Here is a 42,164-nt window from a genome sequence, read left to right as displayed (position 1 = left end):
GGATCTTCCGCAGGTCCCGATGCAGTCCCAACCGCATGACGTCAATCGCCAAGGCCGTCCTCACACTGGAGCTGCAACGCTGAAGAAGCTCATTGCCTGCGCGGTACCGGTCCTGGCCGACCCGATCGACGCCCGGCAGCACGGGCTTCTCTGCTTGCCGACGGCACACTTGAACTTGAACGGCCCGGTGGTCACCGCGTTCTCGGAGGAAGACAGCGCCGCTGGGACCAGCCGGACCGACGCCCTCGTCTTCTCCCTGGGCATCCACGGCGTCCTCATCGAGGCCCAGCTCGGCCAGCTCCACGAACGGTTCGCTCCCACCGAGGAGCAGCTATGCGACCAGCTCACCCACCCACCGCTCGCACCGGCCACTCGCATGCGAGGACTGGCTCGAGCCCTGCGCGCCTTCTGGGAGCACGACGACGACGTCGCGATCACCCTGGCCCTGCCCCGCATCGAGGGCTTGCTGCGTCGCCGGATTCAGGCCGCCGACATCGCCTTCATCCAGCACCACCAGGGCGACCGACGGGGCCAGGTCAGTCAACTCGGAGCCCTCATCACGGACATGGGCAAGGCTGGGTACCCCGAACCCTGGCCGACGGTCTTCCGGGCGCTCGTTGGCGGCCCCACCGACGGCATGAATCTGCGCAACAACGTGCTCCATGACCTGGTGGACACTCCACCCCGCCACCACATTGCGCTGGTGATGCAGGCCGCGCTCTCCTTGCTCTTCGTGCCGCTGGAGGACCGAGCCGACTCTGGCGCCCCGGCCGCAGACGAATGAACGCTCGCGAACCCCGGGGAGGCCTGTTCTGACGGGCAGCCCCCAGTGCGGCGTGTCAGAGAGAAACGACTTGTGCCCAAAGCGAACGATCAGCTCACCCGCCTGATCAGCCGGCGGATCCGTCCGATGGCGCCCTCCCGGCCGACGAGCTCCGTCGGAGAGAGAACGTACCGGATGCCCTCCAGCGCCCCAATCCCCCAGCGTCGCGAGGCATCCTCGTCCACCCAATTGGGGGCGTCGTCCGAGGGGCTGTTGTCGGTGCGCAGGACGCGCCACCGCGTGGCGACCGGGTCGTCGGCATCGTCCAAGTCGTGGCCCAGCCAGACCAGCTGCGCCTCCCACCGCCCGACGACATCAGGGTCCGTCTCCCCCTGCCGTCGCTCCACGAGGTCCTCGATCTGACCGCGGCCGATATCGCGCGGGTGGGTACCCGTCTCGCGGGCCAGGATGTAGAGCAACGTAGCCAGTCCGGCAGCGCCGTCGGCAAGTTCCCCGCCATCCGGATCACGTTCGTACGCGAAGGATCCGTCGGGCCATACCGGGCCGAGAATCTCTCGGGCGCGGTCCCATGCCGCTTGCCATTCCACGGGACCGCCTGCGCCTTGCCACCGTCGCGACCGCTCCTCCAGCATCGTCATAGGCCGCATTCTGCCGTCAGAAGGTGCCCATCGACAGGGCATTCCGGGTCCTCGCCCCTGAGGACGGCTCGTCGGAAGTCACCGTCGTGCGGCCGTTTGAGCGTACGCCGGCCATGGGCGAAGTCGCGCAGCTGACCTCCGGACAGCTGCGGGATCCCCAGCGCCAGGCGGCCCCAGGAACCTGTCTAGTTCCCGGGGCCGGTGGTGGTGAGGTCAGTTGTCGTCGGTGCGCCGGTGCTGGCCGGTGCCGGTCTCGCTCTCGTCGCTCTTATGGCGGCGTGCGGCGTAGACGGCGCCGCCTCCGGCGGCGAGGAGAAGGCCGCCGGTTGCGAGGAGCCATCCGTTGGTGCTGTCGGCGCCGGTGTGGGCGAGGAAGCCTTCGGGCTTGTGGTCGGGTGCGGTGGGGGTCGAGGTGGCGGTGCCGATGTCCGGGCTGCTGGAGGACGATGCGGTAGCGGTGGGCTCCCCGGTGCCGGTTGAGGACGAGGCGGTCGGCGTGGGCTGGGCAGTGGGGTCACCGGTGGGCTTGACCGTCGGCTTCCCGGTCGGATCCTCGGTGGGCTTGGCCGTGGCCGTGTTGGCCAGGGCCGCGGTGGTCTCGGCGCCGGGCTTGGCCGTGATCTCCACCGGGGTGGTCTCCAGCCGGTAGCCGTCCGGGGCCTTGGTCTCGGTGGCGGTGTAGGCGCTGCCGGTCTTCTTGCCGACGGGGAGCGGGGCCTTGGCGGTGCCGTCAGGGCCGGTGGTGAGGGTGAAGGCGCCCTTGTCGTCCTTGGCGTCCTTCGGGGCGATGTTGACGATGGCTCCGGCCAGGCCCTTGCCGGTGGCCTTGTCGGTGACCTTGAGGGTGAGGCCGGCGGGCCTGTACGGGTCGGTGATCGCCAGGACCTTGGGCTCGCCGGGGGCGACGACGACGTCCTGGTCGGGGACGGTGCCCAGCAGGGGGCTGCCGGAGGCGGTCTCCTTAAGGCGTACGACGCCGGGGGTGAGGTCGGAGAAGGCCAGGGTGCCGTCGGCGCCGGTCTTGCCCTCTGCGAGCGTCTTGCCCGCGGAGTCGAGCAGCTGGAAGGCGGCTCCGGGGGCGGGCTGGCCTTCGGGGTCCGTCTTGACGATGCGGAGTCCGGCCTTGTCCGCCGGCGCGGGGTCGCCCTGTGCCTTGGGGGCTTCGGCGGACGGGGAGGGGGCTGCGGTGGCGGTGGTGGCCAGGCCGGTCATGGCGGCGGCGGTCAGGGCGAGCGCGGTGAAAAGGAGAGGGCGATGCTTCATGAGGGGTGCTCCGGTCGGGATCAGGCGGTGCGGGACGGTGTGGCGCGGGCTCTGAAAGCGGGGCCCGGCAGCGCGGGGGGTCAGCTGGGGGCGTCGCCCGTACGGCGGCGGCGGTTGATCAGGTAGAGGCCGCCGCCTACGGCGAGCAGGGCGGTGGCTCCGCTGGCCAGCCAGGTGGTGGCGTCGGCGCCGGTGTGAGCGAGGGATCCGGGCGGCGTTGTCGGCGGGGTGGTGGCCGGGTGTGTCGCGGGCGGGGTGCTCGGGCTCGGCGGTGTGGTCTCGGTGGGCTTGTCGGCGAGGGTGACGGTGACGTCGGCGCCGGGCCGGGCGGTGAACGCGACCGGTGCGGCGTCGAGTTGGTAGCCGTCGGGGGCCTTGGTCTCGCTGGCCCAGTAGCGGGTGCCCGCCTTGAGCGTGACGTCGAGGGGGACGGTCGCGGTGCCGTCGGTCCCGGTGGTGAGGCTGGTGATCACCTTGCCGGGGGTGTGCTTGCTGCTCTTGTCCGTCTCGTCGGCGCGGATGGCGATGACCGCGCCCAGCAGGGTCTTGCCGGTGTTCTTGTCGGTCTTCTTCACCGACAGGCGGGCCTTCTTGAACGGGTCGACGAGGTCGAGGGGGTTGGCCTGGGCGGTGCGTCCGGCGGTGATGGTGATGGTCTGCTCGGGGATCAGGTCGTGGACGGGGCTGCCGGAGGAGGTCTCGCGCAGCCGGTAGGTGCTGGCGGGGAGCTTGTCGAAGACGAGGTTGCCCTGTTCGTCGGTCTTGCCTGCGGCGATCTGCTTGCCGTCGGAGTCCAAGAGCTGGAACGCGGCGCCGACCAGGCGGGTGCCTTCGGGGTCCTTCTTGCGGATTGTCACGCCGCCGGTGGCCTCGCGGACGGTGATGGCGGCGGAGTCCTTGATGCTGGTGGTGCCCCCGGCGAGCAGCATCCGCTGGGCGGCCGAGTTCTTGGGTGTGAGGACCTGCAGTGCGGTGGCGGGCAGTCCGTCGGCCGTCGCGGTGACGCTGGCGGTCCCGGGCTTCTCGGCAGTGAACTCCCAGGCGCCCGTGCCATGGTCGTTGGTGGTGACCTTGCCGGAGGCGGTGCCGGAGCCTGACTCGGCGAGCGTGACGGCGACCTTCGGGACGGGTGTACCGGCGGTGGTGGTGACCTTGACCGCGACGGTGACCTTCGTCCCGGCGGTCGTGGTCTTCACCGACGGCGTGATCTGGAGGGTGTAGGGGCCCGCGAGCTTCTTGGCCTCGGCGACGTAGCCCTGGGCGAGGGCGAGGGCGGTCGGGGAGACGACCGGGTACGCCAGGCGCTGCTTGCCTCGGTCGCCGTCGAGGGCGTAGGTGCCGCCGGCCAGGTACTCGTACACCACGGCGTCGACCGCGGCGGCCTGGGCGTTGTCGCGGGTCTGCCCGTACTTGCCGATCACGTAGGCGGCCTGTGCCAGGTTCTCCTTGGTGACGGGCTTCCCGGTCACCGACGACGTCCAGGACGGGACCGGCTGCGGGTCGCCGTAGCCTCCTGCGTCGGCCGGGCCCTTGCGTTCGGGGTCGGCGCAGTAGGTCTCGGTGTCGCCGTGGACGGCCGGGCCGGGCGGGCCGTAGGCGCCGATGTGGCTGGAGGCCGCATGCCCTTCGGAGTCCGGGATGGTGTAGCCGGGGCCCAGCACCGCTGGGGCGTCCGGGGAGGCCACGGCCTGCGCGGGCAGCAGGGTGCCCGCGGCCAGAGCTGCGACGGCGACAGCCAGGTGAGCGGGGCGGGCGAGGCGAAGGCTCATATGTGGGAAGAGGTCCTGTCGGTGAAGAAGGGAATGAGGGTGCGGACGCTGGTGCGTCAGCGGATGCCGCGGGCCGGCGGCGGCAGCCGGGTGGAAGGGGTCCGCCTAACGTGCCCGTGCCGGGGAGGTCCGTGCCTGCGGCACGGGAGCCGTGACGGGATGCGGCCTGATGCGTAGCGGCGGGGCGCCGGGGATCCACAGGCGTACGTACTGGTCGATCGCGGCTCGCAGCCGCGTGACGCCGATGCCGGCCCAGGGCGGGTGCTCGCTGTGGTTCCAGTCGGTGAAGGTGCCGTATCCGTCCTGGCCGGGTTTCTTGCCGCGCCGCCGGTCGCGGACGTCGAAGGCGCCGTGTTCGACGAAGCGCAGCACGGCGGTGTCGATCGGCCCCTGTTCCAGGTGCACGACCTGCAGGCGCAGCCCGTCGTAGCGCCCTGCGTGGATCGTGGGGGCGAAGTCGATGCGCAGCCGCAGCGGGAGGTCCGGCACGGGGGCGGCGTAGTAGGCGTCGCCGACGACGGCGGCCTCGGGGTACGGCAGCGTGAGGTGGTCGGCGAACAGCTGCTCGGTGAACAGGGCCACAGGGCTTCCTCGTTGGTTGGTCAGCGCCGTGCGGCGGGGCGTGCGGGCAGGGCGGCGGAGGGGGTGGTGGCGGTGCTCCAGCGCGGAATGCTGCCGACCGGGACGGGCGGGCGGACTCCGAGGCGGGGGCGGAGGTCGCGGGGCGTTGGCACCGGCGGGCGGGGCGGTACGACGGGCGTGAGCTGGGCGCGGGCGGCGAGCTCGGGGTGGAGGCTCTCGCGCCAGCGGGCCACGGGAGTCGGATCGGTGAAGGCTGCCGCCGTGGCGGCGATGAGGTGGGAGGGCGTACGGGGGCTGAAGGTTATGTCCGCGCGGGTGCCCCAGCCCGGAGGGCCGGCCCACAGCTGCGTCCCGTCCTCCAGGTCGCGGCGCGAGCGGTTGATGTAGACCCCGGCGTTGCCGTCGGGGGTGGCCAGCTCCACGGTGCCGAGCTCAGCGCCCGTGCGCTCCCAGCCGGCCGCGACCAGCGGTGCCACGCTCTCAGCCCAGTACGGCGACGGGGCCGTGAGGAAGCGGTCCTGACCGTCGGCCCAGTCCTGAGCGAGCGCGGCGGTCAGGGCCGCGACGAGCTCGGGCGGGGTGTTCTGGTTGACGATCGCGGTCCACTGGGGTCCGGAGACGGCGTCCGGCGCGGCGCTGATGGTCCACAGGTCGTAGTCGTCTCCGGCCCAGCCGATCCGGATGCGGTGGTCCGGGCTGGTCACGACGAGTTGGTGCGGGCCTTCGTCGAGGTGGTGGTGGGGCCAGTGCGCGACGGGCTCGAAGCCGGGATCGCCGTAGCCGGGTGATCCGGCGAGGTATCGGGGCGTGACGTGAACGTCGCCTTCCACGGGTGTAGCGGCGGTGGTTCGGGGGGCGGGTGTGGGCAAGGGCGTCTCCTGGCGGAAAGGGGCGGTCAGCGGGCGGCGAGGGCAACGGTGGAGGCGAGGACCGCGCGGGGAGCGATCGCGGAGGGCAGGACGATGTCGGGCCTGCGGATGGCGGCCAGGTCGGCGAGGACCTCGCGCTTGGCCTGGGCACGCAGTGCCGGGGTGAAGACGTCCCCCTCGAGCCTGCCGTCCGCGGTCGCGTACGGGCGGAGCCGGGCCAGGATGCGGGCGGCGGCGGCCGGGTGCTCGGCGACGAGGCGGTCGAGGGCTGCGTCCAGGGCCTGGCTTCGCAGGCTGTGGTCGGGAGCGGCGCGGCGCCGGTCGGTGACTGTTCCCGCGTACTGGTGGATCAGTCGGGTGTGTTCGGCCCGGCGCTGCCAGATGGCGACCAGGAACCGGCGCGCGTTGAGGATCTTGAAGGCGTCCTGTTCGGGCATGTGGGAGAAGTCGCTGGGCAGGGCGCCCAGGGCGGAGGGACTGGAGGCGCGGGCCACCGGCACGGTCAGGCTGACCAGTTCGTCCAGTGCCGTGTTCCAGCGCCGCTGCAGCAGCGGGTGGCGCAGCGCGGGGTCACGGTCGTTCTGGTCGCGGGCGTCGTCGGCGACGGCACTGCGGAAGGCCACAACTCCCCTGGCCAGCAGCTGCTCTACGCCCGGTGTGCTGGGGGCGGTGAGGTGGCCGTCGGCCCAGCCTTCCTCGATGGTGTCGAAGATGTCCTTGGCGAGCGGGCGTGCGGGCAGCCCCGCGTCGGCCTGGGCCTGGGCGAGGAGCTGCGTGAAGCGGGCGGGGTAGGCATGGGCGAGCCAGCCTCGGGCGGTGGTGACCGTGTCGGTGGACGGAGCCCCCGCGGCAGCGCCGCGCGTACGGTCTTCGGCTCGGCGCAGCGCGGCGGTTTCCCGGTGGACCTGGTGGCGGGCGGTGCGTACCTTCCGCAGCTGGCGGGAGGTACGGGCGGTGCGCGGGTCTCGGCGGTAGGTCATCCGCTCGACGGCGACCTGCAGGTCGCCCTCGGCGAAGGTGAGCGCATCGCGCAGGTCGTGGAGGCGGCCGGGAGCGTGGAGGAGGTCGTGCTGGGCGGGGCGCAGGTAGCCGGCGGCGTCGGCGATCGCTGCCGTCACCAGGTGATCGAAGCGGTCCTGCAGGTAGTCGGAGAACGCCGTGTCGTCGAGGTCGGCGACTTCGCGCAGGCGGAGGCGTCGGTGCTGCGGCTGGAGGGAGTCGGAGGTCGCGTGCATCGTGGTCCTTTTCGAGGGGTTGGAGGCTGGGGCGGTTCAGGCGGGGACCGGGCGGCGTGTGGCCGGATGGGTGCGGAGTTTCGCGAAGGACACGGCAAGTCCTGCGGCCTGCAGGACGGCGCAGGCGGTGATGGCGTGGCCGAGCAGGTCGGGCGGGGTGAGCGCGACCAGGGCTCCGGCGAGGGGGAACGGAGCGAGCAGCAGCAGGATGATCAGGCTGAGGGTGCTGCCGAACACCTCGGCGGGGACGAGGTGGGCGCGCAGGGTGCGCAGCACCACGGTCATGCCCGCCTCGCCGGCCATCAGCAGTGCCACCAGGACCAGGAAGGTGGTGTAGGTGTCGGCGGCTGCCAGGGCCAGGCAGGCCAGGGAGGCGAGGGCGGCTGCGGTTGCGCCGACCGGCCACAGGCCGGCTCGGTCGATTGCGAACCGGGCGAGGGCGACCATGGCCAGGGAGGCGACGGCGGCGGCTGACCAGACGAGGCCGACCTGGCTGCTGGTGCCGCCGAGTTGCTGGATGACCAGGACGGGCCCGGCGGCCTGCACGAGGCCGATCGCGGTGTTCGACAGCAGCAGTCCGACGCACAGCCAGCCCAGAGCAGGCAGTGAGCGCAGGGTCCGCCAGCCGATCCTGAGTCCCTGGGCGACGGGGACCGGGGCGTCCTGGGGCCAGGCGGGGCGCTGGCGCGGGGCCAGGGCCGCGCCGAGCAGGGAGCAGGCGGCAATGGTCAGGAGCATGCCGGTGGCACCGGTGTACTGCAGCAGGACACCGGCCAGGGCCGGGCCGGCCAGCGTGGCGCCCTGGTCGATGCCCAGCAGGACGGCCTGGACGCGGTGGGCGTGGCCTCCGGCGTCCCGGCTCGCGGCGCCGCCCGCGGTCTCGGCCGCGATGTAGGAGAACTCCGTGAGGACGCCGGTCAACGCGGCGAGCAGCATGACCGTGGCGATGGCGGCGGTACCGCCGACGGTGGGGAGCACGAGGGCGGCGGCCAGGACGACGAGCGCGCGCAGGACCGAGGCGATGCGCAGGACCCGGGTGCTGCCGAAGCGGTCCACGGCTGCGCCGGCGAGGGCGAACGCGCCGAGGCGGGGCACCCATTCGAGCATGAAGGCGATGCCGGTCAGGGTGGCCGAGTCGGTGACGGCCAGGACCAGCAGCGGGATGCCGTACGTGCTCATCGCGAAGGCGCCGGCATCGGCGGTGCGCGGGACGTAGACGCCTCGTACGGGTCCGAAGGCGGGGACGCGGACGTGTCGGCCGGTGGGTGGCCGCAGGGCGGCGTGCTTGGGAGGCATCGTGTTTCCGGGGAGGGTGGGACGGATACATTCGGGGGCCGGACCGTCGGGGTTGTGACCGTCGGGCCGGGCGGCAACGGCCTTTAGTGGCCGGGGCCGTGAGCGGGTGCAGGGAATGCGTCGTGCGGGACCGGGGGGCGTGGCCGGGAGTGGCGCGGGCGCCGGTGGCGGCCCAGGCGACGGCCGGGGCCGAGCTTGGGGCGGGCGACGATCAGCACGGTGAGCGCGGTGGCGGCGCCTGCCGCGGGCAGGGCGGCGAGGACCTGCGGGCTGTGCGAGAGGGCTCCGGCGAGCGCGGTGCCGGCAGCCTGTCCTGTGCCGACCGAGAGGATCAGCCAGGCATACGCCTCGGTGGTGCGGGAGGTGGGGGCCAGGGCGTCCACCGTGTGGAAGCCGTTGGTGATGATCAAGGTGAGGAACAGCCCCGGTATCCCGGCGAGCGCGACGGCCGCTCGGGGGCCGGGGTCGGCCAGCAGGGGCAGCCAGCCGAGAAGGAACAGGGTGCTGGTGGTGATCAGTTGGGTGGTCGTGGTGCCGGGCCACGTCCTGCGTGCGTAGACCAGGCCGCCCAGGAAGCTGCCGGTGGAGAACGCGGCCGGCAGTACCCCGGAGAGGGTGGCCATCTGGTGCGTGGCGGCCATGTCCGCGGCCCAGACGTTCATCGCACCGAGCGCGAACCCGGTCCCGGCGAGTGCGGTGAACAGCAGGACCAGGCCCGTGCTCATGAGGCGGCCGGTGCCCGAGGGCCCGTCTGCGGCTGGGCGCCAGTACCTCGACGGGCCGGCGCTCAGGACGATGGCCGATCCCGCGAGCCCGAGGGCCGCGGTGGCCCGCAGGGCGGTGTCGGGGTTGTGCGCGGTGGCCAGCCACGAGGCGAGGAGGGGGCCCACGATGTAGAGGAGCCCTTGGGAGCCGGTGTCTAGGGCCTGCACGACGCGGCGCCGCCCCGAATCGGGCAAGACCATCGGCCACAACGCGCGAAGGCCGGCCTCCAGCGGTGGGGTGATCAGCCCCGCGAACCCCACGACCGCGGTCACGGCCGCCGGCTGTCCGTCTGCCCCGATCCACGGGAGCGCCACCAGGCAGGAGGAGTTGAGCAGGACGGCCGGAACGGAGACGCGGGTCTGCCCGTACCGGTCCATCAGCCTGCCCTTGACCGGCTGCGAGAGCCCCGAGGCCAGCCCGTAGATCGCGGCGAGGAGTCCGGCGAAGGCCAGCGTCCCGCCGCCCGCAGTGATCCACAAGACCAGCGAGACGGGGACCATGCCGTTGGGCAGGCGCCCGATCAGGGTGCCCCCGAGCAGGCGGGCCACGTACCGGCTGCCCAGTACGGCCCCGTACGTGGCCGATGGAGCGGTTGCGGTCGAGCGAGCGGTCAACGGGCGGGGCTTTCCGTCAGGGCTCAGCGCCAGGGCGCCGGGAGCGAAGGGGATACCGGCGGCGGGCGGCCGGAAGGTGGCAGGGAGCGGGTGGGGTTCATCGGCTCGGTCCGCTGGTGGCTGCGGAGAACAGCTCGCCGGGCCGCCAGGCGGTGGCCGGGGCGGGGGCCGGCGGCTGGCGCACGGCGACGGCCTGGTTGGTCTGTCGGGCCTGGTGGGCTGCCCACTGTCCGGAGCGGGCGGCGGCCGGGATGCGGGGTGTGCCCCACACGGGGTGGGTCTCGGCGTCCGGGAGCGGGCGGGCGCTGGCCCAGGTCGACAGGGCCCGGTAGATCGGGGCGAGGGCCTGGCCCGGAGCGGTCAGCCGCAGGGAGGCGACGTCATCGCGGGAGACAGAGACGATGCCGTCGTCGATGAGCCGCCGGATCGGCGAGTAGATCGCGCTGGGACTGTGGTCGGCCATCGCCTCGGCGGAGAGCGCGGCCATGGTCGTGGTCCCGCGGGCCTTGAGGGTCCACAGCAGCACGGTGGCGTGCCGGTGGCCGATCACGGCGAGGGTGTCCTCGGCGTTCTGCGCGGCCGAGATCCTCTCCGGTTCGGTCTTCCCGGTCACGCGGTTGAGGACGAGGTTCTTCTCCAGGTGCGCGTCGCCCCAGCCCGCCAGGGCGGTCAAGGACGGCATCAGTTCCCGGCCGCGGGCGGTCAGACCGTAGGTGACGTGCAGGCGGGTCTGAGCGGTGCGTTCGACGAGTCCGGCATCGGACAGCGCCCGCAGCCGGGGGTGGAGCTGACCGTCAGCGAGCCACGGCAGGTGCTCCTTGAGCTTGGTGTAGCGCAGCGGGCCGGGCTGGGAGGCGAGCGTCATCAGCACCCACACGCTCCAGCGCGGCGCGATCATCTCCAGCGCCTCGGCAACGCGGGGCAGGTCGGTAGAGGGCAGGCGGGCAGCAGCCAATGCAGGAACTCCAGACGGGCGGGATGGTCGAGAGGAAGAAAGGGGGGTCAGCGCGAGCGGGCGGGCTCGGTGGGCGCGGCCGGAGGCGGGGCCGGTGCGACGGCCAGGGCCTGGGGCGCAGCGGATGCCTGGGAGGTGGCGTCGTCGGGGACGCGGACCAGGCTGTTCAGCACGTCGCCGAGGACCTGGGCGTGGGAGTCGCGGACGGTGACGGCATGGGCCAGGCGGCGGGTGGCGTCGGCGATGTGGCTGACGTCCACGAATTCGATCGCGCGGTCGGGGTGAGTCAGCCGGTGGAGCTGCTCGGCGTGGAAGGTGACGGCACGGTCGGCGTACTGCAGGGCGTCGAAGCTGTTGAGCAGGGCGTGCCGCATGCTGCCGGGCACGGCGTCCGCGGCGAGTTCGGCAACCGGGCGGCCGTAGAGGGCTCCGATGCGCTCGCCCGCAGCTCGGGAGGCAGCGTACGGATCGGGCACTCAGCCTCCCCGGACCGCCGCTCCAACTCCGGCCCCGGCAGGGACCGGCGGGAGACTGCTGCTCGCAACTGCCGGCCGGACCGTGACCGGGGCGGCGGGCGGGCGGACTGCTGGCGGTGGCATCGCGGCGAGCAGCTTGTCCAGTGCGGTCCGGTAGCTGCTGCGCGCTGCCAGCGCCGCCTCCAGCCACTCGGCGTCGAACCGCAGCGCATCGGAACTCAGCAGGTCCAGCTGCGCGTCGGGGGCCATCGCCGCGTGGACGCGGTCACGGACCCGTACGACCTGCGCCTCGGCCAGGGCGAGGAAGACGCGCAGCTCCAGGGCCCGGACCAGGGCCGGCGATGCTCCGGGGCGGACCGCGCGATCGTGGAGCTCGTTCAGCGGCCCGCCGAACACGCCTTCCAGGCGGGCGTCCTGGGTGCTGGGCCTGTGTCCGTCACTCATCGGACACCGCCCCGGATCCGCGCGGGCTGTGCCGGAACGGGGGTGGGCAGCGTGGTTGTCATCCGGGGCTCGAAGCGCTGCTGGATGCGGGCCTGCTCGGCGGGGGCCTGCAGGAGGAACCGGAGCGTCATGGCCCTGCCGTCGCGGGCGGCAACTGCGTGGTTGACCCGGTGGGCCAGCTCCATCACCGGATCGTCCAGCTGATCCCCGACTGCTGTCTCCAGCGCCGTGACCAGCGCGTCCTCGGCAGTCTCCAGCACCTGCTGGGCCTGGGAGAGCAGCCCGTACCAGTGGACCGCCTGGGTGGCACCGGGATGAGCCTGGGGGGCGGCGTGGACGGCCAGGGTCAGCTCGCTCAGGCCGAGGCCGAACTGGGCCTCGATCCGGGCGGCGAAAAGGCCGAGCACGTCGCCGTCGAAGACGTCGGGGATGTCGGACACGAAAGGGAGCTCCTGGGAGAAGGGAACGTACGGGCGGGTCAGTTCGGGCGAAGGCCGTCGTCAAGGCGGAGGTCACCGTCGTCGACCCAGCCCGTGATGCCCGAGGCGGTGGTGACGTGCAGCCAGACACCGTCGGTGACAGAAGCCGTGAACGGCTCCCCGCGTCGCAGCACACCCACGGCCGTGGAGTCGCCGTCGGCACGGGCATGGACGGCGACGGCGAGCACCGGCTCGGCCAGCCCGGCCGTACCGGGCGCGACGGGGCGGAGTACCGCGGTGGCGGAGGAACGGGATGGGGCGCCGCCCAGGACGGTGGCGGTGATGGACGCGGGTGTGTGGCACACAGCGGATGGCTCCAGACCAGGCAGAACAACAGGAAGTGACCGCCCTCAGCGGGTCGGTGGTGTTGCAAAGGGTCCGGAGAATCCCCGGTTTCCGAAACCGGGACTTCGCCGCTATATTGCGCGCCGCCGATCCGCTGAAACGGGGCCGAGCGGAGATCGTTCAGCGGCCGTGTGGCCGTCGAGATGCCTGCGGCACGGGTGTCGCCGAGGCGATGCGGACCGGGCTGCGGCGTGCGGTCGGAGCCGGCGGCGGCAACGCCGGGGCCTCCTCGTCCGACCACGCCTCCCACCAATCGACCGCGGCGTCGTACGTCTCGAACCCGCCTTCCCGCAGGGTGTGGGTGTTGGAGTCCCAGTCGAACCGCTCCAGCAGGATCCGGAACTCCGGCACCGCCTGGGGGTCAAGGGAGCGCAGCATCACCACCGTCTCCACGGGTTCGCGCATGTCGGCGGTGTAGCTGGCCAGCAGTGCGAAGTGGTCACCGTCGCCACGGACGCGTGCCTCCAGGGCCCGGGTCACCTCGTCTGCGGGGTCGTGCACACCCTCCTGCGGGCTCAGCGCATCGGAGGGACAGCCGCGGGCTATCAGGTACGACTGGGCCATCGCATACAGCGGGAGCTCCTTGGAGTCGACCTCGAAGGTACGGGCGCTCAGGTCACGGGAGATGTGAACGGCGCGAAGCTGCGGGCTTCCCGGAATGCCCCAGGTAGCTCCCTCGTCGAGGAGCACGAAGTAGCTGTCGGCGTCCGTGCGGTGCTCGCCGACCACCTTCAAGGAGGAAATACCGAGATCGTGGTGGTGCTGCTCGTGCCCGTCGTCAGCGGGCTCGAAGCCGTCGAGTTCGTAGTCGGGTTCGTGAGGAGACACGTGGGGCGGGCTGCTTTCTGCAGGCGGGAGAGACGTACCGCGTGCGCCTTGCAGTCAGTGGTGTCGGGCTGGGGCCGGCCAGGCTCCGGCCGGGCGGGCGGGCACAGGGGCGGCCATGGCCGGTGAGCGGCGGGTGCCGAGCAGGGCGGTCCTGCCGGTGTCGGTCAGGGAGACCGGCTGGCCGACGGTCAGGGCCCGGGAGGTGTCCCGGGTGACCAGCCCGTGGGCCTCCAGGCGCTGGAACGCGGGAAGTTCGACGAGACGGCCCTGGACGGTGCGGACCGAGACCCGATGGGTGAGGAGGTGTTCGCGCATCGTGCCGCCGCCGGCGAGCGAGAGGAGCGCGGCGAAGTCGCGGGGCGTCAGCTCTTCGTCAGCGGGGGCGGGGGCCGGGGCGGCGGCCTTGACCGCCTCCAAGGCGGCGGCGACACCCTCCTGCAGCCGGTCGCGAGCGGCCGTGGCCTGGGCCAGGTCGTGCACGGTCCGCCGCAGGCGGTCCAGGAGCGGGGCATCCACGGGGTAGCTGCCTGAGGACAGGCGCATCATCAGGTTGCAGTGGTAGGCGACCGCGCCCTCGGCGGTCACCAGGTCCCGGTGCACGGCAGCGAGCGCAGCTCGCTCGGGCGGGAGCAGCCCGCTCAGGTGGTCGTGGTGCAGGACGGCCAGGTCGCCCACAACTTGCTCGATGGCGGCGTCCAGGGCAGTTGCCGGGGATTCGCGGACGGTCACGACGGCCGGCAGTCGCAGTCCGCCGGGATGGCAGCCAGCAGGGCCGAGCGGCGGTAGGACTTGCGGCGACGGCCGTCGCCGTGGGTGATGTCGCGGCTGGCCACTTCGTACGGGCGCAGCAGGGCGGCCAGGCGGGTCTGGGTAAGGTCGCCGTAGGTCCAGCGGCCCTCGGCGATGCCCGGCAGGGTGCGCAGCTCCGCGACGAGGTCGGCAGAGGAAAGCGCGTCCGGGCTGCCGTAGCGGGCGAAGGCGTCCAGGCAGGCGGCCAGGATGCATGGGGCGGCGAATGCGGAGACCGTGTTCTCGGCGGGGCGGCCAAGGGCGGTCGGCTGCTGCTCGGAGTCGGTGCACGGCGGGCAGCAGCTGTCGGCGCTCAGGAGGTGCGAGACCTGCTGGCCCGCCTTGGCGTGCTCGACGAGCAGGTTAGTCAGGTCGTCGAGTTCCTGGTCCTGGGCGGCGGCGGTGGGCTGCGGTCGGCTGGCCCAGGCGCTCAGTTCCGCCTCCACCTCCAGCTGACGCTCGCGTGCATCCAGCAGGGCCTGGTGGCGCGGGTGCGGAGCCGGGCGGGGCTCGAGGAGGGTCGCCATCAGAGCCTGGAGCAGGGAGGAGGACTGGGCGGTGAGGTTGGTCATCGCGAAGGACCCTTCGGGGAAGTCGTGGTGATGCGGGCGGGCACGGGAAGTCCGGGGACCGGGAAAGCCGGGGCCGGAGGCGCCGTCGGGACGGCAGGGCGCGGGCGGACTTGCGGAGAGAGGGAGCGAGCCGCGTACGCGCGGGGCCCGGCTGCGGGGCGGGGGCGGCCGACGCGGGTCCGGACGGTGTCGTAGATGTCGTGCTTGGCGCGGGGGCGTACGGCGACGACGTGGATGTCCGTGGGGTGGCTGGACCCGCGCGGGGCCGGGCGGTGGGCGTAGACGATGCGCCACTCGACGCGGGAGCCGAGGTAGAGCTTGCGGTACCCGGACAGCTCCCCGGTCAGCTTGCCGCCCCTCACCTCGGCGCGGACCACGTCCTGGATGAGGGCGAGCCCCAGGTCCCGCATGTCGCCCGGGGCCGCCAGCAAGTCGTTCAGCGCCTCAGGGTGGAAGGACAGCCCGAACGCCGGGGGCTGGGATGGGTGTGTCACGTGGCGGCCCCGACCGGCGAGGATCCGGCGTCAGCCTGCTGGGCTTCGGCATCGCGGGCTGCGGACTTCGCGGACGGGCCCGGGCCACGCAGCAGGCGGTGCTCCGGACGCTCCGGGGCAGTCTGGCAGGCGCTCAGGGGCCCGCCGGGGGCTCGGACGTAGGCCAGGCAGTGGGTGAGGTAGTCCCGGTGCCACACGGCCATGCCACTCAGGCCGGCCTCGGGGTCCTTGTGCTGCTGGTAGGCCAGCCACAGCGCGTGCAGCCACGCAACGACGTCGAGGTGCTCCTGCCACTGGTCACACCACGGTGCGGCCGTGGTGACCTCGGCGCCGTAGACGTCCATGAGGTGGTCGTCCACCCAGTCGGTGAGCGCAGCCAGCTCGTCCTCGAACTCCTCGCCCTCCAGCTCCAGGATGGGCTTGGGGTCCGGCGGCGGGGCCGGGGCGGCGTACGGGGGCATGCCGGGGAATCCCGCGAAGGGCATGCTCGCGGCCATCGGGTCGGCGGGCGGGGCGGAGGCCAGCGTGTCGATCAGGCGTGCCTGCTCGGCCGACTGGTCCAGCAGCTTGCGCACCGACGCCTCGATCGATTCGAGGTCGCCTTCCGGCAGACGGACCGGCTCTATTTCCCCGCCATGACGGGGCTCAGCAGATTCGGACACGAAAGGGGTTCTCCTTGCAGCCGGGGCCGTGGAATCAGTGGCTCCGATGGTCCGGAGAATCCCCGGTTTCGGAAACCGGGGATCTGCCGCTATATTCCGCCCCGCCGCAATCCGGCCGGTGATGCGGGCCGGTCAGGAGGTCAGGTCGAAATCGCCCTGGGAATGCACCTGCTGGAGGGTCTCGGTGAGGCGGTCGGATGCGACAGCCGCGTACTGACTGGTCTTCTCGATACCGATGAAGCTCCGGCCCTCCAGCAGGGCGGCGACCCCGGTGCTGCCCGATCCGGCACAGAAGTCCAGGACGGTGCCGCCCGGCGGGGCGATCTTCACCAGCTGCCGCATCACCTCGACGGGCTTCTGCGTGATGTGCCGGCGTGCCTTGCCCGAGGGCTGCGAGGCGCTGAACATCCCCGGCAGGTAGACCGGGTTCGCGGCGGCGTCGATCTTGCCCTTCGCTCCCCAGACGATGTACTCGGTGTCCTGGCGGAACTTGCCCTTCTGCGGCCTGGCCTGCGGCTTGTGCCACGCCAGGAGGCCCAACCAAAGCCATCCGGCCGCCTGGAAAGCATCCGTCGTGGCCGGCAGCTGGCGCCAGTCAGTGAACAGCAGTCCAGTGCCGCCAGGCTTCGTCACACGGTGGGCCTCGGTCATGATCTGCGTCAGCCAGAGCGTGTACGAGCGCTGGTCCATGTTCTCGCCGGTGAAGTCCGGCAGGGCGTGCTGGGCGTCCGCGGAGACGTACTTCTGGCGGGCGGAGCGGCTCGTGCGCTCCTTCGCCGTCCGGCCGCCGCTGTTGTACGGCGGGTCGGTGATGACCGAGTCAGCGCAGCCGTCGGGCAGTGTCGCGAGCACGGTCAGCGCGTCGCCCTGGTGGAGGGAAAACGACAAAAGGGGACCCCAATTCGATGAGGGATGCGGGTGGAATGCTCCGGACCGCGCAGAGGCACACGGCAGTACAAGCCGGTGGCGCGCGGGGAGGCCCAAACTGTAGGTCACAATCCCCGGTTGGGAAGCATCGCGGGCCACGAAGCCCGGAATCTCACGGATTTCGGCGGCGATTTCGGTGACCGGGGATTCGGGCTTACTGTCGTGTCACTGCCCGGCGGACACCGCCGATGGCGTACCCCTTCCCCCTTTCCCTCTCCCGCAGGAGGCCCCTGTGTTCCGTCCGTGACCCCGCACGCGGCCATCGCCGCCGCCCCGTCGCACCCCGCCCGCCGCAGACATGAGACGGAGACCGCCCATGTACCGCCCCTGCTGACCTCGCCCGCATCCCCCGCAACTCCGCAGGACTGGAGGTCCCCCTGATGTTCCGCCCGTAACCCCCACCGGCCTGGTGCGCGAGGCAACGCCCACCCGGCACACCCAGATCCCCCCGGCTTCCCGCCCCCGCACCGCTCCAGGAGTTCGCTGATGTTCCGCCCGTAAGACGCCCCCGCATCCCCCTTCTTCACCGGCCCGCCGCCGCGGCCCGATCCCTGCACCTTCCTGGAGGCACGCCCATGTTCCGCCCGTAACTCCCCACGTCCCGCCGGGTGCGTGAGCCAACACGCAACCGAGCCGGGGCCCTCCGCCCGCCTCCACCGCTCCGGCCGCACGGCCCTTCCCCTCTCACACCGTGCGGCCGGGGCCCACCCCCGAGGACCTCACCGTGACCCGTTCCTCCCCATCCCCGAGCACCATCCCCGCGGCCCGCCGACCGGAGGCCGCCCGGGAGTGAAAGGCATCGCCGCCGCGATCGGCGCGCTCTGCCTCTCCCCCTTCCTGCTGGCCGGCACCGCCGTGCTCGCCGCAGCCGCGAGCGACTCCTCGGGCCAGGGCACCTCCTGCTTCAACAAGTCGGTCGACACCGACGCCGTACGGCGCCAAGTCGCCTCCGTTCTCGGCGGATCCGGCGCCCAGAAGGTCCACGTCGATGGCCTTGACCTGCCCGACGAGCAGATACCCCACGCCCGCACCATCGTCGCCACCGGCATCACGCTCGAAGTACCCGCGCGCGGCCAGATCGTGGCCCTGGCCACCGCCATTCAGGAAAGCCGACTGCGCAACCTCAACTACGGCGACCGCGACTCGCTGGGCTTGTTCCAGCAGCGGCCCAGCCAGGGGTGGGGCACTCCCGCCCAGGTCCGCGACCCCGTCTACGCCAGCACGAAGTTCTACCAGGGCCTGCTGAAGGTCCCCGGCTGGCAGCAGATGACGATCACGCAGGCCGCGCAGGCCGTCCAACTGAGCGGCTTTCCCGACGCGTACGCCCAGTGGGAGCCCCTCGCCCGCGCGCTGCAGCAGGCCATCGCCCCGACGCTGAAGGGTGCCCAGCCGCCCGCCGACGGCCAGACCCCAAGCCTCCCGGCAACAGACCCGTGCACCCCGGGCGAAGACGGCAGCGGCTCCGGACCGATCCCCGAAGGAGCCGTCCCCAAGGGCTACTCGATCCCCGCCGACGCCGATCCCCGCGCCAAGACGGCCATCACGTGGGCCATGAACCAGCTCGGCACCCTCTACCAGTGGGGCGGTTCCTGCCTCGCGCCCCACGGCCCGGACCCCATGGGCCGGTGCGACTGCAGCTCGCTGACCCAGCAGGCGTACAAGAAGGCCGGGATCACCCTGACCCGGACCACGTACACCCAGGTCAAGGAAGGCAACGCGGTCCCGCTGAACCAACTTCGCCCCGGCGACCTGCTGTTCAGCCGCGGCACCCCCGCCGTCCCCGAGCACGTCGGCATCTACGCCGGCCACGGCTACGTCATCGAGGCCCCGCGTACCGGAAAGCCGGTCCGCTTCGCCACCGTCGCGGATTTCGCCGCGCACAGCGCACGCCGCCTCCCGTGACACCGGTCCGCCCGGCCAGCCCATGAGGCACCGGGCGGACCGGACCACCTTCGCGCCGCAGAGCGCCCCCTTCCCCTCCCCCTTCTTCCTGTTCCCCGGCAGGGCCCGTCGTGTCCTGCGCATGCAAGGAGCGCACCCCCATCTCCCCCGCCAACCTCACCCCACCCCTGTCCGAACACCTCACCCTGCTTGCCTACGATCCGGGCGTCTCGCCCAAGGGCGGCGGCCTGCCCGGCCTCGAAGTCCTGCGCACCGTAGTCAACTCGATCAACCTCTTCGGCATCGTCGCGGTGGTCGGCGCGCTCGCCGTCAGCCTCGGTGTGTGGGCCTGGGGCCACCACTCCGGCGGCCACCAGGCCGAAGCCAACGGCAAGAAGGGCGCCGTGGTCTCCGCGGGCGCCGCCCTCGGCCTGGGCGCGGCCAACGGCATCGTCGCGTTCTTCAGTGCCCTCGGCTCGCAGGTCCACTGATGAGGAAACGTTCCCTCGACGCTCTCGGCCTCGGCTGGCAACCGCCACGGCGCGTCATGCTCGCCGCCGGCGTCCTGGCCGCGCTGCTCGTGCTGGCCGGCGCCGTCGCCTGGTGGACAGGCCGCGGCCAGAGCACCGACGCGTCCGCCCCGCACACCGGGTCCTCCGCATCACCGAAGAGCACCTCGGCTCCCGTGCCGAAGCCGCCTCCTGGCGGGTCCAAGGTCGCCGGTCCGCCGCCGATCGCCGACCCGCTGGCCTTCGGCCGGGCCAGCGCGGTGATGCTGTGGACCTTCGACGCCCGCACCACCAGCCGTGACGATCAGCTCGCCGGCATGCACACCTGGATGACCGGCGAAACCGCGTACGCGGACTGGGACTCCGTCCAGGCCCAGATTCCCGACCCGCTCCTGTGGTCCCGCCTCAAGGACAACGCCCAGCACGCCAGCGCCACCACGTCCGAGGCGCACTTCCCCTCGGCGTTCAAGCAGGCCCTGGCCGAGAACCCGCAGGCGATCGCCGAGGCGTACATCTACGCCGTCACCGTCCGCGGCAAGACGCAGCTCGCCTGGAACGGCGGCGGAGGCGGCGCCGAGGACCGCCAGATCACCCTCGCCGTCCAGTGCCGCCCTGGCAAGGACTGCCGCCTGGTCGCCGTGGCCCCACGCGTCGCCCCGTAGCCGTTCCCCTCTCCCCGAAAGGACGCCCGCGTGGGCTTCTGTGACCTGCCCGTCGCCGGCAGACTTTGCGCTGTCGGCGACGTGATCGACTTCGCCTCCGACCCCGTCGGCGCCATCGGGGACTGGATGGCGAAGAGCGCCGGCGACCTCGCCGCCGCCGCGGCCGACCTCGCCGCGAAGGCCATCAACCGGACCACCGACATCGACCTCGGCGCCGGCTGGTTCCGCGACAACTACGAGACGATCCTGCCCATCGGCCTGCTCCTGCTGGTCGCGACGTTCTGCGCCCAGCTCGTGCGGGCGGCCATCAAACGTGACGGCCAGGCCCTGACCCAGGCCGTCACCGGCACAGCCTCCGGCGTGCTGTTCGCGTTCTGCGCCATCGCCTTCACCACGGTGGCCCTCGAAGTCGTCGACGCGCTGTCCGACGGGCTGTTCAAGGCATCGGGGACAGACATGTCCACGGCCGTCCGGCGCCTGGTCAAGATCTCCCAGATCGGTGCCATCGCGGGCATGGGCTGGCTCGTCGCCGTCGTCGCCGCCTGCGCGAGCGCGATCGGGATGTTCCTCTTCTGGGGCGTGATGATGGTCCGCAAGGTCGGCATCCTGATCTTGGTGACCCTCGCGGTCTTCGCGGGAGCGGGCGGCGGCTGGGAAGCCGCCCGCCGCTGGCGGCGCGGCTGGATCGAAGCCACCGCAACGCTCGTGGTGTCGAAGCTGCTGATGACGATCATCTTTGTGCTCGGCATCGCGGCGATGAGCAAGACCGAAGCCAAGGACGGCGTGTCCGCGCTCGCCGACATGGCGGCAGGCATGGTGATCATGCTGCTGGTGCTGCTCTGCCCGTACATGGTGTTCAAGTTCGTCCACTGGGCGAGCGAAAGCACCGACGGCGAGTCGATTCACCGAGCCGGTGGCGCGGGCGCCCAGATGGCCCGCCAGCACGCCGAGAACGCCGGGCGCAAGGCCGCTTCCGCAGCAGCCACTGCGGGCACCGGCGGCGCGGCGGCCGGCGCCGGGGCCGCGGGCGGCACCCAGGCCGCAGGGGGCAGAGGCTTCCCCGGCGACATCGCCGCCAATCCCACCGGCGGCATGAGCATGGACAAGGGCGACTCGGGAGGCGACAGCTCCGGCGGCGGCTTCCGTGACCTCATGGAGCAGTCCGGCACCCCGCAGAACCAGAGCAACACGGGTCAGGGCGGCGGCCAGGACAGCGGTCCGCCGAGCTGGGGTGGCGGGGGCGGTCAGCAGGGCGAGTGGAGCAGCAGTGCTCCCTCCGATCCGATGCCTCCGGCCCACGCAGCCCCCTCCGCCGGTGACAGCACCCAGCCCTCCTCGCCGACCGGCCTGTAACCCACCAGCCCCGCCCGGGGCAGGGCCCGTCCTCTTCACCGCGCCCCCTGCCCCGGCCCGACCCGACCCGGACCCGAACCTTGTCTTCCGAAGTTCTCCCTCTCACCGTCAAGTTCCCCCACCGGTCCCGGCGCGGCATCCTGCTGGGCCTCAGCCTCCCCCAGCTTGTTCTCGTCTCCTTGGCCCTCGCGCTGCTCCTGGTCACCGTGGTGACCTCCGGCCTGATGGGCGCCGTCGTCCTGGCTCCTCTGTGGATCACCACCGCCGTCCTGGTCGGAGTACGACGGGAGGGCCGGTCCTTGATCGACTGGGCGCCGCTCGTCGCCCGATACGCCCAGCGCCGCCGGACCGGGCAGACGGTGTGGCGGTCCCGGCCCATCTCCCGGCCCAGGGTCGAAGGGCTCCTCCACCTGCCGGGAACGACAGCGTCGCTGCGGGTGGCCACGGCCGCCTCCGGCGCTGCCGCCGTCCACGATCCCCACCGGCAGACCCTGACCGCCGTCGCCAAGGTCAGCTCCCGCGCCTTCGCCCTGCTCGATCCCGCCACCCAGAACAGCAACGTCTCCGCCTGGGGCCGGGCGCTCGCGGGTATCGCCCGCACCGGGCACGTCGCCACCGTCCAGGTCCTGGAACGCACGGTTCCAGACTCCGGAGACAGCCTCGCCCGGCACTGGGCCGAGCACGGTCAGCCCCAGACCCCCGTCGCCGGACAGATCTACTCCGCTCTCGTCGAATCCGCCGGCCCTGCCACGGCCCCGCACGAGAGTTACCTCGCCATCGCCCTGGACCTCAAAGCCGCGAAGCGGCTGGTCAGCCAGGCCGGGGGCGGACTCGACGGTGCCTTCACCGTCATGGCGCAGACCACCGCGTCCGTCGCCCAGGCCGCCCGCACCGCCGGGCTCACCGTCACCGGCTGGCTGGGGCCTCGGGAGATCGCAGCCGTGCTGCGCACCGCCTACGACCCCGCCGCCACCGCCCGCCTCCAGCAATGGTCCTCCACCGGTCGGGCCGAAGCCGACCCGGCCGCCGCGGGCCCCGTCGCCCAGGTCGAGGAGACCGACCGGGTGATCACCGACTCCGCCCGGCACACCACCTACTGGATCGAGAACTGGCCCCGGACCGAAACCCACGCCGGATTCCTGCACAACATCATGTTCAGCACCGGTGTGCGGCGCACCTTCTCCCTCATTTACGCCCCGCAGGGGATCGACTCCGCGCTGCGCGATGTCCAGCGCCGCAAGGCGGCGATCATCGCGGACGCCTCCGAGCGCCGCCGCCGCGGCCAGGTGGAGTCGGAAGCGGACAACGTCGAGTACGCGGACGTCAAGACCCGCGAGAAGCAGCTGATCTCCGGGCACGCGGACGTCGCGCTGACTGGACTGCTCACCGTCTCCGCCGACACCGACGCCCACCTGGACGCCGCCTGCGCACAGATCGAAACGGCTGCCGCCGGCGCCCAGGTAGACCTGCGGCGCCTGATCTACCAGCAGACGGACGCCTTCACCGCCGGCGCTCTCCCGCTTGCCCGCAACACCCTCTAACCCGTCCGCCCGTCCGCCATCTTGGCGTCCATCCCCAGCGAGAAGCCCTTGTCACCTGACGACCGCCGCGACGCCCTCCCCACGAGCGACGCCCACCCGTATCTGCGGGCGGCCACCGCCGGCCTGCGCCACCACACGCGCACCCTCACCTCACAGACCTCCACCGGCGAGAGCGGCCGCCCCGCCGACCGGCCTCACCTCGACAGCCTGCACGCCCACCTCACCGCCCTGCACCGCCTGCTGGACCAGCTCGCTGAACGCACCCGGCCCGAACGCCCCGCCTCCGGGCGGCACCTGGCCACCGCCCACGCCCGCCTCTGGCAGGCAGCCGACGCCGTCCACGCAGCGTTCCACCTGCTGCCCGCCACGGTCCCCGGCGGCAGCGACTGCCACCCCGAGCGGCTCCCCGAAGGCCCGCCCGTACTGACCATCTGCCAGCGCCACCTGGCCGCCTCCCACGCCGTTCGACGCAAGACCACAGCCGCCGACCTCGCCACCCCGGCGTCCTGAACCCCCCGCCCCGGAAACGAGCGAGCACCGTTGTCCCACCGCCGCGCCAGCGCGACCCCCCTGTTCACCCCGCACAACATCGACCGCGCCCAGCGCCGGGCCCTTCGCAAGCAGACGGCCCGCGCCGAAGCCCGAGCCCGCACCGCCGCCGGCACCGACGCGGAACAGCACCCCACCGAGGCCGCCTACCCCGACGCCGTCTATCCGCTCGCCGGACGCCCCGGACCCGCGTCCGCCCGCGGCAGCCGCCTCAAGCTGCCCGCCCACCGCATGACCACCGCGGTGGCCAGCGCCGCCTATCCCTTCCTCGCCGAAGGCGGGCTCGGCGCCGACGGCATCTACATCGGCCGCGACCTGCACGCGGAAGGGTCGTTCACGTTCGACCCATTCTCCCTGTACGGGAAGGTCGAGGGTTTCACCAACCCGAACCTGTTGCTCGCGGGGGTGATCGGGCAGGGCAAGAGCGCCCTGGCCAAGAGCCTGGCCCTGCGCAGTGTCGCGTTCGGGTACAGGGTGTACGTCCCGTGCGACCCGAAGGGTGAATGGAGCGCGGTGGCCTCCGCCCTGGGCAGCACGTCCATTGCGCTGGGGCCGGGTCTGCCCGGCAGGCTGAACCCGTTGGACGCGGCGCCCCGGCCGCCGTCCGTGCCGGAGGCGGAGTGGGAAGGCGAGGTCCGCAAACGCCGTCTGCTGCTCCTCGGCTCGCTGGCCCGTACCGTCCTGGGCCGGGACCTGCTGCCCATGGAGCACACCGTCCTCGACGTCGCGCTCGACGCCGCCGCAGCCCGGGCGGCAGCCAGTGGCCGGCCCCCGTTGCTCGGCGACATCGCCCACGCCCTGGCCGACGGCCCCGGCCTCGACCTCGCCGGCGGCCTGCTGTCCGGACGGCTCGGGGAGGCCGCCCGCGACCTCGCCCACGCCATGCGCCGCTTGGTCTTCGGAGACCTGGCCGGGATGTTCGACGCACCCTCCACCAGCGCCTTCAACCCGTACAGCCCGATGCTGTCGATCGACCTCTCCCGCCTCGGCGGCAGCGACGACACCGCCCTGGTCCTGGCCATGACGTGCGCCTCGGCCTGGATGGAATCCGCGCTCACCGACCCGTACGGCGGCCGACGGTGGGTGATCTACGACGAGGCATGGAGATTGATGAGGCATCCGGCCCTCCTGATGCGCATGCAGGCCCAGTGGAAGCTCTCCCGCGGTCTGGGCATCGCCAACGCCATGGTCATCCACCGGCTGTCAGACCTGCTGACCGCGGGCGACGCCGGCAGCCAAAGCCGTGCACTGGCCGAGGGGTTGCTCGCCGACTGCAGCACCCGCGTGATCTACCGCCAGGAGACCGACCAGCTGCACGCCGCCGCCGGACTCCTCGGACTGACCAGCGTCGAAACGGCCGCGCTGTCCCACCTCAGCCGAGGCCGCGGCCTGTGGAAGGTCGCTGGCCGGAGCTTCGTGGTTCAGCACCAGCTGCACCCCGCTGAGCTGCAGCTTTTCGATACAGACGCCCGTATGCACTGACCGCAGAATCGTTCAACCCATCCGGGAGCCCATGCCCTCCGCACGCGCTGATCTGTCCCTGTTCGCCTCCGCGCTCGCCGCCCGCCTCCCCGGGCAGTGGACGAGCGACTACCAGCAGCATCCCACCTACCCCGACCAGTTCACCACCATCGAGCGCCTCTGGGACACCGGTCACGTCGAGTACATCGTCAGCCAGTACGTCCTGGGGCACGAGGCCGTACTCCACGGCCCGGACGGCCAGCACCTGTACGTCAACGACAGGCCGCTGCAGCCCGGCCAGTTCATCGTCGCCCCGCTCAGCCCAGACGCCGAGCCGCACCACTTCGTAGGCGTCGACGAGCCGAACGGGATCGCGGTCCCCAACGATCCCGTCCGGGCCGCCGCCCGCATCGCCCGACGGCTGCTGCCCCGCTACGAAGTCGCCCGGCACGCGGTACGCCGCAGCGTCACCGACCGGCCCGAACCCCCGCACCGCAAGGCCCCGCCGCAGGTCGACCGGACCGTCACCCTGACCTGGTACGAGGACGGGGCGCTCGGGACGCCGTACAAGGACGTCCCGGAGGAAGCCCGGGAAGCGCTGTACGTACACGGATTCCAGTACGTGCCCCACCAGGCCGCATTCCTCCTCCCCGCCTCCTACGGCGAGGCCGGCCGCGCCGTACGGATCCAGGCCGTCGCCCTGCGGCTCGCCGCGCACGGGATCGGCGTGAACCTGCGTCACGCCACGCCTACCGCCACGCTCCCGCCCCGCCCGCCGGCCGTGGCCCGGCCCGCGGCTGTCCTGCCCGCAGCGCCTGCCGCCCGCGCCCGCTGACCACCTGCAAGAAGGAACCCGCCATCAGCACCCGCAGCTTCATCGCCCGCCCGACCCCCAAGGACGGCTACGAGGGCATCTACTGCCATTACGACGGCTACCCCGACCACCAGCTCCCTCTTCTGCTCGGCGCCGCCCGCTACCGCTTCGGCGGTGACCTCGACGCCCTGCGCCGGCACCTCATCGATGGCCCCCACGACTGGAAGCAGCTCGGCATGGACCTCCTGGACAGGGCCCCCGACAACGTCCGGGAGCGGCTCGACCCCCACGGCGACCGCGGCCCGAGCGCACCCTTCGACAACGTCTTCAACGTCGACGGCACCCCCGCGAAGCCGATCCCGGTCACCGACGCCAACGCTGATGCCATGGGCCTGGAATGGGGCTACGTCCTGCATGACCACGGCATCGAAGTAATCGCCCTGACCTGGTACGACATCGGCCCCATCGTGCCCTGGGACACCGACCCCCTCTCCCGGATCTCCGGCACCCCCTCGCTGTGGGACTCGAACCGGCCCGCGCCCATCCAGGTCCCCGCCTCCCCACTGAAGGTCACCAAGCCGGTCGCCCCGGCACCCACACCCGCCCGACCGCGGATCACCCGCTGAACACCGCGCCCATGGACCGCACTCCGGAGAAGTCCCTGTCCGTCCCGCAGATCACCGTCGTCATCGCCACCCAGCTCCGCCCCGAGCGCCTGCCCTACCTGCAGGAGATGCACGCCAGCCTCACCCGGCAGACCGTGCCCTGGGAGGCGGTCCTCGTCCTCGACGGCGCCGACCCCGCCCTCGTGCCTGCCCCGATCACCGCCGACCCCCGGATCCGTATCCTCGTCCTGCCCCGCTCGGTCGGTGCCGCCTGCGCCCGCAACCTCGGCCTGAACGAGGTGCGCACCGAGTTCATGAACTGGGCCGACGACGATGACGTCTTCCCCGACTGGAGCCTGGGCGTACGCCTGGAGACCTTCACCGACGAGCTCGGATGGGTCGCCGGATACAGCGAGGACTGGCTGCCGGACGGATCCCGACGCCTGTGGGAATGCCCGGCCCCGCCCGGCTACCACGCCGCCGGCGACGTGGTGACGTACTGGCCCCGGCCGCAAGACACCATCCCCATCGGGCCGACAACCATCCTCGCCCGCACCCGCCTGGTGCGCGCGGCCGGCGGCATGGGCGGCCTCGTCCAGGGCGAGGACTACATGGCGGCCGTCGGCGTCACCGCACTGGCCCCCGGCGTGCTGCTCCCGCTGCCCGTCTACCAGTACCGCAAGCACGACGGGCAGATGACCCGCGGCGAGCAGTACGACGAGCTGGAGCTGGCCGCCCGCCGCCACGCCCACGCATTCGGACACGGCCTGCGCAACGCCCTCACCAGCCGGGCGTGAGCGTGGACGAACTTACGATGCCACGTTCCAGGGGCCTGGCTCAGATCATCCTCGCCGTCAGCCCGGCCGACGGCCTGGTCGCCGTCCCCTTGGGCGAGCAGTACCGATGGGCCAACACCGCTCTCCAGCTCACGCCCGGATTCGAGCGGCGCCCCGACGGCACGTACGCCCTGCGCGACATGGACACCGCCGCCCCCATCCTGCGCGCCCTCGCAGATACCGCACGTCGGCACCGCGTCCACCTCTTCGGCGGCCCCCGCCCCTACCTCGGCGACTACGCCACCGCGCTGGCTGGTGCCCTGCCCGGGACATGGATGGTGAAGGTCGAGGTCTACGCACACCCGCTGTGGCAGGAAGACCTCGTCCCCCTCCTGTGGGACGCGGGCGAACTCGTCGACTGCGTGGAGCACGTCCGCATCCCGTACGCCGCCCAGCTCACCAGCGGTGCAGCCGAACTCCTGCTGGTCGAACGGCCTGGCAGCGCCCACGAGTACCTGCTCGGCGCCTTCGCCAGCGGCACCTTCGACGACAACTACGCCGACCCGCAAGCCCCCACCTCGGCCGTGCTGCCGCCCGACGCGGCCCATGCCGCCAGCCTGGTCGCCGGCAGGTTCCTGCCCGCGTACGAGCTGGCCGTCCACGAACGGCTGCTGGCCGCTGTCGAGGTGGCGCACGGCAGGCTCGAGGAACTCCATGCGACATGGACGGCGATCCAGCAGTCCGGCCGCTACAGCGACGGCACGCTCTTGGACCCGGCCACGCTCGGACACACCGAGCAGCAGTACCTCGAAGAGAGCTCCGCGGAGTGGCGCCGCCTGCGCCCCCACGCCGCTGAACTCCTCACCCGCACGCGCCCCGCGGCAGGCCCCGAGGACGCCGCCTCCCTGGATCGGCTCCACCAACTGCTTCACCCTGGCGCGGATTCCTCCACGTGGCCGGCGCCGGCATCCTCACGTGCCGCCCTGCCTCCCGGCACGGCCGAGGCCCTCCGGCGATGGCGGACCGACGCACCGGCCCTGCTGCGGCAAGCCCGCGCCACCCGCCCCGTCGGCCCTGCGCCCACGGCCCGGCCGGCGATTCCCGCCGTCGGCAAATCCGCCTCGCCCGCCGCCCTCGGGCGGGCGCCCCGCAGCCGATGACCTTCCCCGACCACCAGGACACCCATGCAACCGCACTTCCACTTCGGGCTGCACCCGGAGCACGGGGTGGTCGCCCGCGCTACCGCGGCCATCACATCCCACCTCGCCGACTGGTACCTCCAGCACGAGCAGTTCGAGCCCGTCCCCGGCCGACCGGACCTGTACCGGCTCGCCCATCCCGACCAGGACCCGCGGCGCCGGGCCCGGCAGACCGTCCACGATCTCCGCCGCCATGGCTTCACCGTGCACGCGGACCTCTCCCTCGACCCGGCCGCCACCGCAGCGCCTCCCCGCCCGGCCCATGCCAACTGCCTGGCCGAACGGCGCGCCCGCATTGCCCAAGCGGCCTCCGACCGGTCACCGCAGCACCGCGCGGGCGCCGGCCCCCAGGTCACCGCCCCGGCCATGCCCGCCGCCGTCACCCGTTCCTCGTCCGTCGCACGGACACGGTGACTATGACCGACACCCCCATCCGCATCAGCGAGGACAGGTCCCAGCCAGTCGCTGCCGGCGCCCTCTTCCGATCTCCCTTTCCCCATTGCAAGGAGTTCTTCATGGCCATCCCCACGTCTTTCGAGATCGTCCACAGCTGCGGACACCGCAACACCGTTGATTTGTCGAGCCGTTCAGCGGACCGGCGCGCCGGATACGCGCGCTGGCTCGCCGCCCGGCAGTGCACCGACTGCTGGCGGGCCGACCACCAGGCGGATGCCGCCAGCACGGCGGAGTGGCTTGCCGCCAAGCGCGCAGACGAACAGGCCTCCGCTGCGGACTGGGCAACCCAGTTCGACATGCCGCCCCTGGAGGGCCCCGAGAAGATCCTGGGTTGGGGTGAGCGCACCCGTCACCAGCTGGTGACCCGCGCATACGCCGCCCTGGTTACCGAAGGGACCTGGGACGAAGCCGACTGGGCCCAGTTGGAGGAGCAGGTCCGGCTGCTGACGAGAGCCGGGTGGTGGGTCGACCAGCGCGAGGCCGAGGGGACCGATCTGCCCGATCTTCTGGCGGCCGCCGACGACCGCGACCGGCCCACGGAGAACCCGTTCCGGTAGGCGCGCGGCGCGCAATATAGCGGCGAAGTCCCGGTTTCGGAAACCGGGGATTCTCCGGACCCTTTGTCTTCCACTGCCGCCCAGCGCCTTCGTGGAGGACCCTCCGTGCCCGAGACCCGCCCCGTCTACCTGCCGCCCGACCCGCTCACCCCGGAGCGGGACATCACCCACCAGCACTTCCGCCCCGGCGAGCACGTCGTGATCCTCAAGGGCGCCGCCGGCGGAGAGCTGTGGGGCGACGCGATGAAGGTCGTGGCCCCCTCCTGGCACACCCCTACCGACGAGAACGGGTGGCGGTTGCTCGACCCCAACGGCGGCGACCGCTCCTACGTCACGGCCCACCCCCGCTACCTGGTGCACCTGTCCAAGCGGTGCCCGGAGTGCCTGATGCACCAGAAGGCCCTGCGGGAGTACCTGGCCAAGCGCCTCGGGGACACCGAGGAGGTCGTGGACTGCAGCTGGTACTCCCTGACCGCCCTCAACCAGCTCGTCCACGTCGCCGACGCCCGCCCGGGGCGCTGACCACGGCCATACCGCCGCCCCAAACGCGCCGGCCTTCTGCCATCCCCTCGAAATGCAACCCCCGAGCGAGACCATGATCATTGCCATCCACTCCCGTGACGTGACCGCCGATGAAGCCCTCGCCGAGGCGCTCGGACGGGAGACCAGCACGGCCGAGGGCCTGACCACCGAGCCCGGTGGCACGGTGGTGGCCCACTCGAACCGGCTGGACCACTACACCGACGAGGACGAGACCTGGAGCTCGGCGACGTGGGCCGACCATCTCGCCGACCCGTCGCTGGAGCACCCGCTCGCCTCCGGTCCCGACGGCGACCGGCGCGCAATCCTCCACGTCACCGCGCACATGCATCCGCTGGACCGGGAGCTGAACCACGCCGAGTGGTCCGAGATCGGCCACCGGATCGCCCGCGTCGCCGGCATCGCGCCACCCGGCGACGACCAGGCATGCCAGTGGATCGCCGTCCAGGCCCAGCCCGGCCGCCTGGACGTGATCGCCAACCTCATCCGCCTCGACGGCACCTGGAGTGCCCAGCCCCGACGCCTCCTGCAGACTCTGGTCGCCGAGGCACGGAATATCGAGGCCGACCTCCTCCTGCACTCCAGCCACCGGCAGAACTCCGCACGCCAGGACCCGGCGCCCGGCCTGGAGCACGCCGTTTCCCCGCGGGTGCCGACCGCGACCGGCCCGCTCGCGGGAATCCTGCGGCAGCTCGCCGCCGAGCAGTCCGGCCCGATCGCCGCAGTGCGTCAGCTCGTGGAAGAGGTCGGTCGACAGGCCGCCGCGCTGCCCGGCGACCAAACCGACGCCGCCGCACGGGACTTGTTCTGGGCAGCGCGCCGCCTGTACGGGCTGCAGGAGCAGCTAGGTGAGATCGCTTCCCGACTCCAGCCTCCCGCGCCTCCGGCCGCCCTCCCTTCGGCCCGGCCGGTACAGGCTCCAGCCGCATCGCGGGCGGCAGCCCGGTGAACGAGCCGGCCACCCCACGCAAGACAGCGCCCGTCACGGTAGCCCGGGACATCGAAACCGGCAGGATTATCGCCCGCGGTGGTGACGGGCTGGCCCACGGCATCCTCGAACGCACCTTCGTCCTCCGCAAGGTTCACGGCGCTACCTGGCATCGGATGACGCCGACCGTTCTGCCAGCGGACCAGGCCGCAGTGGCGCAGCTCGCCGTCGCACGGCTCCAGGCCGCGGGGTACCGGGTCGAGGCCGACGCCGAATGCGCGACGGAGTCGACACAGGACCGCTACGTGACGGACGGCCGATCGATTGCCAACGTCGCCGCCGCCATCCGCGACGCGGCCAGCCCGGCCGAAGTGTCCGACCGGCTGGAGGAGGTGACCGCCGCGCACGACGGCATCCTCGCCTCCCTGGACCAGCTCCTCCGCTCCCTGGCCGCCGTCTAAGACGGCCTCGGCGGACCTGCGGACCGGCACGTCGCGGCTTGCAGGCGCTACCTGGCCGAGCACCGGCTCGGTCCCATCACCGCCGACCTGCTGCACACCCGCGCAGAACTCGCCGACCGCACCACGGCCCCAGCCCGGCGGGGCACGTCACTGCCCGCCGCCGTCCCGCTGGCCGCACCCGCGCCTACCGCCTCCGGACGGACCCGATGACCCCCGCCCCATGTTCGAGGAGCCCATGCCCGCCGCCTGCACCCTGCCCGACGACGACAGCCGCGACGTGGAGTCGTTCGCCACCATCCTCTCCGAGGAACTCCCCGGGAACTGGACCGTGCACCACCACCAACACCAGCGGCACGAGGACCAGTTCCTGCATGCCGAAGAGGTCTGGGACCTCAACGAAGTGGCCGCCGCCCTCGCCGAGTACGCCCTGGGCGCAGACGCCCACCTCATCCGCGACGACGGCACCCGCCTGTACGTCACCCTTCATCCCCGGCGTGAGGAGGAGTTCCTCGTGGCCGCCATGGCTCCGTCCGGCGCCGCCCCGGAGGCGTTCGCCGGGGTCCGCGAACCCGACGGGATCGCCGTGCCTGCCGATCCCGAGCGCGCCGCCCGCGCCATCACCGCCGACCTGCTGCCCCGCTACGACATCACGCTCGCCCAGGTCCGGCACAACGCGATGAACCCCCCGCAGCCCCTCCCCGCCTCTGGTGCTCAGCCGCAGCAGGTGTTGATGACCTGGCTCGAGGACGGTTCCCTCGCGGCCGTCACCACCGCCCGGCCCGCAGCCGAAGCCCTGGTCTCCGAAGGGTTCGCGTGGAACACCACGGCAGGCGCCTATGTGCTCTCCGGGGACGACACCCGCGCCCAGGCCCACGCCGTCCAAGCGGCCGGCGCCCGCCTCGCCCGCCTCGGCATCGCCACCATCCTGCGCGCCGCCGCCCGCCCTGCCGCGGAGGCGACACTGCCTACTCCGCCGCCCGGTGCCCGGACCGCCGCCCGCGCCCGGTGATCCATACGTCCCGGCACCGCCCCGCCCACGCCCAGCCAACCGCCGACAACACCGGCCACCGGCCCCGCGTCCCACCGCTCAACGCCGCCAGCCGCCCGCGGCTCGCCCGTTTCCTGCTGCGCCGCTACCTGCGCGCCGCCGTCGTCAAGGCCGCAGGCCCCGACCGGCAGCGGCTCGCACCGCCTCCGCGCGACACCGCGCCGCCCGCCCTCGCCCACCGCCACACCCGCTGACCACCGTCGGGAGTACGGCACAGCCCCCTGGACCGCCCATGACCCCACCCGCCACCACGCTCACCGACAGCATCACCCGCCAGCTCAACCTGCTCTCCGCGCAACTGTCCCAGGCCGGGCCCCAGCAGGCCGCACAGATCCTCCAGCAGGTCCTGGACGCCGAGAACGGCATCCTCGGCAGGCTGACATCCCTGGTCGTCACCGGCACCTACGTCACCAAGTACCACGCCCAAACCGGCACGTTCCCCGCGGAGATGTGGCTGGCGCTCGGGCGCACCGCCAACACCCTGCACGACCTCGCCCTCGACCTGGACGAACACCAGGAAGTGTTCGAGGAGATCGCCTCGCGCCGCTCCCTGGCCACGTCCTCTCCGGCCGCCGCGCAGGCCACCGCCCTGGTGGCGCGGGGGAGGCACCGTTGAGCAAGAGACAGCAGTGGACCGGTTGGGGCCAGGCTCAGCAGGCGCAGCAGCACTACCTGGTCGAGCCCCGTTACCTGGCCGGCGGCGGGGACCTGCGCCACGTCGGCGAGTTCCTGCGCGCCTCGGGGTGGAAGGACACAAGCGCCAGGTCCGGCAGCATGCTCGCCTTCGACTCGCCCGACCAGATGGTGCACGTTGCCTACCAGCCGCCGGGCGGCTGGCAGGTCCACGGGGCCGCGCACGGACATCAGCCGGCCTGGCAGGTCACCCTGACCCCGCAGACCCCGGTGGAGATCGTGGCGGGCCTGACCGACGCTCTGACCAAACCGCGCTCCGCGCACGCCCCGAACGTGTGGGCGCCGCTCACCGAGAAGTCGTGGAGCATGCAGCAGGACGACTACTTCGTCGCCCAGAGCCCCGACCGGCACGCCGTCGTGCAGTACGTCCAACCCGGTGGTGACGGCAGCCAGAACCACTGGTGGGTCGGCGCCCGCAACGAGCACGGGCCCGTCTGGAACGCGCAGGCCACCGCGAGCACCCCACTGCACCTGGTGCAGTCCCTGACCACGGCCCTGGCCGACCCGGAGCCGGTGATGCGCCCGCTCGGGCACGTCCCGCTCAGCAACCGGATCCGCGTCACCTCCGTGTCCGTCCTGCCCGACCAGCTCGGCGCCTGGCAGCAGGCCCGCCTCTCCGCCGCCCGCGCCGCGGCCTGGAGCCGCAACTGGGTCTCCTCCCGCGCCCGCACTGGCACCAAGACGTCCGGCTACGCAAGGACCCGATGAATCACCCGGCCCGGCTCCTCGCCGTTCCTCTCCCGCGCCCTGGGCCCGTTGTCCGCCGCAGATCGCCCGGCCCCAGCCGCCCGCTCCGGCCCTCCCCCTCCCGGACACGGACCGACACCCCAGCGCCGCTGAACCGGCCTCATTTCCCTGGAGCTTCGATGACTGACGAACACACCGCCCGGCTGACCGCCGAGGACATCCGTGCCTCCGCACACACTCTGCATCTCCTCACCGCCTACCTGCGGACCGGCCCGCACGTGACTGAGGCCCTTTCCTTGATCGCGGCACTCGTCGACGCGGACACCGGTACCGCAGTCCGGCTCGGTGAAGCCCTTCGGAGCATCGCCCGCTACCTCGCCCAGGAGACCACCGTCCCTCGCACCGACACCGTCGAGGCGACCCTGGGCGAATACATCCAGGCCGCTTCCGTCCTGCAGGACCTGCGCCTGCTCGACCTCACCCTCGAACCCCTGCGCACCGCGCCCGTCCGCACGAGCCCCGCTGAGACGGCCCCGTGGCAGTAAGCCCCGCCCAGCGTGCCTCATACGCCAACGACCACCACACGAAGATCCCTTTCGAGACGGCGCCCCGCCACCTCGCGGGGCCCGGTGACCCCCGCCACGTCACCCACGCCCTGCTCGCCGCCGGATGGACCCTCACCTCCGCCCCCGGCGACCCCCGAATCTCCCTGACCGGTCCCGACGAGGCCCGGCACCACATGGTGATCGACCCGTTCGCCTCCGGCTCCTGGTGGCGGATCCACTCCGTCGACTGGACGTGGAACGCCTCCTTCGACCGGATGGTCCCGGCGGAGATCATCGCCGGATTCACCGACCGCCTCCTCGGCGGCCCGCGCCGAGGCGACACCAGGCCGTGGAAGCACATGCAGAACGCGGGCTGGAGCGTAGACCTCCGCCCCGACGGAACCGGCGAAGCCCTCTCGCCCGACCCGAGGCTGCCGATCCGGGCCGAACTGCGCCCCATCTTCAACGACTCGCCCGACCACCTCGCGTGGCGCATCGAGGCCCAGCCCGAGCACAGCGGCCCCCCGATCTGGCAGATCTGGATCAGCGGCCCGGTCCCGGACCACCTCATGACCGGCCTGGCCGAGCAACTCGTCGCCACCGCCCCCGTCCTGCGCGGCATGCACGACCTCGACCACTACGCCGCCCGGCAGGAGAACAGCCCGCTCACCCCGGAACAGGCGGTCGAAGCCCACTTCTCCCGCATCGACGCCGCCCAGGCTCGGACCCGCACCCAGCGCCGCACCCGCCTCACCACCCGCCTGCCAGCCCCGGCCGCCGCCCCGGCAAGCCCGGCATCCTCCCGCGCATCCCGCCCCTGAACCCTCGAAGAGACCCGCCCGTGCCCCACTTCGCCCGCTCCGGCAGCGCCGCTGTCCCCGGACACCAGGAGATAGCCGCCCGTCTTGCCGTCTTCCGCTCCGCACGGGTCGGCCTGTCCGCCACGCACGCCGACAACCTCGAACTCGCCGTCGCACGCCGTACGGTCACCGCGAACCACATCACGCTCTCCGTCACGGAAGGCGCACAGCGGTGAGCGGGCCCGAGAAGCCGCCGGTGCTGGCCCAGGTCGCTCCCTGCTACCTGGCCGGCGGCGGGGATCCGCGGTGGGTGACCGCCCCGCTGCAGAAGGCTTTCCGCTGGCAGCCAGCCCACATCCCCCTGAGCCCGGCCGTACGGCTCACCCGCCGCGACCGCCAAGCCGAACTGCTGCTGTCACCGGACCCGGACGACCACTGGTGGATCCTGCACCACACCGGGAGCAGCACCGAGAAGGCGTGGACCATGCATTTCGGCGCCCGGACCCCGGCCGAGATCGTCGCCGCGGCCACCGACGCCCTCACCACCGGCCGGGCGGACAGCATGGCCGATCCGATGCAGGTCTTGGAGCACGCCGGGTGGAAGCACTCCGTACGGGACCACCAGATCTCCTCGCCCGACGGATTCGTCACCGTCTCCCAGCACCCGGTCGGCGCGATGAACATCGAGGTCACGGCCCACGACGGCCCCTGGGCCTCCGAGCCCACCGCCCGTCCGGCTTGGCGGGCGTACTTCTCCGACCACACCCCGCCCCACCTGGCCGCCGCCGTCCTCGCCGGCATGGTCTCCACTGAGCCGCTGCTGCGTGACGAGAAGGCGATAGTCCCCTTCCTGCGCTACAGCGTTCGCATCGCCCGCGACCGCGTTCCCGCCCATCAGGCCGAGTACGCCCTGTGGGACCGGGTCGACCGCCTCGCCGCCCACCGCACCGGCACGCCGCTGCCGCCGCAGCCGCCCGGCGGGTCGCTGCCCCGCCGCACTCGCTGACCCCCCTTCGCCCCCGCCCCCTTCACGGAACCGCGCGCCCTTGTCCCAGTCCAGCTCCTCCTCCGACGGCTACGACATAGCCTTCAAAGTCCTCCTCGGCGTCTTCGCCGTCGGCGTCCCCCTCTCCCATCTCGCCTGGCTCGGCGGGAACCTCACCGCCCTGCTCACCGGGCACCCCTGGGCCGGCTACCGACCCGCCGACGCCCTCATCCGCCCCGACCAGCTCTGGCCCGGCCTAGGAGAAACGTCCCTGCTCCTCGGCGCTCGAATCCTTCCCGTACTCGCCCTGATCGCCCTCGCCTCCGCCAGCGGTGTGTGGTGGAGCCGCCACAAGGGCACCTTCGGCGGGAAGAACAAGCGCCGGGTCCAGGGCACCGCCAAGGCCAAGGACATCGAGCCGCTCCTGGCCAGCGCGATCACCGCAAAGGCCCGCTCCCTGCGCCCCAGCCTGAAGGACGCCGATCGCATCGCGGCCTCCGACACCGGAATCCTCCTCGGCAACCTCCAGGGAAGCCGCACCGAAGTCCGCATGGGCTACGAGGACGTCGCGGTGGCGATCATGGCACCGCGCTCCGGGAAGACCACCTCGCTGGCGATCCCCTCCATCCTGGCCGCGCCCGGCGCCGTACTCCTGACCAGCAACAAGGCCGCCGGCGACGCCTATACGACCTGCTTCGACGCCCGCAGCCGAGTGGGGCGGGTGTGGTCGATGGACCCCCAGCAGATCGCCCACGCACCCCGGACGATGTGGTGGAACCCCCTTGCGGACGCCAAGTCCCTGGAGGGCGCGAACAGACTCGCCGGCCACTTCCTCGCTGCGTCCGTGGACGCCTCCCAGCAGGGCGACTTCTGGTCCAAGGCCGGATCCAACATCCTGTCGCAGCTGTTCCTGGCCGCGGCCCTCGACAACCGCCCGATCACGGACGTGATGCAGTGGCTGGCCTTCCCCGCCGACCGGCGACCGCTCGACATCCTGCGCGACCACGGATTCACCTCCGTCGCAGCCCAGTTGAAGGGCACGGTCGAGGGCCCGCCGGAAACCCGAGACGGCATCTACGAGACCGCGAGACAGTACGCGTCCGCCCTGCTCAGCGCCGACATCGCCGCCTGGGTGACCCCGCAGAAGGACGTACCGGAGTTCCGCCCGGCCGAGTTCGTGGCCTCCACCGACACGTTGTTCCTGCTCTCCAAGGACGGCGGCGGCGGAGCCTCCGCACTCATCGCAGCGTGCGCAGACTCGGTGATGCGGGCCGCGACCGCCCGAGCCGAACGCACCGGCGGACGTCTCGACCCGCCCATGCTCGCGATCCTCGACGAGGCCGCAAACGTGTGCAAGATCAGCGACCTGCCGGACCTGTACTCGCACCTGGGCTCGCGCGGAATCATCCCGATAACGATCTTGCAGTCCTACAGGCAGGGCCAGAAGGTGTGGGGCGACGCGGGCATGGACGCCATGTGGTCCGCAGCCACCATCAAGGTCATCGGGTCCGGCATCGACGACCCCGACTTCGCGGACAAGCTCTCCCGGCTCATCGGTGACCACGACGTGGAGACAAAGTCCACCAGCATCTCGGACTCGGGCAAGTCCACCTCGATCAGCATGCGGCAGGAGCGCATCCTGCCCGCGGACCGGATCCGCGCCCTGCCCAAGGGCACCGCCCTCCTCTTCGCGACCGGCCTGCGCGCCGCCATGCTCGACCTTCGCCCCTGGTACCTCGAACCGGACGCCGACGAGCTGTCCGCCGCTTCCAATGCCGCCTCCGACGCCATCACCACCCGGGCCATCGCCAAGGCCGCGCCCCCACAAGCCGACTTCGGGCTGGCCGTATGAGTGACCTCGTTCTGGACCTCTTCGCCGGTCCGGGTGGCTGGGGGCACGCCCTGCGCGTCCTGGGTGTGCGCGACGCCGGCCTGGAGTGGGACGAATGGGCCTGCAAGACCCGCGCGGCGACCGGGCAGACCACGATCCGCACCGACGTCGCGCTCTACCCGGTCCGCCCTTTCATCGGCCGGACCCGCGGCCTGATAGCGAGCCCGCCTTGTCAGGCGTGGAGCATGGCCGGCAAGCGCCTCGGCCTGGTCGACCAGCCCCTCGTGCACCAGGCCGTGGCGGACCTGGCCGCCGGACGGGACACCCGCCCCCAACTGCTCGCAGCCTGCCAGGACCAGCGGTCGCTGCTGGCCGCCGAACCGATGCGTTACCTCCACGCCCTTCACCAGGCCGGCGAGCCGGAATGGGTATTGCTGGAGGAGGTGCCCGACGTCGCGCCCTTGTGGAAGCAGTACGCCGCGGTGCTGCGCTCCTGGGGGTTCTCCACCTGGTGCGGCATCCTGAACGCGGCTGACTTCGGAGTGCCGCAGACCCGGCGGCGGGCGATCCTGATCGCCTCCCGTACCCGTCGGGCGGTCCCACCCGAACCCACGCACGCCAAGTTCGGCGAGCCTGAGTCTCTCTTTGGCCCGGGCCGCCAGAGGTGGGTGTCCATGGCCGAGGCCCTGGGCTGGGGCCGCACCGACGGTCCCGTGCCCACCGTGTGCGCCGGCGGCGGCCCCGGAGGTGGACCTGAACCCTTCCCCTCTGGATCCCGCAAGACGCTGTCTGACGCCCGCGATCGCGGCACCTGGCAGAACCCCCCGCGCCACCCGGTATCCGGCCGGAACCCCAAGCCCGGATCGCCGTGCCGGTGCGGGGGCGGGACTTCACCGTCGTGGCCGCACTGCGGGGGCGAACGGGACTGGGTCCTGCGCAGCAACAGCCAGTCGAACGCGGCGGTCCGCTCCGTGACCGAGCCGGCGGCCACGCTGTTCTTCGGCAACCGGGCCAACGAGTGCGTCTGGACCACCCGGTCCACCGCCCTCGCCAGCCCAGCGGCGGAGGCAGCGCCGCTGGCGATCCGAATCACCGCCGAGGAGGCCGGAATCCTGCAGTCGTTCCCGGCGTCCTACCCCTGGCAAGGCAACAAGGGCCAGCGCTTCTCCCAGATCGGCAACGCGGTGCCCCCGCTGCTTGCGGCGCACTTGATCGCTCCGCATGTGGAACGCACGTTCAGCCGCGACGACTTCGTGCTGGCGGCGTGATGGCCGATCACGCCCGCGCCGCAGCCGACGAGGAGCTGCCCGAGGATCCGGGGCCGACGCCGGTGGTCCACTACGCCGAGCAGGCCCTTCTCGGCGCCCTGCTCCTGGTCCCGGAGCGGCTGAAGACCATTGGCCTCCTCGAGCCCGAGCACTTCGCCAACACCGCCCACAGTGCCCTGTTCGCGGCGATGTGCACAACGTCCCCGCCCGCACCCGAGGTCCACCGGGCCAGCCCAGTGTGGCCAAACCAGCTTCTTGCCGCCGCCCAGCCCCGGGCCCGGGCCTTGACCGCTGCCTACCTGCACACCCTCATCAGCATCTGCCCCACCGACGCCCACGCCCCGGCCTACGCGCAGATCGTCCACTCCGCACACGCCCGCCGCGTTCTGCGCCGGCACGCCGGCCTCCTCGCCCAGGCCGCCCGCGCCCCGGGGCCCGACCCGACCGCGGCCGCACTGGCCCGGGCCGACCAGCTCGCCGTATACCTCGACGAGCTGGTCACCGCCTTCCCCTCTCACCCCGGATCGATGCCCCGGACCCCGCCGGTACCCGCCCCGGCTGCCGAGGCGTCGGTGGAGGCGGAGGACGAGGAGCGGATGCTCCTGGCCACGGCCACCGCCCACGCCGATGACCTGCCGCGGCTGCGCTGGCTACACGAAAGCGACTTCACCGTCCCCGTGCACGCCGCCCTCTTCACCTGCCTGACAGCACTCGCCCGCCGGAGTTCACCCGTGGACCCCATCACCCTGCTGTGGGAAGCCCAGCAACGCGGCCTGCTTCGCGACGGGCTCGGTCCCACCGAAGTCCTCGACCTGCTCGCCCATCCCGCAGGGGCACCCGAGCACTGGGGCCAAAAGGTCCTCCAGCGCGCTCTCCTGGCGCAGGCTGGTGCCGTTGCCGCACGAATCGAAACGCTCACCGCGGACGAAGCCACCTCCGTCCACCAGCTGGCCACCGGCAGCCGCCGGGCACTTTCCGCACTGTCCTCAGTACGGAGCCGCTGGCACCAAGCCACCGGCGACTTCACCGAGAAGCCCACCTCCCGCCAGCCTTCCGTCCCCCGTGCTCCCGCCGTCCGCACCCCGTCCGCACGAGCCGGCCCTGCCGCCCGCGCCCCCGCCCGGCCCGGCCGATGACCATTCCCAACCCGACTGAGGGCAGGCGTCCAAGGGGGCCGCTGACAGACGGTCACCGACCGGCCAACACCCGCTGCTCCCCCGTCTGCAAAGTCCCGCTGGGGTGGTCAGTGGACAGTGTCAGACGGCTGCCTGGGGACAGGCCGAGTGAGATCGGCGATCAGGGGTGAGGGTGCGATCCCGCCAGCGCTCGGCTTGCGGCTGATCGCCTCGGCCGCCCCTGTCGCGTCCAGGCCGGCAGCAGCCGAGGATGCGAGCCGGGTCCCTCTGACTGGGGGCCGCGTGGCCGCCTTCCTCTTCGCCTCGACCTTGGCGATCACTTTGGCGCGCTCCTCCTGCGTGTGGTCATTGACCTCCTGCGCGTACCCGAACAGGCAGAGCGCGAGGGACGCGACAGCAAGCAACCAGGCGCTGGTGATCGCAGCCTGCGTGAAGTACGTCCGGCCGAAGGCCTCTATGTCCTCCACTGGGAGCCGGGAGAGAACGAAGTCCCGGATCAGCTTGTCGAACCCCAGAGGTCCCCACAACCCGTAGCCCACCAGGGCAAGGATGGGCAGCTTGCGTACGGGCCAGATGTCCCGCGTGATCGCGCGCAGCGCGAGAAACGCTGCGATAGGCAGTGTGACGGTGGTCAGCAAGCCGAGAAGGACGATGCTGGGCCAGCCGCCGAGGGCCGCGAACCCCGTCTTCCCGGCAACCGCACGCCGCGCGTGCCTGGTCGCGGCGGGCCCGTAGACGGAACCCATGAGCCGGTCGACATCGTGGTCGAGAGCGCTCCGCTTCTTGATCGGCACCTCCTCCTGGTCATCCTCCTCGTCCGGCTCGGGCTCTGGGCGGACGACGCCGAGAACTACGTCCCGGACGATGCCAGCCAACCTTTCCGGGGTGATCAGGTGCTCGCCGCGCCCCGCGCGCGGATTGGAACGCCGAGATGCGGTCCTCGAGGTGGCCGACGCAAGGGGCGTTGTCTCTTCGGAGAGTTGGTGGACGACAGCAGGGATCGCACCGACCGGCTGCACATCGCCGAAGTCGAACCACTCGCCCTCGACCCGATGGGCGGCAAACGCCTGATGCAGCATGGTTTCCAACTCACGACCACCGGACGTGCACCATCGTAATTCGAGACGTTCGGGGTTACCTGTCTGTAGTTCCTTGAGGCGCTTCTTTGGATTGACGCTCGTACCGATCTTGACTCGGGTCGATTCGACAGAACCAATCACGTACACATAGGAGTCGCCGCCCGGCGCAGGAGAGGTCACAGCCGCGACTGTACGGGGGCCCACTGACATCCCTGTGCTTGCCGAAGGAATCGGCTTGCGCCCAAACCGGATCAGACGGGTTGCCTGCTCCTCAGCGGCTCCCGCTCACCCACAACCGTGCCTCGTCCGACCCTTCGCGACCGCTGACCAGGCTCCAACAGGGCGCACGCTGCCCCGCATGCTCGTGCTGCAGCCTGCCGCTTGATCCGTCTACCAGTCCGCGACGGGGCGGAATACCTTGGCGTCCGAGGTCCTCGCCAGTTCCCAAGAGATCAGCGAGTAGCCCTCGGGCCTCTTTTCCAGTGGATGGTGGTTCCGCAAGGCGCAGATGATGAGCTCGCTGGACTCGACTGCCATCGGCCAGCCCTCCGGCGTCGCTCCCCGCTCTGCCTTGTAGTAGGGGTTTCTGGCCACGATGCCAGTGACCCACTTATCCGGAACGCTCGCCTCCTCCGAGGGGCTCTCGGGGCGCTCGGCCCAGGAGATCGAGGGGACGTCGTCAGAGGAGACGAGGTACCCGACAGCTTCCAGCGGCTCGTGATCCTTCAGGTGTTCCCGGGTCACGGCGCGGCCTGTAAGTGGACGGAGGAAGGCCGAGGCCATCGCGTCGTATCGCTCGAAGAGGTGCCGGAGCGGAGCCATGTCGACCGGAATGCCCACCAGTTGGAAGGAGATATTGCAGCGCAGTACCACGCGGGAAGGGTCGCTGGAGACATCGGCTGTCAGCGTGTAGAAGCCTCCGCCTAGGAAACTGATGAAGATGTTGGGTTCTGGCCCCGCCGCGTCAGCGGTGGGGCCAGACTCGTTCTCGTGGTGCAAGGGGAATGGTTCGGG

The 42,164-nt window shown here is 72.0% G+C and carries 48 protein-coding genes and 2 pseudogenes; 29 read left to right on the top strand and 21 right to left on the bottom strand.

From position 1 onward, the window contains the following. Positions 1-83, top strand: a pseudogene (locus ACIQK6_RS40480) (IS5/IS1182 family transposase); the annotation flags it as partial. 92 nt (positions 84-175) lie between these two features. After that, positions 176-784, top strand: a complete 609-nt coding sequence (locus tag ACIQK6_RS40475) for a hypothetical protein (protein ID WP_402697453.1) — start codon at positions 176-178, stop codon at positions 782-784. Between the two features lie 89 nt (positions 785-873). On the opposite strand, the gene ACIQK6_RS40470 is transcribed toward ACIQK6_RS40475, so the two are convergent. The 19 genes from ACIQK6_RS40470 to ACIQK6_RS40380 form a co-directional block, all read right to left on the bottom strand. Further along, positions 874-1,422, bottom strand: coding sequence for a hypothetical protein (locus ACIQK6_RS40470; protein ID WP_402697451.1), 549 nt, complete (start codon positions 1,420-1,422; stop codon positions 874-876). Positions 1,423-1,635: 213 nt separating this feature from the next. Continuing rightward, positions 1,636-2,685 (bottom strand): collagen binding domain-containing protein, encoded by a 1,050-nt coding sequence (locus ACIQK6_RS40465; protein WP_402697450.1) that lies wholly within the window; start codon positions 2,683-2,685, stop codon positions 1,636-1,638. Positions 2,686-2,765: 80 nt separating this feature from the next. Beyond that, positions 2,766-4,454 (bottom strand): SpaA isopeptide-forming pilin-related protein, encoded by a 1,689-nt coding sequence (locus ACIQK6_RS40460; RefSeq protein ID WP_402697448.1) that lies wholly within the window; start codon positions 4,452-4,454, stop codon positions 2,766-2,768. 105 nt (positions 4,455-4,559) lie between these two features. Further along, positions 4,560-5,036, bottom strand: coding sequence for a hypothetical protein (locus ACIQK6_RS40455; protein WP_402697446.1), 477 nt, complete (start codon positions 5,034-5,036; stop codon positions 4,560-4,562). 20 nt (positions 5,037-5,056) lie between these two features. Beyond that, positions 5,057-5,866 (bottom strand): DUF317 domain-containing protein, encoded by an 810-nt coding sequence (locus ACIQK6_RS40450; protein WP_402697444.1) that lies wholly within the window; start codon positions 5,864-5,866, stop codon positions 5,057-5,059. 65 nt (positions 5,867-5,931) lie between these two features. Further along, positions 5,932-7,140 carry a hypothetical protein gene (locus ACIQK6_RS40445; RefSeq protein ID WP_402697442.1) on the bottom strand — a complete coding sequence of 403 codons (1,209 nt, stop codon included), beginning with the start codon at positions 7,138-7,140 and terminating at the stop codon, positions 5,932-5,934. 36 nt (positions 7,141-7,176) lie between these two features. Further along, entirely contained in the window at positions 7,177-8,436 is a 1,260-nt protein-coding gene (locus ACIQK6_RS40440) for an MFS transporter (RefSeq protein ID WP_402697440.1), read from the bottom strand. A gap of 83 nt (positions 8,437-8,519) precedes the next feature. Next, on the bottom strand, positions 8,520-9,815 hold the full coding sequence (locus tag ACIQK6_RS40435) for an MFS transporter (protein WP_402697439.1): 1,296 nt from the start codon (positions 9,813-9,815) through the stop codon (positions 8,520-8,522). A 97-nt stretch (positions 9,816-9,912) separates the two neighbouring features. Beyond that, positions 9,913-10,770, bottom strand: a complete 858-nt coding sequence (locus ACIQK6_RS40430; RefSeq protein ID WP_402697437.1) for a winged helix-turn-helix transcriptional regulator — start codon at positions 10,768-10,770, stop codon at positions 9,913-9,915. Between the two features lie 47 nt (positions 10,771-10,817). After that, the gene (locus ACIQK6_RS40425) at positions 10,818-11,246 is read right to left on the bottom strand and encodes a hypothetical protein (protein ID WP_402697435.1); all 429 of its coding nucleotides are present in this window, start codon (positions 11,244-11,246) and stop codon (positions 10,818-10,820) included. Beyond that, positions 11,247-11,690, bottom strand: a complete 444-nt coding sequence (locus ACIQK6_RS40420; RefSeq protein ID WP_402697433.1) for a hypothetical protein — start codon at positions 11,688-11,690, stop codon at positions 11,247-11,249. It abuts the gene before it with no gap. Further along, positions 11,687-12,130 (bottom strand): hypothetical protein, encoded by a 444-nt coding sequence (locus ACIQK6_RS40415; protein ID WP_402697431.1) that lies wholly within the window; start codon positions 12,128-12,130, stop codon positions 11,687-11,689. Before ACIQK6_RS40415 ends, ACIQK6_RS40420 begins: the two co-directional genes overlap by 4 nt. 38 nt (positions 12,131-12,168) lie before the next feature. Next, entirely contained in the window at positions 12,169-12,474 is a 306-nt protein-coding gene (locus tag ACIQK6_RS40410) for an SH3 domain-containing protein (protein WP_402697429.1), read from the bottom strand. A gap of 160 nt (positions 12,475-12,634) precedes the next feature. After that, a complete protein-coding gene (locus ACIQK6_RS40405) occupies positions 12,635-13,342 on the bottom strand; it encodes a hypothetical protein (protein ID WP_402697427.1) in 708 nt (235 codons plus the stop codon). 54 nt (positions 13,343-13,396) lie between these two features. Next, on the bottom strand, positions 13,397-14,071 hold the full coding sequence (locus tag ACIQK6_RS40400; protein ID WP_402697425.1) for a hypothetical protein: 675 nt from the start codon (positions 14,069-14,071) through the stop codon (positions 13,397-13,399). After that, positions 14,068-14,703, bottom strand: coding sequence for a DUF3631 domain-containing protein (locus ACIQK6_RS40395; protein ID WP_402697423.1), 636 nt, complete (start codon positions 14,701-14,703; stop codon positions 14,068-14,070). The genes ACIQK6_RS40400 and ACIQK6_RS40395 overlap by 4 nt, the downstream gene beginning before the upstream one ends. Beyond that, on the bottom strand, positions 14,700-15,197 hold the full coding sequence (locus ACIQK6_RS40390) for a hypothetical protein (RefSeq protein WP_402697421.1): 498 nt from the start codon (positions 15,195-15,197) through the stop codon (positions 14,700-14,702). Before ACIQK6_RS40390 ends, ACIQK6_RS40395 begins: the two co-directional genes overlap by 4 nt. Further along, the gene (locus ACIQK6_RS40385; protein WP_402697420.1) at positions 15,194-15,859 is read right to left on the bottom strand and encodes a DUF4913 domain-containing protein; all 666 of its coding nucleotides are present in this window, start codon (positions 15,857-15,859) and stop codon (positions 15,194-15,196) included. Before ACIQK6_RS40385 ends, ACIQK6_RS40390 begins: the two co-directional genes overlap by 4 nt. Positions 15,860-15,991: 132 nt before the next feature. Beyond that, complete coding sequence (locus tag ACIQK6_RS40380; protein WP_402697418.1) at positions 15,992-16,747, bottom strand: DNA-methyltransferase; 756 nt, start codon at positions 16,745-16,747, stop codon at positions 15,992-15,994. Between the two features lie 828 nt (positions 16,748-17,575). Here ACIQK6_RS40380 and ACIQK6_RS40375 point away from each other — a divergent pair. The 27 genes from ACIQK6_RS40375 to ACIQK6_RS40245 all read left to right on the top strand — a co-directional run bounded on the left by ACIQK6_RS40375 (position 17,576) and on the right by ACIQK6_RS40245 (position 40,071). Beyond that, a complete protein-coding gene (locus tag ACIQK6_RS40375) occupies positions 17,576-18,688 on the top strand; it encodes a C40 family peptidase (RefSeq protein WP_402697416.1) in 1,113 nt (370 codons plus the stop codon). 167 nt (positions 18,689-18,855) lie between these two features. Then, complete coding sequence (locus ACIQK6_RS40370) at positions 18,856-19,158, top strand: DUF6112 family protein (protein ID WP_402697455.1); 303 nt, start codon at positions 18,856-18,858, stop codon at positions 19,156-19,158. Next, positions 19,158-19,838, top strand: a complete 681-nt coding sequence (locus ACIQK6_RS40365) for a hypothetical protein (RefSeq protein ID WP_402697414.1) — start codon at positions 19,158-19,160, stop codon at positions 19,836-19,838. Before ACIQK6_RS40370 ends, ACIQK6_RS40365 begins: the two co-directional genes overlap by 1 nt. 30 nt (positions 19,839-19,868) lie before the next feature. Next, entirely contained in the window at positions 19,869-21,191 is a 1,323-nt protein-coding gene (locus tag ACIQK6_RS40360) for an ATP-binding protein (RefSeq protein WP_402697412.1), read from the top strand. 80 nt (positions 21,192-21,271) lie between these two features. After that, the gene (locus ACIQK6_RS40355; RefSeq protein WP_402697410.1) at positions 21,272-22,732 is read left to right on the top strand and encodes an SCO6880 family protein; all 1,461 of its coding nucleotides are present in this window, start codon (positions 21,272-21,274) and stop codon (positions 22,730-22,732) included. Positions 22,733-22,780: 48 nt separating this feature from the next. After that, positions 22,781-23,242, top strand: coding sequence for a DUF6238 family protein (locus ACIQK6_RS40350; protein ID WP_402697408.1), 462 nt, complete (start codon positions 22,781-22,783; stop codon positions 23,240-23,242). Between the two features lie 30 nt (positions 23,243-23,272). Then, positions 23,273-24,763, top strand: coding sequence for an ATP-binding protein (locus ACIQK6_RS40345; protein ID WP_402697407.1), 1,491 nt, complete (start codon positions 23,273-23,275; stop codon positions 24,761-24,763). Between the two features lie 31 nt (positions 24,764-24,794). Continuing rightward, a complete protein-coding gene (locus ACIQK6_RS40340) occupies positions 24,795-25,577 on the top strand; it encodes a hypothetical protein (RefSeq protein WP_402697405.1) in 783 nt (260 codons plus the stop codon). Positions 25,578-25,792: 215 nt separating this feature from the next. Further along, positions 25,793-26,182, top strand: a complete 390-nt coding sequence (locus ACIQK6_RS40335) for a hypothetical protein (RefSeq protein WP_402697403.1) — start codon at positions 25,793-25,795, stop codon at positions 26,180-26,182. An 11-nt stretch (positions 26,183-26,193) separates the two neighbouring features. Then, positions 26,194-26,958 carry a glycosyltransferase family 2 protein gene (locus ACIQK6_RS40330; RefSeq protein ID WP_402697402.1) on the top strand — a complete coding sequence of 255 codons (765 nt, stop codon included), beginning with the start codon at positions 26,194-26,196 and terminating at the stop codon, positions 26,956-26,958. Between the two features lie 17 nt (positions 26,959-26,975). After that, positions 26,976-28,097 carry a hypothetical protein gene (locus tag ACIQK6_RS40325; protein WP_402697400.1) on the top strand — a complete coding sequence of 374 codons (1,122 nt, stop codon included), beginning with the start codon at positions 26,976-26,978 and terminating at the stop codon, positions 28,095-28,097. Positions 28,098-28,121: 24 nt separating this feature from the next. After that, on the top strand, positions 28,122-28,550 hold the full coding sequence (locus ACIQK6_RS40320) for a hypothetical protein (RefSeq protein ID WP_402697399.1): 429 nt from the start codon (positions 28,122-28,124) through the stop codon (positions 28,548-28,550). 101 nt (positions 28,551-28,651) lie between these two features. Then, a complete protein-coding gene (locus tag ACIQK6_RS40315) occupies positions 28,652-29,149 on the top strand; it encodes a hypothetical protein (RefSeq protein WP_402697397.1) in 498 nt (165 codons plus the stop codon). Between the two features lie 105 nt (positions 29,150-29,254). Beyond that, on the top strand, positions 29,255-29,671 hold the full coding sequence (locus ACIQK6_RS40310; RefSeq protein ID WP_393741526.1) for a hypothetical protein: 417 nt from the start codon (positions 29,255-29,257) through the stop codon (positions 29,669-29,671). Between the two features lie 52 nt (positions 29,672-29,723). Then, positions 29,724-30,638, top strand: coding sequence for a hypothetical protein (locus tag ACIQK6_RS40305; protein WP_402697395.1), 915 nt, complete (start codon positions 29,724-29,726; stop codon positions 30,636-30,638). After that, positions 30,635-31,078, top strand: a complete 444-nt coding sequence (locus tag ACIQK6_RS40300) for a hypothetical protein (RefSeq protein ID WP_402697393.1) — start codon at positions 30,635-30,637, stop codon at positions 31,076-31,078. The genes ACIQK6_RS40305 and ACIQK6_RS40300 overlap by 4 nt, the downstream gene beginning before the upstream one ends. Before the next feature lie 220 nt (positions 31,079-31,298). After that, positions 31,299-32,087: a hypothetical protein gene (locus tag ACIQK6_RS40295; RefSeq protein WP_402697391.1), complete on the top strand. Its 789-nt coding sequence runs from the start codon at positions 31,299-31,301 to the stop codon at positions 32,085-32,087. Next, positions 32,084-32,320 (top strand): hypothetical protein, encoded by a 237-nt coding sequence (locus ACIQK6_RS40290; protein ID WP_402697389.1) that lies wholly within the window; start codon positions 32,084-32,086, stop codon positions 32,318-32,320. Before ACIQK6_RS40295 ends, ACIQK6_RS40290 begins: the two co-directional genes overlap by 4 nt. Positions 32,321-32,358: 38 nt before the next feature. After that, positions 32,359-32,742: a hypothetical protein gene (locus ACIQK6_RS40285; RefSeq protein ID WP_402697388.1), complete on the top strand. Its 384-nt coding sequence runs from the start codon at positions 32,359-32,361 to the stop codon at positions 32,740-32,742. Then, a complete protein-coding gene (locus tag ACIQK6_RS40280; RefSeq protein WP_402697386.1) occupies positions 32,739-33,527 on the top strand; it encodes a DUF317 domain-containing protein in 789 nt (262 codons plus the stop codon). Before ACIQK6_RS40285 ends, ACIQK6_RS40280 begins: the two co-directional genes overlap by 4 nt. Before the next feature lie 158 nt (positions 33,528-33,685). Further along, complete coding sequence (locus tag ACIQK6_RS40275) at positions 33,686-34,051, top strand: hypothetical protein (protein ID WP_402697384.1); 366 nt, start codon at positions 33,686-33,688, stop codon at positions 34,049-34,051. Further along, positions 34,042-34,872, top strand: a complete 831-nt coding sequence (locus ACIQK6_RS40270; protein WP_402697382.1) for a DUF317 domain-containing protein — start codon at positions 34,042-34,044, stop codon at positions 34,870-34,872. The genes ACIQK6_RS40275 and ACIQK6_RS40270 overlap by 10 nt, the downstream gene beginning before the upstream one ends. 20 nt (positions 34,873-34,892) lie before the next feature. Further along, entirely contained in the window at positions 34,893-35,087 is a 195-nt protein-coding gene (locus tag ACIQK6_RS40265) for a hypothetical protein (protein WP_402697380.1), read from the top strand. Then, positions 35,084-35,857 (top strand): DUF317 domain-containing protein, encoded by a 774-nt coding sequence (locus ACIQK6_RS40260; RefSeq protein ID WP_402697378.1) that lies wholly within the window; start codon positions 35,084-35,086, stop codon positions 35,855-35,857. Before ACIQK6_RS40265 ends, ACIQK6_RS40260 begins: the two co-directional genes overlap by 4 nt. Positions 35,858-35,897: 40 nt before the next feature. Beyond that, positions 35,898-37,688, top strand: a complete 1,791-nt coding sequence (locus ACIQK6_RS40255) for a type IV secretory system conjugative DNA transfer family protein (protein WP_402697376.1) — start codon at positions 35,898-35,900, stop codon at positions 37,686-37,688. Continuing rightward, positions 37,685-38,935, top strand: a complete 1,251-nt coding sequence (locus ACIQK6_RS40250) for a DNA cytosine methyltransferase (RefSeq protein WP_402697374.1) — start codon at positions 37,685-37,687, stop codon at positions 38,933-38,935. Before ACIQK6_RS40255 ends, ACIQK6_RS40250 begins: the two co-directional genes overlap by 4 nt. After that, positions 38,935-40,071, top strand: coding sequence for a DnaB-like helicase N-terminal domain-containing protein (locus tag ACIQK6_RS40245; RefSeq protein ID WP_402697372.1), 1,137 nt, complete (start codon positions 38,935-38,937; stop codon positions 40,069-40,071). Before ACIQK6_RS40250 ends, ACIQK6_RS40245 begins: the two co-directional genes overlap by 1 nt. 107 nt (positions 40,072-40,178) lie before the next feature. Here ACIQK6_RS40245 and ACIQK6_RS40240 read toward each other — a convergent pair whose 3' ends face one another. Both ACIQK6_RS40240 and ACIQK6_RS40235 read right to left on the bottom strand, forming a co-directional pair. After that, entirely contained in the window at positions 40,179-41,330 is a 1,152-nt protein-coding gene (locus ACIQK6_RS40240; RefSeq protein WP_402697371.1) for a GIY-YIG nuclease family protein, read from the bottom strand. Positions 41,331-41,540: 210 nt separating this feature from the next. After that, positions 41,541-42,164, bottom strand: a pseudogene (locus ACIQK6_RS40235) (hypothetical protein); the annotation flags it as partial.

This window comes from Streptomyces sp. NPDC091682, from assembly GCF_044756625.1.
Classification (GTDB): Bacteria; Actinomycetota; Actinomycetes; order Streptomycetales; family Streptomycetaceae; genus Streptomyces.
This window is presented reverse-complemented; position numbering and strand designations above follow the sequence as displayed.

Excerpts from the sequence above, each read along its gene's own strand:
- ACIQK6_RS40465 (WP_402697450.1), bottom strand. The coding sequence starts at position 2,685 with ATGAAGCATCGCCCTCTCCTTTTCACCGCGCTCGCCCTGACCGCCGCC.
- ACIQK6_RS40315 (WP_402697397.1), top strand. The coding sequence starts at position 28,652 with ATGGCCATCCCCACGTCTTTCGAGATCGTCCACAGCTGCGGACACCGC.
- ACIQK6_RS40365 (WP_402697414.1), top strand. The coding sequence starts at position 19,158 with ATGAGGAAACGTTCCCTCGACGCTCTCGGCCTCGGCTGGCAACCGCCA.
- ACIQK6_RS40320 (WP_402697399.1), top strand. The coding sequence starts at position 28,122 with ATGCAACCGCACTTCCACTTCGGGCTGCACCCGGAGCACGGGGTGGTC.
- ACIQK6_RS40325 (WP_402697400.1), top strand. The coding sequence starts at position 26,976 with ATGCCACGTTCCAGGGGCCTGGCTCAGATCATCCTCGCCGTCAGCCCG.
- ACIQK6_RS40285 (WP_402697388.1), top strand. The coding sequence starts at position 32,359 with ATGACCCCACCCGCCACCACGCTCACCGACAGCATCACCCGCCAGCTC.
- ACIQK6_RS40305 (WP_402697395.1), top strand. The coding sequence starts at position 29,724 with ATGCAACCCCCGAGCGAGACCATGATCATTGCCATCCACTCCCGTGAC.
- ACIQK6_RS40245 (WP_402697372.1), top strand. The coding sequence starts at position 38,935 with ATGGCCGATCACGCCCGCGCCGCAGCCGACGAGGAGCTGCCCGAGGAT.
- ACIQK6_RS40395 (WP_402697423.1), bottom strand. The coding sequence starts at position 14,703 with ATGACCAACCTCACCGCCCAGTCCTCCTCCCTGCTCCAGGCTCTGATG.
- ACIQK6_RS40470 (WP_402697451.1), bottom strand. The coding sequence starts at position 1,422 with ATGACGATGCTGGAGGAGCGGTCGCGACGGTGGCAAGGCGCAGGCGGT.
- ACIQK6_RS40440 (WP_402697440.1), bottom strand. The coding sequence starts at position 8,436 with ATGCCTCCCAAGCACGCCGCCCTGCGGCCACCCACCGGCCGACACGTC.
- ACIQK6_RS40295 (WP_402697391.1), top strand. The coding sequence starts at position 31,299 with ATGTTCGAGGAGCCCATGCCCGCCGCCTGCACCCTGCCCGACGACGAC.
- ACIQK6_RS40335 (WP_402697403.1), top strand. The coding sequence starts at position 25,793 with ATGGACCTCCTGGACAGGGCCCCCGACAACGTCCGGGAGCGGCTCGAC.
- ACIQK6_RS40460 (WP_402697448.1), bottom strand. The coding sequence starts at position 4,454 with ATGAGCCTTCGCCTCGCCCGCCCCGCTCACCTGGCTGTCGCCGTCGCA.
- ACIQK6_RS40250 (WP_402697374.1), top strand. The coding sequence starts at position 37,685 with ATGAGTGACCTCGTTCTGGACCTCTTCGCCGGTCCGGGTGGCTGGGGG.
- ACIQK6_RS40330 (WP_402697402.1), top strand. The coding sequence starts at position 26,194 with ATGGACCGCACTCCGGAGAAGTCCCTGTCCGTCCCGCAGATCACCGTC.
- ACIQK6_RS40340 (WP_402697405.1), top strand. The coding sequence starts at position 24,795 with ATGCCCTCCGCACGCGCTGATCTGTCCCTGTTCGCCTCCGCGCTCGCC.
- ACIQK6_RS40420 (WP_402697433.1), bottom strand. The coding sequence starts at position 11,690 with ATGAGTGACGGACACAGGCCCAGCACCCAGGACGCCCGCCTGGAAGGC.
- ACIQK6_RS40445 (WP_402697442.1), bottom strand. The coding sequence starts at position 7,140 with ATGCACGCGACCTCCGACTCCCTCCAGCCGCAGCACCGACGCCTCCGC.
- ACIQK6_RS40275 (WP_402697384.1), top strand. The coding sequence starts at position 33,686 with ATGACTGACGAACACACCGCCCGGCTGACCGCCGAGGACATCCGTGCC.